Raw genomic sequence first — 57,671 nt, 5'->3', positions numbered from 1 at the left:
CCATCGGTGCGCTTGCGGTGATCCTCGCCGTCAGCATCGAGACCGAGGTTCCGGAGATCATCACGGGTCTCGTCGGTGTCGGGTTCATCGGAGTCGCCCTGATCTCCTCCCTCCTGCGCCGGAGTAGGGAGCAGCGTGCCGGCGAGGGCGGGGGAAACGGCGACGGCCCGGACGAACGGCATCGTGAGATCGCCACTGTGCGTTCATAGCAGTGGCGGAGGTTCTCGGCTGCGTGCCTGCCACCGCCACGGGGGCTTGGAACGACCGAGGACACGACTGTCCGGCTCGCGGATACGACCACCGCAAGGGAGCGGATCATGCCCATCGACTACAGCAAGCGGCCCACTGGCTCGCAGTCCAACACAGGCCCGGTGTCGCTGAACAAGCTTACTCTGACCAAGAGCGCGCCTTCGGTCTCCCTGAGCAAGCAGGGTGGCGGCGGGCGGCTGCACGTCAACCTCAACTGGAATGTCCAGGGTGCCGCGGCGTCCGCTGGTCGGGGCGGCTTTCTCAAGCGGGCGCTCAGCGGCGCACAGGGCGGGATCGACCTCGACCTCGCTTGTATGTATGAGCTTTCCGACGACCGTAAGGGGGTTGTGCAGGCGCTGGGTAACGCGTTCGGGTCCTTCGAGAGACCTCCGTACGTCCAGCTTGACGCCGACGACCGCACCGGCGCATCCGCCGGCGGGGAGAACCTGTTCGTCAACCTCGCCCATGTCACGGAGATCCGTCGCCTGCTGATCTTCGCTTTCATCTATTCCGGCGTCCCGAACTTCGACCAGGCCGGCGCGGTGGTGACACTCACTCCGGCACAGGGCGCGCCCATCGAGGTACGGCTGGACGAGCAGGCCGGTAGCGCCCGGATGTGCGCGATCGCCTTGCTGACCAACCAGGGCGGCAACGATCTCGTCGTGAACAGGGAGGTGCGTTATGTCGGCGGTCACCAGGAGCTTGACCAGACCTTCGGGTGGGGCCTGAACTGGGCTCCGGGACGCAAGTAGGCGACAGGCGGACAAAAAGGGATCGGGTAGGCGGAGGGGATGCGGTTGCGCGCGTCCGGAGGGCGGAAGCGGACGTGATCCGACCTGTGCCGCCACCTTCCGGAGATGGCGGGCCTCGTTCGATGTCCCGATCACGTCACGGGCCGGTGGCCGATGCATCACATTCGGTTCCGTCGGGTGGCGACGACGCGGACGCGGATGCGGATGCGATCGTGGATGCGGACGGCGCCGAGGGCGCCGGCCCCGGTGAGCGCGACGCCCCGGCAGCCGCGCATCCGGCGCATATGGACGGTCCCGGGCAGGACGACCTGGCTGGCCGTACCTTGGCGTCCCCGGCGGAATCGTCGGCGGCGCAGGGATCGTCATCGGCGGAGCCGGTTGTCGCCGATCTCGCCGAGCCGCCTGCCGAGCCGCCCGAGGCGCAGCCCCCTGTGGCTGACGCCGCCGTCAGCGAGACTGCTGTCAGCGGGATTACTCTCAGCGAGACCGCTGTAAGCGAGACTGCTGTCGCCATCGGCGATGCCGTTGGTGCCGCTGCCGCTGCCGCTGCCGCTGCCGGTGCCGTCGATGCCCCCGTTTTCGATGTCGCCGTGGTTACTGCCGCTGCCATGCGGCTGGACGATCTGGCCCACCGGGTCGAGGAGCTGGTCAGGCTCCGGCGTCACGACGCCGACCTGGTGGACCGCCTGCATGCCGAGAACACCCGGCTGCGGGCGGGTGAACTGACCGAGGCGATGTCGCCGTTGCTGCGGGGCCTGATGCGGTTGCACGACCAGATGACGAGCCTGGGTGCGGACGACGATCAGAGCATCGCCGGTATCCTCCGCACGCAGTTGTTGCAGGTCATGGACGTCGCCGTGGACGTCCGTCCGTACACCGCGGTTGTGGGCACGCCTTTTGACCCAGCCCGCCACGTGGGCGTGCGCCGTATCGGTACGGACGACGCCGAGCGTGATCGGACGATCGCTCGAACTGTCAGACCCGGATTCGTCCGCGGTGAGTCGATCGTGGTGCGTCCGGCCGAGGTGGAGGTCTTTCGGGCACACTAGAGGGCCGAAGGCGGCACGATCATGCTCCTTTCGTGCTCGGATCGTTGAACGGTGGCCGCTGTTTGCCGGAGAGGAACTACATGGCGCGGACAAAGGTGTTCGGGATCGACCTGGGAACGACGTACTCGTGCATCGCCCAGGTGGACGAGTACGGACGCCCTGACGTCATCCGCAACATCGAGTCGCAGCCGACCACGCCGTCGGTGGTGCTGTTCGACGAGTCGGCCGACGGCGGTGTCAGTTTCGTCGTCGGCACCCAGGCCAAGCGGCAGTCACGGATCCGCCCGGACGACGTGGCGAGCCTGATCAAGCGGCACATGGGTGAGGCGGACTGGCGGTTCGTCGTCCACGGTGAGGAGTACAGCGCTCCCGCAGTGTCCAGTCTCCTTCTCAAGGCCCTGGCCGCCGACGCGCAGCGGGTGACCGGAAGCCCGGTGACCGACGTGGTCATCACCGTTCCCGCCTACTTCGGGGACGAGGAGCGCAAGGCGACGAAACTCGCCGGGACGCTCGCCGGGCTGAACGTCGTCGACATCATCAACGAACCGACCGCCGCCGCCTTTGCCTACGGGTTCGCCCAGAACGGCGTGGCGGACACCACCGTGCTGGTCTACGACCTCGGCGGTGGCACCTTCGACACCACGGTCATCCGGCTGTCGGAGAACGCGATCACGGTCGTTGCTACTGACGGTGACCACGAGCTGGGAGGCGCCGACTGGGACGCCGAGCTGGTGCGCTTTCTCGCGCAGAAGTTCATCGAGGAGCAGCCCGACGCCGGCGATCCGCTGGACGACGTCTATGACGAGCAGGAGCTGCTGGCAGCGGCGGAGGAGGCGAAACTGGCGCTGTCGGGCCGGGACAGCGTGGACGTGCTCGTGGTCCATGCCGGCCGGCGCACGAGCGTGACCGTCGCCCGTGCCGACATCGAAGAGATCACGGCGTCGTTGCTGCAGCGCACGCTCGACCTGACCGGTTCGGTGCTTGCCCGGGCTCGGGAGCACGGGGTCGACCACGTGGACGTCTGCCTGCTCGTCGGGGGGATGAGCAAGAGCCCTGCCGTCGCCCGGAAGCTGGCCGAGAACTTCGGTCTGAGTCCGCGCCTCGTCGATCCTGATCTTGCTGTGGCCAAGGGTGCGGCGGCGTTCGGACAGAAGAAGGAACTGGAACGCTACGTCATCGACGATCTGGTCGCGCAGGGCAGACTCGCCGCGGGGGAGGGCCTGGAAGCGGCCGCACCGGCTGACGTGCAGCGGTCGGCCTCCGGGGCGGCGGGCAGCTTCGGACTGGCCGCCACCGCCGTGGTGGACCTGGTGAAAACCAAGATCACAAATGTGACCTCGCGCGGCTTCGGGATCTTTGCCGAGGACAGGGGCAAGGCGATCGCCGTGTTCCTGGCACACCGCAACGACCCGTTGCCGATCGAGGTGACGCAGACCTTCTACACGATCTCCGACGACCAGACCGAGGTCGACATCCGCGTCTTCGAACAGGGCACAAGCGCTGAGTCGCCCGTGCCGGAGGACAACAAGGTGATCGTCGAAGGCGCCATCACCGGTATCCCGGGTGGTCACCCCCGCGGCACGCCCGTCGACGTCACCTTCTTCATGCGCCCGGACCAGACCATTCTGGTTACCGCCACCCATCCCGGCGCGACAGCGCCCCTGCTCCTGCAGGTCAGGGCCGGGGTGGGCAGCGAGGCGATGCGGGACGAGGAGACGAAGAAGGTCACGCTGCTCAAGCAACGGGATTAGCCAGGCAACAGGGTTGGCACCCGGGCCCGAGGGTCCGGTGTTCGACCGGCGGGCGACGCCGGGTACGAACCGGCCGGACGGCTTACGGAACACTACCCGCAGTGAGCGCGCCGGACCCTGTCCAGTACATAACCCCGTCCAGTACATATGGTGAACGTTCCGGGCCGGTGTCCAGGACAGGCACGGGCGTCACAGGCACGGCTTTCACCTGCCCTGCGGCAGGGACGGGACGAAGGTGGGGCGTGAGCGCGGCGTTCGACGGCAGCGGTTACCGCCAGCGTGTGCTGGCGGAGCTGCACCGCCGGTCTTCGCTCGATCTCGACGACCCGTTTTTCGTCGCGGCCCTGGACCCGGATGCCGTCTACACCGACGCGCAGGTGCGCGAGCAGCTGGCCGGAGTCATGGCCTTCCTGCAACGGCAGCGGAACGCGACCCGGTACGCCTCGCTTGCCGCGACGTTGGTGCGGCGGCGGGCAGAGTGGGAGGCGCCGCTGCTGGACACCGCCACCCGCGACGAGGTCCGGGCACGGGTGCTGGCGACCCGCCGCACCGGGGACGTCGAACGGCTGGCGAAGGTGGCCCGCAATCTCGCGACCGTGCGTGGGCGTTTCGGTGGGGTGCCGCGTTCCCGGGTGGCCGGGCTTCGCCGGCTGGCGTCGGCCGACGGGGTGACTGCCGAGCAGTTCGACGCGCTTCTCGCCCGTGAGCAGGTGATCGAGGACAGCTCGGGTGACGGGGTCGAACCGCTCGCCGCGGGGGTACGGCACCAGATCCGTGACCGCCTGATCGAGCTGCGGCAGCTACGTGAGGGAGACCGGGTCGGTACCGCCTCCCTGTGGGCGCTGTTGGGTGTCCCGGCCGACTCGCCGCCGGAACGGATCCAGGCCGCCTACGAGGTTGCGCTGGAGCGCAACCAGCGGCGTCCGCATGACCGTGAGAAGACGGTGACCGCGGATCTGCTCGCGCAGGTACGCACCAGGCTGCTGGACGGGGATCCGGCCGCCTACACCGCCGGACTGGTCGCGGACGCCCGGGAGGAGATCCGGGGGCGGGTCGAGGAACACGTCGTTCTCGACGGTGAACTGGGACCGGCCGTGTTCGAGGGGCTGGTGCGGGAGGTCCTCGCGACCGGGTCGGGCCTGTCCGCGGTGCAGGCTAAGACCCTGTTGCTCGGCGTCGCCCGGGAGCTGGGCGCGGCCGTGACGACCGGCGTCTTTCTCGACTACGTGGTGTGCGCGCAATGCTGCTGTCCGGAACCGGTAGATGGCTCGCGCATCTGTCGTTACTGCGACACCGAGCTGTACACGGCGTGCCCCTCGTGCGGGCGGAAGACCGAGGCCGCCGCGGTGGCCTGCCGGTCGTGCGGGCAGAGCCTGCGCCAGGCGCGGGAGGCCGCTGACGCTGTGTCCGCCATCCGGCGGGCGTTGGACGATGGCCGTCCCCGGCACGCCGGCGAACTGCTGGCCGCTGCCCGTCCGGTGCTGGCGGTGCTCGGTGGCTCCGTCGCGCGGGCGGCCGAAGAACTCAGCGCACGGGTGGAGGCGGCGCTGGCTGCCGCGGACGCCGGGTGGCGGGCACTGGTGGAGGACCGCGAAGCCCGGTACGCGGATGCCGCCATGGACGGGGCGCGCTGGCTCGTGGCTCAGGCCCGCGACGTGCCCGGCCCGGACGGACGTGCAGCCGAGGATGTGCTTGCCGAGCTCGTCGCCCATCAGGACGTCATCCGCCGCCGGGTTGCCGCGGCTCGGGCGCTGCCTGCGGCCGACCAGGAAAACGCCTTGGCTGCGGTGCTCGCGACGGCTGCCGACAACTGCGAGGCGCTGGCGGCGCTGGCCGCGGTGCCCCTCGCACCGCCCGGGGACCTGACCGCGACCGAACAGGACGGTGCGGTGGTCCTGCGGTGGCGGGCATCCCCTTCCAGCGCCGGTCCGGTGTCCTACCGGGTGGTCCGCCTGCTCGGGGAGGCCGGCGGCCCGCCCGGGACAGCTGCGCCGGAACGCAGCCTGGGCACCACCCTGTCCACGGAGCTCTCCGATGCCGGGGTTCCGGCCGGGGTGATGGTCCGGCATCAGGTGACCGCGATCGTGGGCAGTCGGAGGTCGGTACCGGTACGCACACCCGGACTTGTGGTCATGCGGGACGTCGCCGATCTGCGTGCGGAGCAGATCGGCGACGCGGTGAAACTGTCATGGCGTCTGGACGGCCCGGTGGACGCGGTCACGATCGAGCGGACCGTGGACGAATCGTCGCCGGTACGGCTTCCGATGCGTCGGATCAGGGCGAACGCGGGTCAGTACGTCGACTCCGCCGTCCAACCAGGTGTCACCTACTGTTATCAGATCTATGTAGAGTTCCATGACGTGGACGGCGTTCCCGCGCGTACAAGCGGGTCGCGGACCACGGTGACGGTTGCAGCGCGTCCACGGGCGGACCTGCCGATCCGGCAGGACCCGCTGACCGGGGCGGACCCGCCGACCCGGCAGGACCCGCTGACCGGGGCGGACCCGCCGACCCGGCAGGACCCGCTGACCGGGGCGGACCCGCCGACCCGGCAGGACCCGCCGACCCGGCAGGACCCGCTGACCGGGGCGGACCCGCCGACCCGGCAGGACCCGCGGACACAGGAGCAGCAGACAACGGTCAGTTACACCGTGGCCCGAGCCGGCTGGCGCCGCCGCACACTGCGTGTGCAGGTCCGAGCGGACGGTATGCCGTCCGAGCTGGTGCTGATCGCGCGATCCGGGACGACTCCACCGCAGGCGCGAGGAGACGGGCAGGTACTGGCCCGGATGTCCGCTCACGCGCCGGCGCGTGAACACAGTGAGCACACGGTGGAGGTCTCTCTGGACGGTGCGCAGCTTCCGTGGGGGGTACGGCTGTTTCCGGGGTCGGACGGGATGGGGATCGTACTGCAGCATCCTCCGGACGACGCCCTCGTGGTTCGCTGAACCCGTCCGCTCTACTCTTACACATACACACCTCGCTATTACATGTTGAATAACGTGTCATCCCGAATGGATTGTGTGACGCGCTGCCGGGCAATGTGTATTCGGAGATCATATATGATGCTCGGAGTCCGGGGTCGGCGGCGGAGTGTACGCGGGGCTGAGTATGAGCGGGGCTTGAGTGCAAGCGGCTGTTCGACCTGCTCTGATGCCTTCCGCCGGGCAGTCGCCGGCTCCGCCCCGCCCGGCCGGTCACGATCTCGGTTACCGCTGCTGCGGGTATGTGAATACCGGTTGTCCGGCTGATGACAGCAAGCATGCGGGATTTCGGAACCACCGGTCGTAGAGGTAGGTTCTGGCCAGCCTGGCACCTCGCAAATGACGACGTACGACTGCCCCGATCACCGAACGGTCCGACGACAGGGGGTTCGACCGGTGCGTCACTTCGGTTTTCTGGCCGCGGACCGGGCGGACGCGCTGTTTCACCGCCTGCCCGAGGAGATCCTGCCGGCCGTGGACCGCCGGCTGGTGGCAACAGCGCTCGGGGCGACCCTTTACGCTCCGGGCACCCGCCCGACGCTTGCCGCGGACGTCCGCCGCCAGGTGTCCGCCGGGGTGACGTCGATGGTGCTCTGCCTCGAGGACGCCATCGCCGACCACGAGGTCCCCGCGGCCGAGGCGAACATCGTTGCCGCACTGCGTGATCTGGGTGAGAATCCGCCGGCCACCGCGGGCGGACCGCCGCTGCTGTTCGTCCGGGTTCGCGACACCGATCAGATATCGCGCGTCACCGCGCAGCTTGACGCCAGCTCGTCGGCGATGCTCGGCGGTTTCGTGCTGCCCAAGTTCGATCCCGAGGGTGGAGTGGCGGCGCTGGCCGCGGTCGTGCGGGCCTCCGACCGGCTCGGCCGGCTGCTGTGGGCAATGCCCGTGCTGGAAAGCCCTCAGGTCATCTTTCGCGAGACCCGGGTGCAGACACTGCTCGGAGTGCGCGACCTTGTCGACAAGAACAGTGACATCGTGCTTGCCGTGCGTATCGGCGCAACTGATCTCTGTGGTCTGTTCGGACTGCGCCGTGACCGCGACCTGACCATCTATGACATCGCGGTGGTGCGGGACTGTATCGCCGACATCGTCAACGTGTGTGGCCGTAGTGGGGAGCACGTGGTGAGCGGGCCCGTCTGGGAATATTTCGCGCAGCCGGAGCGGCTTTTTGTCAGCTCCCTGCGGGTCACGCCGTTCGAGGAGGCGGACCTCGTCGACGACAGTGCGGACGGCGCGCGGATGCGGTCACGGCTTGTCTCCGCCGATCTCGACCGGCTTATCCGCGAAGTCGTGCTCGACAAGGCCAACGGGTTACTCGGCAAAACAGTGATCCACCCCAGTCACGTTCCTGCCGTACACGCTCTGCATGTAGCCACTCATGAGGAGTACACGGACGCGATGACGATTCTCGCGGACAATGTCGGCGGAGTGCGCCCGAGCCACTACGCGAACAAGATGAACGAGCTGCGGCCCCATCGGACCTGGGCCGAGGGTGTGTTGCGGAGGGCTCGGGCCTTCGGTGTCCTGCGTGAGGGGCATACGTTCGTCGACGTTCTGGCGGCGACCGGCGCCCTGTGACGGACCGAGCCCGGACAGGGCCTGTTGGACGAGTGGCAACGCTGGTAAATCCTGGCAGGGCGGAGGTCGTGTGAGCCTGGTGGATGCTGTCGCAGCGTCGTCGAGCGGTCCGGGGTGGCTCTGGAACGAGCTGGGGCTTGACGTTCGTGTCCGGACCGACGTGGTCGGCAAGGGTCTGGACGCGTTGGTGGGCCTTGCGTTGCGACGCAACCCAAGGCGGGCTCACCTGCTGGTCAGCCGCGTTCTCGGCAAGCATCTGCCGGTACGTCCGGCGGAGTCGCTCGCGGCCGGTCACCTGCTGGCCGCGCAGGTCCGCGCCAGCTGGCAGACGTTCGGGGGTGATCCCGCGACGTCGGCACCGTTGGTGCTCGGCTACTGCGAGACCGCCACATCACTCGGGCACAGTGTGGCCGACGGCCTCGCCGGCTGTGACTACCTGCACACCACACGCCGGATCGTCCCCGGCGCAACCACGTTGCTGGACTTCGACGAGGCGCATTCGCATGCCACGTTCCACTGGTTGATGCCGCGCGATCCCGAGCTGGTGCGGGCACCCCGACCACTGGTGCTCGTCGACGACGAGCTGTCCACCGGCCGGACCGCTCTGGGCACGATCCGCGCGCTGCACGCTTTCGCGGCCCGGCCGTCGTACACGGTGGCCACGCTTTTCGATGCCCGGCCGGCGGCGTCCCGCCGTGCCTTCGACGAGCTCGAGGACCGTCTCGGCGTGCCCGTGCGGGTGGTGTCGCTGCTGTCCGGGGAGCTGGTGATCCCGGACGACGTGACCGTGCGCGCCGAGCGGGTGAGGGCCCGGTACGGCGGCGGCGCTGACGGTAGTTCGACGCAGTCGCCTACAGAGCTCAATTCGGTATGTTACGTGACATCCAAGTGGCCTGAGGAGCTGCCGGACGGCGCCCGTCATGGCTGGTCACAATCGGACCGGACCTTGCTCGATGAGGTGGCGCCGCTGGTCGCCAAGGATGTGGCTGCGGTGTTGAACGAGCCATCGGGCCGCATTCTCGTGCTCGGCACCGAGGAACTGATGTACGCACCGTTGCGTATCGGTGATGCACTCGACGAGATCGTCTCCGGCGAGGTCGTTTACCACTCGACGACCCGTTCGCCGGTCCACCCGATCGACGCTGAGGGCTACGCGATCCGCTGTGCGTGGACCTTTCCGGCGCCTGACGATCCCGGCCGGGTCAGCCATGTCTACAACGTCCGGCCCGGCCTGTACGACGACATCGTCGTGGTGGTCGACTCGGCCGCGAACGGCGGGGCCGCCACCGGGGTGGCCGGCGTGAACGTGTCGGGGGTGGTCGACGTGTCGGGGATGGTCGGGGTGCTGCGCCGATGTGCGCCGGTCACGGTGGTCACGATCCCGACGCGAGGGCCGGCCGGACGTCCGCTGACCCCGCCGATCGGCCTTACCGGGGGTGCGCGTTGAGCGGGAGTGCGGTGACACCGATCATTCCGGGAACGGTGGGTTCGGGTTCCTACGACCCGGCGGACGTCACCTTTCTGCTGAAGGATCTCAGCGACATCCCGTTGGAACGCCCCACCGAGGACCGTGAGGAGGATTTTTCCAAGGGCCACCACTACTCCGAGGACCTGCCGGTCGAGTACGAACCGTCGGAGGCCTATCTCGCACTGTTCGAGAACGCTCTTGCCCGCTCGGCGGTACGGGTTGCCACCGCGGTCGGCATAGCCACCGAGCTCGTGCTCGCGACCAGGCAGAAGCCGGTGATCGTGTCGCTCGCGCGAGCCGGCACGCCCGCCGGCATCCTCATGCGGCGCTGGGCCCGCTGGAGGCACGGACTCGACCTGCCGCACTACTCGGTCTCCATCATCAAGGACCGGGGGCTCGACGAGAACGCGATGCGCTGGATTCTTGCCCGTCACGACCGGCGGACGCTGCAGTTCGTCGACGGCTGGACGGGCAAGGGCGCCATTCTCAAGGTGCTCGAAGCCGCTTCCCACGGCCTCGGGGTGGACGCGTCCATGGCGGTCATGTCCGACCCGGGCCACTGCACGCCCCTGTACGGGACGCGGGATGACTTCCTGATCCCGCACAGCTGTCTGAACTCCACGGTCAGCGGTCTGGTGAGTCGGACCGTGCTGAACCGGTCGCTGATCGGCCCGGCCGACTTCCACGGGGCGAAGTACTACCGGCATCTTGCTGATCGAGACTATTCCCGGCGTTATGTCGAAACCGTTGTCGAGGCATTTTCCGCCGCGTCGGGCGCGGTCGCGGACGGCATCTCGCGGACGGAGGACCGTACCCCGACCTGGGCCGGGTGGCAGGCGGTCGAGACGTTGGCGAAGGAGTACGGGATCGGCAACATAGGTCTGGTCAAGCCCGGGGTCGGCGAGACCACCAGGGTGCTGTTGCGGCGGGTGCCTTGGAAGGTCGTTGTCGCACCCGACCGGCTGGCGGAGCTGCCTCATGTCCTGTCACTGTGCGAGGCCAAGGGAGTACCCGTCGAGGAAAGGGTTGATCTGCCGTACTCATGTGTCGGGATCATCAAACCGCTCGACGGCGCATCCGACCGCGCGTTGTTCAACGTGCCATCGTGACGAGGCGCGCCGTCACGGTGAGCAGAGGTGGCCACGGGCTGGTCTGTCGATTCCAGGTCGTCCGGTGTTTCCAGGCCGCCCAGTATCTCCATGATCATATTTTTCCGCCGGATCGGTCCGCGGGCGCTGATAGTAGTATGTAACTCGCCGACCGTGACCAGGCGCTGCTGGACGGCGGCAACGACGATGTCGTATACGGCTTCCGGCCGCTGCGCCCAGTTGGCCATGTCCACAACGGATCGAGCGAGCCGGGTCCGGGGTGGACGCAGGTGTGGATATATGTCGCTGGAGTTCAGACGGGTGCTGTGGTGAATGACGACACCCGGCCGTGGGCCAGGTTGTCGTCCGGCGGGCACGACAACGGTGATGCGTTCGTCGTCAAATCCACGCAGGCCCCCCATGGCGGCCGCGGAGGCACCGCCGAGAACGGCATGCGGTCCGATGGATTCGACTGCGCACCACAGGAGCTGGATGCGGGTGGGTGGTTCCGGGTGGGTCACGAGCGCACCCGGCATGGGAAGCTGCCATCGCCCGGTTTTCAGCCGCCATCGAATTGTTGAGCGGCTCATGCCGGCGGCGAGGGCGGTGCGGACGGCGATAACGCCGCACTGGCTGTCAGCGGTCTTCTGCCAGGAGTACTGGCCGGGGTCCGGGGCCATGCCTGTGAGCTTTGCAGGCGCGCCCGGTCGGGTGAAACGGCATGCGGCGACCTATGGACAACCGCTGCCCACCCGGGCCGGGTGTGGACAGCCAGGCGCCGCTGCCGGAACCGTCCGGTGCCTGTACACGGACAACCCATGCGATTGCGTGGCATGTCAGCCCGCCCCTGGCATACAGTCGGGGCATCAACGCGTGGACGTCCCTGCCATCCCCGGCCGCAGCCCTGCCGGGTCCGCGCTGGGTCGTCGCCTGTGACCTCGACCAGACGCTGATCTACAGCAGGCGCTCCTTCCGGCTTCCGTCCGGCGCTGACGAACCCGACCTGGTCACGGTGGAGCGCATCGATGGCGAACCCGCCGCGTTCTGCACCACCGGGGCTGCCGAGCTGATCGTGAAGCTGCATGCGACAGCGACCCTCGTCCCGGTTACCACCCGTACCCGGGCACAATACGAACGGGTCGATCTCGGTGTGCGCCCCCAGTATGCGATCACGACCAACGGCGGTCATCTGCTGCTCGACGGCCGGCCGGACGAGGACTGGGCGGCCGCAGTCCGGGGCCGGATCGCCGCGCATGCCTGCCCGCTCGCTGACGTGCGGGCCGCAGCACAGCGTCTCGCGGCCGACGGATGGGTCCGGGTGAGCCGTGTCGCCGACGACCTCTTCGTCTACCTCGTCGCCTACGAACGTGCCGGCATCCCCGACCTGTCCGGCCTCGCGGCGGGCCTGGCAGCCGACGGGTGGGCCCTGTCCGTCCAGGGGCGCAAGGTCTACCTGGTACCGGCCGTGCTGACCAAGGAGGCGGCACTGGCCGAGGTGATGCGCCGGATCGGGCACGCGCGGCTTGCCGCCGCCGGGGATTCGCTGCTGGACGCGGGCATGCTCGCCGGCGCGGACCTCGCCGTCCGTCCCGCCCACGGCGAGTTGGACGATCATCGTTGGACGAACCCCAACCTGCGGGTCACCAGTGCTTCGGGTCTGCACGGGGGACAGGAGCTCCTGGAGATCATCGCAGGTGAACTCTCCGCCGCGAGGCCTTGTCCCGGTATATGAGCTTCAGCGGGTCAAAGGTGGCGCGATCATGTTTTTCTCGCGCTCGAGGTCCGGAAGCCGATCGGGGAGGTCCGGCAGAGCAATAGCTCCCGGGTCGCTGCCGGGGCTGTCCGGCTCGTGGCGTCCGGGCACATGCCTCGTCCCGTTGTCGCCGGTCGCTCTTGGTCTAATTCGGGTACAGTACGGTACTGTTTTGGAAGATGGCCGGCGGCGGGAGGGAGGCCACGACTTTGATGGTTTCGACGTCCTTGGACGGCGCTGTGCGTGGGCGCCCTCGGGATGACGCACGTGAGCAGGCCATCCTGCACGCGGCTCTCGAACTGCTCACCGAGGTCGGTTACGAGCGCATGAGCATGGTTGCCGTGGCGGCCCGGGCGCGGGCGAGCAAAGCGACGATCTACCGGCGGTGGGCGGGCAAGGATGAACTCGTCGTCGAGGCGATCCGTCGCCAGGCAGTCGACGACATCGTCTGCGTGGATACCGGGAATCTGCGCGGCGACCTGGTCGGCATCATCCGCCAGAAGGTCAAGCGCCTGTCCGAAGGCGGTGCCGCCCTGATGGCCGGCGTCGTACTGGCCATGCGCGAGTCCGTGGCCCTGGCGGCGGCACTGCGGGCCCAGATGATCGAGGATGGGCGTGGCATCGCCGCCCTCATCGTGCAACGGGCCTTCGACCGGGGCGAACCATGCTCGCCGACGGCTGCCGACGTCTTCAACGAGCTGGCTCCCGCGATGATCTTCTCCCGGCTGCTGATCACCGGCGAAGCCCTGGACGACGCATTCATCCAACACATGGTCGACGACATCCTGCTGCCACTGATGACATCGGCTACTGATGCTCCCTGGGATCTCCGACGCTCCGGCGGCACGACAGGAACATGATCGATCTGTTTTTAACCTATCTATCGGTATCCCGGAGGTTTCGGCCTCCGGCAGCGCGAAAGAAACATCATCGCGCCGCCTTTGGCCTTCCAGTCGACGCCGCTGCCCCTGTCGCGTCCCACGTCGCCGTATGTCCTGAGGCATAACCTCCTCCCCGTATTCCGGCCTGGCCGGTCAAGGAGCAGCCGTGACAACGACTACCGAACATGTGCCGCACGGCGTCGGCGTGGAGCCGGAGGGGCCTGATCCCCGCCGCTGGTTGGCGCTTGGCATCATTGCCGTCGCGCAGCTGATGGTTGTGCTCGACGCGTCCATCGTGAACATCGCCTTACCGCATGCCCAGGCCGACCTGCACATCTCCACGGCCGACCGGCAGTGGGTCATCACCGCGTACACGCTGGCGTTCGGCGGCCTGTTGCTGCTCGGCGGCCGGATCGCCGACTTCGCCGGGCGCAAGCGCGCCTTTGTGGGCGGTCTGCTGGGCTTTGCCGTGGCCTCCGCGCTCGGCGGTGCCGCGCCCAACGCCGGCCTTCTGTTCGCCGCCCGTGCGTTGCAGGGAGTGTTCGCAGCGGTGCTCGCACCGGCTTCGCTCTCCCTGGTCACGGTGACGTTCACCGAGAGCAAGGAGCGCGCCCGCGCGTTCGGCGTCTACGGTGCGATCTCCGGCGGTGGCGCCGCGATCGGGCTCATCGTCGGCGGCCTGCTCACGGAATTCACCTCCTGGCGCTGGTGCCTGCTGGTCAACGTCCCGATCGCGCTGATCGCCGCCGCGGCGGCCCTGCCGATCGTGCGGGAGAGCAAGGCAGCGGGACACACCAGGTACGACATCCCGGGCGTGGTCGCCGTCACCGCCGGACTCGTCCTGCTGGTCTACGGTTTCACCAAGGCTGCGGAGGACGGCTGGAGCGCGAGTGTCACGCTCGGGTTCCTCGCGACCGCCGTGGCACTGCTCGTCGCATTCGTCGTCATCGAGATCCGCAGTGCGGCACCGCTGCTCCCGCTGCGCGTTCCCCTGGAACGCAACCGCGGTGCCTCCTACCTGTCGTCACTGCTCATCGGCGCCGGCCTGTTCGCCATGTTCCTGTTCCTCACCTACTACTTCCAGGCCAGCCTCGGGTACAGCGCACTGCGAACGGGATTCGCCTTCCTGCCCTTCAGCGCCGGCATCATCGTGTCGGCCGGGGTCGCCAGCCAGCTCCTGCCACGCACCGGTCCGAAGATTCTGATGGCTTCCGGAAGCCTGTTGACCACAGGCGGCATGCTCCTGCTGATCCGGATCGGGCTCGACACCGGTTATGCCAGCCACGTTCTGCCCGCCGAGGTGCTTATGAGTGTCGGGATGGGGCTGGTGTTCGTCCCGCTGGCGAGCACCGCGCTGATCGGTGTCGAGTCCCACGACGCAGGTGTTGCCAGCGCCCTGGTCAACACCACCCAGCAGGTTGGTGGATCGCTGGGTACGGCGCTGCTCAACACGGTTTTCGCCACCGCGGTGACGAGTTACGTCGCCGATCACGACGCCGGCCCGGCCAGCCAGGCCCAGGCGTTGATCTCCGGCTACACGACCGCGTTCGCCTGGAGTGCGATAATACTTTTCGTTGCATTTGTAGTGATCGTCGTCCTGCTCCGGGCCGGCAGGGACGAGGTGCCCACCGACGGGGTGCCGGTTCACGCCGGGTAGCGGGCAGGCCTGCCGTCCGGAAAGTGCCGGGACACTGAACGCTGTATGTGGCCTGCACTTCGTGATACACCCATGCGGACGAGATGGCATCGGTCCTGGAGGGGCAAAGGCGGCGCGATCATGTTCTTTCCGCGCTGCCGGACACCGCCCCTGGATCATTAGGAGGGCATGTGACCAGCACGGCGGACGGCACTGGTCTCGACGCTGCCGGTACAGGCATTGCCGGTACGGACATTGCCGGTACCGATGACGTCGGCCTGGAACACGAGCTTGAGCGGATGCTGGCGGTGGACCGGTTCGATCCGCCGGCCGATTTCGTCCCCCGCTGGTTCCACGCCTCCGACGCCGCTTCGGCGGCCGCCGATCCGGTGGCTTTCTGGGCGGAGAAGGCCCGTACCCTGCTGGACTGGGACACGCCGTTCACGACCGTGCTGGACGACGAGAACCCGCCGTTTTTCCGCTGGTTCACCGATGGTCGGCTCAACGTCTCGGCGAACTGCCTGGACCGGCATGTGGCCGCGGGCCGCGGGGACAAGGTGGCCTTTCACTGGGTCGGCGAGGAAGGCGAGCGCCGCTCGCTGACCTACTCCGATCTGCTGGCCGAGACGCAGCGGCTGGCCAACGGGCTCAAGGGGCTGGGGGTCGGCAAGGGCGACGTCGTGGGGATCTTCCTTCCGATGATTCCCGAGGTCGCGGTGGCCATGCTGGCCTGCGCCCGGATCGGCGCGGTGCACAACGTCGTCTTCGGCGGCTTCGCCCCGTCCGCCGTGCGGGAGCGGATGGAGGTCTCCGACGCCAAGGTGCTGATCACTGTGGACGGCGCCCGGCGCAAGGGCCGCACCGCCGCGGTCAAGGAGGCCGTGGACGCGGAACTGGGCGATCTGAAGACCCTTGAGCGCATCGTGGTGGTCCGGTCCACCGGGGTTGCGGCGCCGATGTTGGAAGGCCGGGACGTCTGGTACCACGAGCTGTGCGAGCAGGCCGACCCGGTGTGCCCGCCCGAGCCGCTGGACGCCGAGCATCCGCTGTTCATCCTGTACAGCTCCGGTTCCACGGCCAAGCCCAAGGGCATCCTGCACACGACCGGGGGGTACCTGACCGGGGCGACGTACACCCACCGGCTGGTCTTCGACCTTGATCCCTCGTCCGACGTCTACTGGTGTTCGGCGGACGTCGGCTGGATCACCGGCCACTCCTACATCGTCTACGGGCCGCTTTCCAACGGCGCGACCAGCGTGATGTTCGAAGGCGCCCCGGACTATCCCGACCGGGACATCTGGTGGAAGATCGTCGAAGAGTTCAAGGTCACGATTTTCTACACCGCTCCGACCGCCATCCGCACCTGCATCAAGTGGGGTCCGCAGTACCCGGGTCGGCATGATCTGTCCTCGCTGCGGCTGCTCGGCACGGTGGGTGAACCGATCAATCCCAAGGCGTGGCTGTGGTATCACAAGGTCATCGGCGGTGGCCGCTGCCCCATCGTCGACACCTGGTGGCAGACCGAGACCGGTGCGATCATGATCTCGCCAGTGCCGGGCGTGACGTCGACCAAGCCGGGTTCGGCCACCACCCCACTGCCGGGGATCTTCCCCGCGCTGGTGTCCGAGGACGGAGAGCCCCTCACCGAGGGCACCGGCATCCTGGTGATCACCAAGCCGTGGCCGTCCATGCTGCGCACCCTCTACCGGGACGACGAGCGGTTCGTGCAGACGTACTTCTCCCGGTTCGGTCCGAACGTGTACGTCGTCGGTGACGCCGCCAGACTGGACGCCGACGGCTACTTCTGGATCATCGGCCGGATCGACGACGTGATCAACGTGTCGGGGCACCGCCTGTCGACCGCCGAGGTCGAGTCGGCGATCGTCGCGCACGAGGCGGTAGCGGAGGCGGCGGTCGTCGCCCAGTCCGACGAGCAGACCGGCCAGGCCATCGTGGCCTTTGTGACGCTTACCGGGGACCGTGTCGGTGACGACGCCACGGTCGCCGAGCTGCGCGAGCACGTCGCCACGCGAATCGGCAAGCTCGCCCGTCCCAAGCGGGTGATCTGGGCGGACGATCTGCCCAAGACACGGTCCGGGAAAATCATGAGGCGGTTGCTGCGTGACATCGCCGAGGGGCGCGCGCTCGGTGACGTCACGACGCTGCGGGATCCGAGCGTGATGGCTGTTCTGGCACACAAGATCGTCGAATCCGACCCGGACGAATGACGGTTCGATGATCGTTGAGGCCGGGTCCCGGCCGGATCGCTGTCCTGCGATCCCAAGCCCCGGGTGGGAAGGGCCCGTTCGAGCTGTCTAGGCTGACCATTTCGTGAGAGCCCTTCGACGCTTCACCGTCCGCGCGCAGCTTCCCGAGCAGCTTCACCCGCTCGGCGAGCTTGTCCTCAATCTTCGCTGGTCGTGGCACCCGGAGACGCTGGATCTCTTCGAGTCCGTCGATCCCGAGCTGTGGCGCACCTGCAAGGGGGATCCGGTGCGCCTTCTCGGCGCGGTCGACCATGAGCGCCTCGAGAGCCTCGCAGCCGACCGCCGCTTTGTCCGCCGTCTCGGCGACGCCGCCGACGACCTGCATGAATATCTGACCGCGCCACGCTGGTACCAGTCGCTGTCCGACGGCCCGCGCGCGATCGCCTACTTCTCGCCGGAGTTCGGCATCACCGAGGTGCTGCCGCAGTACTCCGGCGGGCTCGGCATCCTCGCCGGCGATCATCTCAAGACCGCCAGTGACCTGGGTGTGCCGATCGTGGGGGTGGGACTGCTCTACCGGGCCGGTTACTTCGTCCAGTCGCTGTCCCGCGACGGCTGGCAGCAGGAACGCTACCCCGGCATCGACCCACACGGTCTGCCGCTGACCCAGCTCACCGACGCCTCCGGCGAGCCCGTGAAGATCACCCTCGGGCTTCCCGACGGGCACACCCTGCACGCACAGATCTGGAAGGCGCAGGTCGGGCGGGTGCCGCTGCTCCTGCTCGACTCCGACGTCGAGGACAACCAGCCGGCCGAGCGGGGCGTGACCGACCGGCTCTACGGCGGTGGCACGGACCATCGCCTGCTGCAGGAGATGCTGCTGGGTATCGGCGGGGTCCGGGCGCTGCGTGCCTACTCGGCGGTTTCCGGCGCCCCGGCGCCGGAGGTGTTCCACACCAACGAGGGCCACGCCGGTTTCCTCGGTCTGGAGCGCATCCGGGAGCTGACAGCTACCGGCCTGAGCTTCGACGAGGCGTTGGAGGCGACCCGGGCCGGGACGCTGTTCACCACCCACACCCCGGTACCGGCCGGGATCGACCGGTTTCCCAGGGATCTGGTGGCCCGTCACTTCGGCGCGGACAACGTCTGGCCCGGCGTGCCCGTCGAGCGGGTGCTGGAACTCGGCGCCGAGTCCGACCCGAACGTCTTCAACATGGCTCATATGGGTCTTCGGCTGGCCCAGCGGTCCAACGGGGTCAGCAAGCTCCACGGGATCGTCAGCCGCGAGATGTTCGCGGGTCTGTGGTCGGGGTTCGACCCGGAGGAGGTCGCGATCGGATCAGTCACGAACGGTGTTCATGCGGCTACCTGGGTGTCCCGGAACGTGATCGAACTGGCTGACCGGGAGCTCGGTCCGTCCCCCCTCGACGACGGGGGCGAGGGGTTCACGAAGATCGCCCGAGTGTCCGACGAGGCGATCTGGGCGACCCGCCGCGAGCTGCGTGAACGCCTTGTGGCCGAGGTCCGCCGCCGGCTGCGGGCGTCCTGGCTGCAGCGCGGTGCCGCTCCCGGTGAGCTGGACTGGGTCGACGGCGTGTTCGACCCGGGCATCCTCACGATAGGGTTCGCCCGCCGGGTTCCCTCCTACAAGCGGCTTACCCTGATGCTGCGTGACCCCGAACGGCTGACCCGGCTGCTGCTGCACCCCCAGCGTCCGATCCAGATGGTCATCGCTGGCAAGGCGCACCCGGCCGACGACGGCGGCAAGCAGCTCGTCCAGCAGATCGTGCAGTTCTCCGACGCCCCCGAGGTCCGCCACCGCATCGTCTTCCTACCGGACTACGACATCGGCATGGCGCGCTTCCTCTACTCCGGATCGGACGTGTGGCTGAACAACCCGCTGCGCCCGCTGGAGGCGTGCGGTACGTCGGGGATGAAGGCCGCGCTCAACGGCTGTCTCAACCTGTCCATCCGGGACGGCTGGTGGGACGAGATGTTCGACGGCCAGAACGGCTGGGCGATCCCCACCGCGGACGGTGTGGAGGACCCCGACCGTCGCGACGACCTCGAGTCGGCCGCCTTGTACGACCTGCTGGAGAACACGGTCACCACGCGCTTCTACGACGTCGCCGGTGCGGGTGCGCCCCCACGCCACTGGACGTCGATGGTCAAGCACACCCTGTCAACCCTCGGGCCGCAGGTGCTCGCCACCCGGATGGTGCGCGAGTACGTCGAGCGCTACTACATCCCCGCCTGCGCCTCGGCGCGGACAGCCTCGGCGGACACCGCGCGCGGGGCCCGGGACCTGGCGGCGTGGAAGGACCGGGTCCGGGCGGCCTGGCCCGGTGTCCGGGTGCTCAACGTCGACTCGGCCGGTCTCGGTGACACTCCTCAGGTGGGCCAGTCCCTGGTGGTACGGGCCACGGTCGAACTCGGTGGCCTGGACCTGGCCGACGTGGAGGTCCAGGCGTCCTACGGCCGGATCGACGAGGCCGACCGGCTGCTGGGCCCGTCCACCCTGCCGCTTGCCCACGTCGGCGCCGGCGAGGGCGGTGGCCTGCGCTTCGAGGGCACCATCCCGTTGCGACGGACGGGGGCCTTCGGCTACACCGTCCGGGTGCTGCCGCGGCACCGCCTGATCGCCTCACCGGCGGAGCTCGGCCTGGTGGCGAATCCCGATTGAACGATTCCGCCCAGCGGGGTCGGCGAGCGGGCCGGCGTGGTCATGCCGGCCCGCTCGTCCGCCCGCCCGCCCGCTGCGTTCCTCTGGACTCTCTGCTTGCGCGTTGTGCCCCGCGGAACATGCCAACGATTCGACAAACATGCTAATTTCAAGATCGATTATTATGTTTGTCGACGATGTGTGATCATCCTGTGGTGCGGAAGAGGAGGACGGCGCGGCCGGCGACGTGCAGTTCCTGGCCGGCGTGGGTGATCCGCAATGGGGTGTCGAGGGTGCCGGGGAAGCCGGCGAGATCCTCCGCGCTGGTGTCGAGCAGCAACGCGTAGGTGGCCGCCCACGGTTGGCCCGGCAGGACGATGGTCACCGGGCGGGTATCCGGATGCAGGACGAGCAGGAAGCTGTCGCCGGTGACCGTGGCGCCGTCCGGTGCGTACCAGCCCAGGGCCGTCCCGGAAAGGTGCGCGACGACCGTGCGGACCAGTGGGGAGTTCCAGTCCGTGTCCGACATGACCACGCCGTCCGTGCGGAACCAGGTGATGTCCGCGGGTTCCTCGACGCTTGAGGGGCCGCCGTGGAAGAACGTCTGCCGGCACAATGCCGGGGACCGGCGCCGCAGGGCGACCAGACCGCTCACCAGCGGCAGCAGCATCGGGTCGTTCCCGGCAGGGTCGACCGTAGTGGGGCCGCCCGCGGGGTCGACCGAGGCAGGGTCGGCCGAGGGCGCCGGGCCGGCCGTGGGGACGCCGTCGTCGGGCGCACGGGTGATACGCGTGGGCCAGTGCAGCCACGAGGTGGCGTTGTCCTGGCAGTAGGCGTTGTTGTTGCCGTCCTGTGAACGACCGAACTCGTCCCCGGCGAGCAGCATCGGTACCCCCGCCGACAGCAGCAGGGTCGCCAGCAGCGCGCGGCGGACGAGCCGCCGGCAGGCCAGCACGTGCGGATCGTCGCTTGGGCCTTCCACCCCGCAGTTCGTCGAGTTGCTGTGGTCGTCGCCGTCGCGATTGCCCTCGCCGTTGGCCTCGTTGTGCTTGTTCTCGTAGGAGACGAGGTCGGCGAGGGTGAAGCCGTCGTGCGCGGTCACGAAGTTCACCGACGCCCACGGCCGGCGGCCCGAATGGTGGTACAGATCACTCGATCCGGTGATCCGGTAGCCCAGATCGGCCACCGTGGACGCGCTGTACGTCCATGCCGCGCGGACGGTGTCCCGGTAACGGCCGTTCCATTCCGCCCACGGCGCCGGGAACGCGCCCACCTGGTAACCGCCCCAGCCGACGTCCCATGGCTCGGCGATGAGCTTGACGGTGGACAGCAGCGGGTCGGCGTGGATGGCGGCCAGCAGCGGTGCCGTCGGGTCGAATCCGTCGGGGTTGCGCGCGAGCGCGGTCGCCAGGTCGAACCGGTATCCGTCCACACCCATCTCGGTGACCCAGTAGCGCAGGGAGTCCATAATCAACTTCACTACGTGAGGGGAGGACGTGTTCAGCGTGTTGCCGCAGCCGGTTACGTCCCAGTAGCGACGTGGGTCGCTCGGCTCCACCCGGTAGTAGGTCGTGTTGTCCAACCCGCGCAGCGACAGAGTCGGGCCGCCTTCGCTGCCTTCGGCGGTGTGGTTGAACACCACGTCGAGAATGACCTCTATACCGGCCGCGTGTAACGCGCCCACCATCGCCCGGAACTCGGCCACCGGGTTGTCAGTGGCCGCGTAGCCCGGATGCGGCGCGAAGAAGCCCACGGTGTTGTAACCCCAGTAGTTGGACAGGCCGCGCTGGGACAGTGCCGGTTCGGAGACGTGCGCATGGACCGGAAGCAGCTCCACCGCGGTGACGCCGAGCGTCCGCAGGTGCTCGATGACCGCCGGGTGGGCCAGGCCCGCGTAGGTGCCGCGCTGTACGGGCGGGACGTCCGGGTGCGTCCGGGTGAAGCCCTTCACGTGCAGCTCGTAGATGACCGTCTCGGGCCAGGGAATGCCTGGGCGTTCCCCGGTCGGGCTGTGACGGCCGTCGATCACCACGCACGTCGGGACGAAGGGCACGGAATCATGTCCGTCGGAACCTGCCGGGTACGGGTCGGTCTCGTCGAAACCGCAGATCGCGGGATGCGGCACAAGGGCGCCGGTCAGCATCCGTGCGTAGGGGTCGACGAGAAGCTTGGCCGGGTTGTAACGCAGGCCGCGTTCGGGGGCGTAGGGCCCATGCGCCCGCAGCCCGTAACGCTGTCCCGGCCCGACCCCGAGCAGGTAACCGTGCCAGACCCCACCATCACGTTCGGGCAGCCGGTAGCGGTTCTCCCGGCCCCGGGCGTCGAACAGGCAGATCTCGACCGCGTCCGCGTTCGGGGCCGCCACCGCGACGTTCACACCTGACCCGTCCCAGTGGACCCCCAGCGGTTCGGGTGACCCGGACAGCACGCGGCCGAGCCGATCGACGTCGGACTGGCCGATGCCGGACTGATCCGTATTGCCGTGAACGCGGGGCGGTGTCGTCACCTCCGTGACGGTAGCTGCAGCATGTTACCGTCGCTCGGTTACGGTTACCGCCGTCCGATTACCACCGCCCGCGGACGGACGGACGGATGGCGGGCAGGCGAATGGTGCCGTGATCATCGAAAGTGTCACGGTCGCCGAAAGGTGCCGGGAACGTAATCGCCACGTATCCGATGAAGATCGAGTCGTCAGGGCTTAGGCTCCCTTAATCAGGAGCGCAGCCGGGGCGTCAGAGGCCCGGCATACGTGCCAGTGGATGACAGCCGGCCAAGGTGGTGCAACGGCGTGCTGTGCGCCACCGGAAGCTGCAAATGATCGAGGAGGTCGGTCGGTGGCGGTCGTGCAGTTCGACGTCGACAACGGTATTGGCACGATCAGGTTGGATCGGCCCCCGATGAACGTCATCGACAGTCAGGTCACCGGCGAGCTGCGCGCGGCAGCGGGTGAGGCAACAGCGCGGACGGACGTGCGGGCGGTCGTCATCTACGGTGGTCCGAAGGTGTTCGCGGCCGGAGCCGACGTCAAGGAGATGGCTCCGATGGGCCACGCGGAGATCCTGGCGTGGGTGAGCGATCTCACCACCACGTTCGAGGAGCTGGCCCGTATCCCGAAGCCCGTGGTGGCCGCGGTGACCGGCTACGCCCTCGGCGGTGGCCTGGAGCTTGCCCTGTGCGCCGACTTCCGGGTCTTCGGGGACAACGTCAAGGTGGGGCTGCCCGAGATCCTGCTCGGCATCATCCCGGGTGCGGGCGGGACGCAGCGGCTGCCACGGCTGATCGGGGCGGCGAAGGCCAAAGACCTGGTCTTCACCGGTCGTCAGGTGCGTGCTGCCGAGGCGAAGGAGATCGGTCTTGCCGACCGGGTGGTCGCCCCCGACGACGTCTACACCGAGGCGCGCAGTCTTGCCGGCCGGTTCGTCGACGGGCCGGCGGTTGCGCTGCGGGCGGCCAAGAGGGCGATCGACGACGGTCTGTCCGGTGGGCTCTCGGAAGGACTGCGGTTGGAGACGGCGATATTCACCGGGCTGTTCGGAACACAGGACCAGCGCATCGGCATGGAGTCCTTCCTCGAGCGCGGCCCTGGCAAGGCTGATTTCGTCGGTCGCTGAACACCATGGACGCAGGTCAGACGGACGGGACAGGTCAGACACGCGAGGCAGGCGGACCGTCGGCGTCCGTCATCCAGGCGGCGTGGGACGATCCCAAACAGGCGAATATCATCTATCACGACGCCGAAGCCGACTCCTATGACGACAAGTGGTCGATCTCGTTCGACGACCGCTGCATCGACTACGCCCGGGACAGGTTCGTCACCATTGCCGGGACCACCGGCTGGCCCTATCCGAGCGCTCTCGAGATTGGTGCGGGGACCGGGTTCTTCCTGCTCAACCTGGTGCAGGCAGGGGTGGTGGCCCGCGAAGGAGCGCATGTCAGCGACATCAGCCCCCGCATGGTCACCACCGCCACCCGCAACGCCGCGAGCCTGGGTCTGACCGTGGCGGGCCGGGTCGCCGACGCCGAGTCCGTCCCGTACCCGGACGCGAGTTTCGACCTGGTGGTGGGGCATGCCGTCCTGCACCACATCCCGGATGTCGAGCTGGCGTTGCGGGAGGTGCTGCGGGTGTTGCGACCGGGGGGGCGGTTCGTGTTCGCGGGGGAGCCGACCAGGTACGGCGACGTGGTAGCCCGCCGGTTGTCGCGGGCGACCTGGTGGGCGACCACCCGGGTGACCAGGCTGCCGATGCTGCGGGACTGGGCTCGGCCGGCCGGCGAGCTCGTGGCCAGTTCCGCTGCCCACGCGCTGGAGTCCGTGGTGGACCTGCACACCTTTGTGCCGGCGGAGCTGGCCGGGATGGCCCGGCGGGCCGGTGCGGTCGAGGTGAAGGTGCGTACGGAGGAACTCACCGCGGCCTGGTTCGGCTGGCCGGTGCGTACCTTCGAATGCGCCGTCGCCGAGTCGAAGCTCAGCTTCGGCTACCGGATGGGTGTCTATCGGACGTGGCAGCGCCTGGCCGCCTTCGACGCCCGGTACGCCTCCCGGGTGGTGCCCGCGGGTCTTTTCTACAATGCGCTCGTCACCGGTGTCCGAGCGCCGGAAGCTCGGCCGTGAGAATATTCGGTGGGCGGGCGAATCGGGATCCGCGGCAGGGACGTTTCCTCACGTTCGCGTCCGCGCGGTGGATCGTCCGCCACCGCGCCTGGACGCCTTTCCATCTGCGCCGGTACTGGCGGTTCGTGGTGTTTCGGCTGCGGTATCCACAGGTGGTGACCGAGGGTTTCGTTTTTCTCGGTAAGAACGTGGGTATCGAGGGCCGTCCTGGTTACGGGAGAATCGTGCTGGGTCGGTGGGTGCATCTCGGTGACAACAGCCGGATCCGCTGCCACGAGGGGAACCTGCGTATCGGTGACAAATGCGTCCTCGGGCGTAACAACACCGTCAACTGTTATCTCGACGTCGAAATCGGTGCGAAATCCCTGATTGCGGATGATGTGTACATCATCGATTTCGACCATGTGTTCAGTGACATCCACGTGCCCATCAAGGACCAGGGCCTCGCGAAGTCCCCGGTGCGGATCGGAGCCGACGTGTGGATCGGTACCAAGGTCACCGTGTTGCGCGGGAGCCGCATCGGCTCGGGGTCGGTGATCGCCGCGGGCGCCGTGGTGAACACCGACATCGCACCGATGTCGGTCGCGGTCGGTATGCCCGCCCGCGTCATGCGTAACCGGGTGGAGGGTTACCAGGCCGCCGAGGCGAAGCGGGCAGCGCTGGCCGACATCGCCCGCAAGACGGCCGCGGCTGCCGCCCCGGTCATCGCCGCCCGCGCCGGAGCCGGACGTTCCCGCCAGAAATGATCTGTTCCGGGAGTCGTCGACCCGATGTCGGAAAGTCGACTTCATCACCTCCGGGGGTGGGGCTTTCGCGCTCCGCGGAGGCGCTCTACTATGTCGTCTGACGTCCCGCTTCGATCGACAATGCGACCGACAATGCGACCTGGGCGGCTGTCTCGAGAGGTTGGGGATGACCGAAGCCGACGACGTTGTAAACATCCGAAAGCTGCCGGTGGATTTTACTGAAAAGAGTCGACAGGTTGCCGACCGGCCGGAAAGAGGTGGGCGTGTCCGGCTACCGGGACTCGACCCCGACGCCTTTCGGCATCCTCTCGACCGGCGGGCCACCCGTACGCTGCAACGGATTCCCGGGTTCGACCGGGTCGTGGCTAAATACATCGAATGGGGCGTGGAACGCGTCCACTACGTGGAGAACACAGCGTCCAGCGTGAAAGTCGGGCCACGCCAGCTCCCGGCGATCTATGCGATTCTGCGCGAGGCGTGCGCGATTCTGGACGTCCCGGAGCCCGAACTCTACGTCCGGCGTGGGCCGGTCGACGCCTACACGTCCGGGCACACCCGTCCCTACGTGGTGCTGTTCACTGATCTGCTCGACATCATGGACACCGACGAACTCCTGGCCGTGATCGCGCACGAACTCGGCCATGTCAAATGCGGCCATGTCCTCTACGGGACGATGGCCAGGATCGTCGGCGGCGCCATGGGCGCGGGCGTCGCCCGCAAGGCGGGTGCCGTCGTCGGTAACGTCGCGGCCTTCGGGCTGGGAGCGGGCCTGGCGGCCTGGGCACGCAAGGCGGAGCTGACCGCTGACCGGGCGGCGATGCTCGCCGTCCAGGATCCCGGCCCGTGCGTCCGGATGATGATGAAGCTTGCCGGCGGCGCGACCCGCTGGCTGGAGCAGATGAATCCCGACGCCTTTCTCGAGCAGGCCCGGTTGCTGGACGACATGGCAGAGGAGAGCAAACTCGCCCGGTTCCACCGGCTGCGGATCCGGACCGCCGGATCCCACCCGCTCGCGGTCGAGCGTGCCCGCTACTTCGACGAGTGGCTGCACGAGGACGAACCCCGAAAGATCCTCGAGGGCATCTACGCCGTGCGGGCCGGCAGCCGGCACTGCCTGACCTGCGCGACGCCGCCGCGTCCGACCGAGAACTTCTGCGCGACCTGCGGCACCGGCCTCACCGTCTGGACGGCCACCGGATGATCCCCGGAGGCGTACCGGAGGCATAGTGGTTCAGCGCATGGCGAGGTCGACCACGAGCGGTTTGTGGTCGCTGCCGATCTCGGTGCCCACCTGGTAGCCGGTGACGGCGAACTGCGGTGACGCCAGCACGTGGTCGATCCGCAGCAGCGGGGGCAGGAGCAGGTGGTTGGCGTTCCATGTGGGTGCCCAGCCGGCTGCGGCCACGTCGTGGGCGTCCCGCAGGTGCTCGTCGAGCAGGCGCCCGAACGGCCGGTGGTCGCGGGTGGCGTTGAAGTCACCGGCGAGCACCACCGGCATGGGGGTGAGGGCGGCCTCCGCCCGCAGGGTGTCCAGCTGCCGCCGCCACCGCGGGGCGTACTCGCCGTTCGTCGGTGACACCGTGTGGACGGCGAAGAGCCTGAACTGGTGCGCGGCGTCCATCTGGACCGTCACGCGCAGGGACGGCAGGTCGGCGACCAGCGGTATCTCCGCCTGGACGAGCGGGAACCGGGAGAACACCGCCACCCCGAACGGGTCCAGCCGGGCATGCACCTCCCGGTAGGTGTAGCCGGCCAGCGCGCCGGACTTCTCGACCGCCTCCAGGGTGAGCGGGGTGGCCTCCTCCAGCACGACGATGTCGGGCCGGGTGGTGTTGATCTGGGCGCCGAGCCGCCCGGCGTTGTCGTTGGTGTACAGCAAGTTGGACGTCATGATCCGCACCTTTGCCGCGCCGACGGGGATGGCCTCGGGCTTTCCCGGCCACAGCTCGGGCACGGTGAAGGCCAGATGGGCGATGACAGCCAGCAGCGAAGCGACCAGCAGCCGGTTGCGTCGCAGCGCAAAAGCAACGGCCAGCGCCATGTAGGCGGGCAGGTACTCGACCGGGGTGAACGCGTTGATCCCCGAGTACGGCCAGCTCAGCGCGTCGTCCAGATGGAGCAGCCGGCCCAGGGTGATGACTGTGAGCGTGCCTACGACCACCCAGGCAAGAAAAATCGCCGGTGTCCGTGGCGGTATCACGGCGGTGCCGCGTTTGTCGGCCCTCGGCCCCTTCGACTCGCCGGGGAATACGGGCATGTCGGAACCGGCGTCCGGATGCGGGGTCATGACAACAGATTGCCGCTGGGGATGACCGTGGGAAGCGGCAGGGGCGGACGTGGATCCGACAGTGCGGCCAAGCACACACCGATCACCTCTTCGGCGATGACCGGCCACGCATGACGCGCCAGGCGACCGGCGGTGGCGCGGACCGTCGTCCGGGCCCGGGGCGGGACCCGTCCGCAACCATCCGTACGGGCTGTGATCCAAATGGGTTTGTTGCTGTGTACGCTTTTCGGCAACATAAGCGTGCACATCGACAAACTCGCGCCGATCTCCTCCAGTGGCCAGCACTCATCGACGCATGCCACCGTTCGCCAAGCCGCGCATGGTCACCTGACCGGCACTTCAGGGCGCCTCCTGCGCTCGGGTGATCCGGCGTGCGTCCAGGGCCGGGAACGGGTAGTCCAGGGTGCGGTAGTGGCGGGCGAGTTTGGCGGCCCCGAGCCGGTCACCGCCATGGACCGCGTCGGCCAGCGCGTCGAAACGCCCGGCGTGCGTGTAGGCCCGGGACCTCGCGTAGCTCGCGGCGCTGTCGTGGGTGACACAGAATGCCCAGTCGCTGGAACCGGTGAGGAACGCCTCTCGCGCCATCTGGTCGAGGACGTCGTCGCGCTCGCTCGGGCGAGCGGCCGCGGCCACGACCTCGACCAGCCGTTCGTTCACCTCGGACGCGAGCTTGGTCAGGTCGGTCACGTCCGTCCAGACATGGAAGTCCTTACCCAGCCCCCAGGAGCCTGCCGGCAGGTCGCGGACGCCCTCGACATGCCCGGCCGCGGCCGCCTGTGACAGTGTCGTCACCCGTACACCGGCGTCGGGCAGCAGCCCGAGGACCGCTTCCAGGAACGCCGGTCCCTCATGCCAGTGATGGCCGAACAGCTCCGTGTCGAAGGCGCACACGACGAGCGCCGGGCGGCCGTCCCTGGCCTCGGCCAGTTCGGTCAGCCGCCGCCGGACGACACCGACGAAGTGCGCCGCGTCGGCACCGGCGGCCTCCTGCGCGGCGACGGCCTCATACGGTGCCTTGAGCTCGGGTGGGGTGTCCACGGACGTCACCCTGGCCACCCGCAGGCCGCTGCCGTGGTCGAAGGTGTGGAAGTCGCGGTACCACGCGCCCGCGGGATAGCCGGCCGTGGGCGACCACACCTCGTAGGAGACGCCGAGGTCGCGAGGGAACGCCAGCACGCCGCTGCCCGCGACGTCGTAGGCGCCGGCGGTCTCGCCGCCGACGGTGGGGCCGTCCACCACGAAGTGGGTGATGCCCGCGTCGGCGTAGTGCTGTTCCAGCCCCGGCCGGTAGGCGCATTCGGGGGCCCAGATCCCGCGGAGCCGGGCGCCGAACCGGACGGTCGCGTCGTCGAGGCCGGCGTCGAGCTGCGTCCGGACGACCCGATCGTCCAGCAACGGCAGCACCGGATGGGACGCCGGCCCTCCGAGCAGTTCGATGACGCCGGCGTCGGCCAGCCGGCGCAGCAGCGGTGACGCCCCGTGCCGCCAGCGACCCTCGACGGCCCGCAGGGCCCTGGTGGCGAGCGCGCCTTCATAGCTCGCTCCGGGCACGCCGTCCACCAGCGCCCCCTGCGTCCGAAGCTGCCAGTCCGCCACCCATCCGGCCAGCCCGGACAGGCAGTACGGGTCGTCCACCATGGCGGCCAGCACGGGTGTGACGCCGAGGGTCAGCACATTGCGCCGGCCGGTGTCGGCGAGGCGTTCGAGCAGGTCGACCACGGGCAGGTACGCGCCGGTCCACGCCTGGTACAGCCATTCCTCGCCGACCGGCCACGCACCGGCATGCGCGACCCACGGAAGGTGGGTGTGCAGCACGAGGCAGAACGTCCCGATCGGCTCGGCCGAGGCCCGGCCCGCGGTTCCGGCCGAGCTCAGCGCCGGGGTCTGCGCCGGGGTCTGCGCCGGGGCTGCTGCCGGGGTCTGCGCCGGGGCTGGCACCGGGGTCTGTGTTCGCGCCGGCTGGTTCATGGTCGGCGGTAGGCGACCACGGCCAGGTCGAGGCTGGAGGCGATCGGGGTGTCGGGAGTGTCGGGATGCAGGGCGAAGTCGCCGACGTCGGTGCTGCGTACCCGCTGGGCCAGCGCGCTGGACCACTGCGGGTAGGGATGGGCGAGCTGGGCGTCCACGATCGCGCCGTTCCTGCGCTCCCATGCCTGTAGCCGCGGCGCGTGCCAGACACCCCACAGGCGGGTGACCACGAAATGCTCCTCGACGAGGGGGACGAGCTCGTCCGGAGCGAGTTCCCGGGTGTGGTATGGATTCGCGGGAGTGTCCCGTCCCGGGGAGAAGGTCAGCCGGTTCGGGGTCGTCAGCACGAGCGTGCCGGCCGGGCGCAGCACCCGGGCGCACTCGGCCAGGAATGCCTCCTGGTCGTTGAGATGTTCGATGACCTGCAGGTTCGCTATGACCTCGGCGGTGGCGTCGGCGAACGGCAGGCGCTGGAGATCGGCGCGTACGGGGGTCGTGCCGGGATAGGTGTGCCGGACGTGTTCGACGACGTCAGCGGCGGTATCGACCGCGATGACCCGGGATGCGGACTTCGCCAGCAGCGCCGCGCCGTATCCCTCGCCGCAGCCCGCTTCGACGACCACGGCGCCGGTGGTGAACGGAGCGAACGCGGCGTAGGCCGCCTCGTGCCGTTTGAACCAGTACCGCTCGAACCACACTCCCGGTACGGTCCGTTCTCCGAAGACCGCCCACGCGAGCAGGGTGTTGTGATCATCGGACGTGGGGGTGACCTCGTCGGTGCGGCGGGGCGTTGTCGCCGGCTCGTGCCTGACCATGAAACCCGACCTTACGCACTGGTAACCGCGACGTGTCGGAACCCCTCCACGGACAGCAGAAGGTGTGGTTCATATGACGCATGGTGGGGAGGGCGGCGTGCGGATGGGTGCCGGTGAGCTGTGGTGACGGGTGGAACCGCAGTGACGGGCGCCCCAGTGGACTGTCATGCCCGGCCGCCCGTCACATATACCTTCTTCTGTTTATGTTTATCCTTTATGCGACTGTCATCCTTTATGCGACTGTCGCCGCCACCTTGGTGGGGATGCCGGGGCGGGCTATGAGCGGCGCGGCGTGCCTGCGCCACTCCCGTACGGCGACGACGTCGTCGTATCGGCTGATGCCGCGGTCGAGCTCGCGCAGTTTCTCGGTGATCCGGACGGAGTCGAGATGGCTTGCCAGTTCGACCGCGCGGCGTCCGGCGTCCAGGGCGGCTTCGACGTCGGGACCGGGTCTGCGAAGGTACGACAGGGCGAGATCCGCCTCGGCGTAGCTGCGGGTACGGGTCCGCGACGGAAGCTGCCGGGCGCGGGACTCCAGCAGCAGCGGCTCGGCCTCCCGGGCCTTGCCGAGCAGCATGAAGCAGTGGCCCTTGCATTCGGCGACGTCCGCGTCGTTGTAGTGTGCGGACCACGGCGGGCCGTCGTCGGCGCAGGCCCGTTCGAGTTCGGCGTCCATGGCGCTCAACGCCTTGCCGCATCCGGCCTCGTCGCCGTTGCGGGCCAGGGCCCAGGCGTGTTTGTCGTGCAGCATCACCCGTACCGAGCGGGATGCGGTGCTGCGGGAGCGGTCGAGGGCGGCCTTTGCCAGGGCGAGGCTCTGGCGGAGCTGGCCGAGACGTCCGGCCTGGTCGCTCATGGCGGACAGGATCCGGCTGGCCAGCATGGCGTCCCCGGCATGCTCGGCGAGGCCGAGCGCCTGGATGTAATAGCGCTGCGCCAGTGACTGGCGATCGGAGTCCTGGGCGAGCCAGCCGCTGAACTGGGTCAGTTCGGCCAGCGCGCCGAACAGGTCCGGGGTGTGCCGGGCGTCCAGCGCGGTCTTGGTCCGGTCGTGCAGGAAGGTGACCACCTGTCCGCGGATCTCACCGCTGCCGTACCGGGCGTCGAGCTTGCGGAAGGTCTCGGTCATATCCCTGATCATCGTTGCGGTCGGTGTCGAAGCCAGGGCGTCGTCATTTTTGATCGTGTTGACGACGCCGGTGAGGCTGGCCAGTACCGAGTCGGCGAAGGCAGTGGCTATGAAGGCACTTCCGTCCTGCAAGAGGTCTCGCCTGCGCATGTCTCGTCCTGAGAGTCCGGCGATGGTTCCAAGGGTGCCAGCGGGTTTCTCGGCCACGAGGAGCCCGAAGTCGTCGCCGTGGAAGGTCTCACCCCGCCAGCCGAGGTCGGTCGGGGTGATGCGGTAGCCCACCAGCGTCGACATCTCGGCGGCGGCGAGCTCGGCCACCATGGGGTCACGGGGGCGCATGCCACGACGCCAGTGGCCCACCGTGGTGCGCGCCAGTCCGAGCTCGATCCGGCGGTGACGTCGCGCGCGCTCATTGATCTGCCGGGCGAAGCGGGTGTCGGAGACGGACGTTTCGGCAAGCAGTCGCGCGAACAGTGTCGGGTAAGATCCATTTTTGTCCGGTATGGGATGTTCGTCCTGAGTAAAGCCGATCAATTCCGGTTTTCTGTTCATTGTGTCTTCATAGTTCGTGCGATGACCTTTCGTGGCGAGATGACGTTTTTTTGTGCTGCAGGACAGAAAGTAGTGAGGCTGTCACAACGATAGAAGGGGCCGTGCAGAAGTTGGCTCGAATGCACGCGTACGCGGCCTTGGGCGGCAACGTGGACGGAGTGCGGCCTGGGTCACGTCAACGATCATTGAGCGTGACAAGGTTGACGGTGCGACCATGTCAAGAGCAAGAAGACCGATGAACGTGGCTACGGAGGCCTCGAGGCGTGAACATCGTTGTTACTGTCAAGCAGGTTCCGGATACCTGGGCGGAGAAGAAGCTTGATCCCGTCACCAGGACGACGGATCGTAAGAGTGTCGACAACGTCATAAACGAGATGGACGAGTATGGGGTCGAGGAGGCTCTGAAGATCAAAGAGGCCCACGGCGGCGAGGTGACGGTAGTCACCATGGGTCCGGAGAAGGCCATCGAGACCATACGCAAGGCGCTGTCGATGGGTGCGGACAAGGCCGTGCACATCACCGACGAGCAACTGGTGGGTTCCGACGCCCTGCAGACGTCCGCCGCGCTTGCGAAGGTCATTTCGACGCTTTCGCCCGACATCGTCATCACCGCTGCCGAGGCGTCCGACGCCCGCGGTGGTGTGCTGGGTGCTCTACTTGCCGAGCGGCTCGGATTCCCGCAGCTCACCCAGGCCCGTAAGGTGACCGTCGACCCGGGCGCGGGTACGGTGCGCATCGAACGTCAGGCTGACAACGGCTACGCCCTGGTGGAAGCGTCCACGCCCGTGGTCGTCGGTGTCGTCGAAAAAATCAACCAGCCGCGTTACCCGTCGTTCAAGGGAATCATGGCGGCCAAGAAGAAGCCGCTGACCACCCTGTCCGTCGCCGACGCCGGTCTGGATGCCAGCACGGTCGGGCTCGCCAACGCCGCCTCGACGGTGGTAGACGCCCAGCCCGCACCGCCCCGCCAGAGCGGAACGATCGTCAAGGACGAGGGTGACGGTGGTACGAAGGCCGCCGAGTTCCTCGTCGCGCAGAAGCTGATCTGAGGGGTCCTGTCCGATGGCTGAGGTTCTGGTACTCGTCGAGCATGCAGACGGCGAGCCGAAAAAGGTTACCGCCGAGCTGCTGACGCTCGCTCGATCGTTGGGTGAGGCATCCGCGGTCTTCCTCGGCGCACCCGGTACGTACGCAAAGGCCAAGGAGTTCCTAGCCCAGTATGGGGCGTCGAAGGTGTATGTCGTCGAGTCCGACGACGTCGTCGACTACGCGGTGGCTCCGGTGGCCGAGGTCCTGGCCAAGCTGGTAATCGACGTCTCGCCCACGGCGGTCCTCACGGCCGCCACCGCGGAGGCGAGGGAGGCCGCCGCGCGTACGGCTGCGAAGACCGAGTCGGGTCTGATCTGGGACGCCGTCGCCCTCACCCCGGACCTGTCTGCGACCCAGGGCGTCTTCGGCGGTTCCACGATCGTCACCTCGAAGGTCACCAAGGGGACGCCGATCTTCGTGGTGCGGCCGAACACCACTGCTCCCGAGGTCGCGCCGACCACGCCGGTAGAGGAGAACGTCGACATCACGATCTCGGACTCCGCCAGGTCGGCGAAGATCCTTGACCGGGTGGTCGAGGCCAAGTCGGGCCGTCCCGACCTCACTGAGGCGCAGATCGTGGTCTCCGGCGGCCGCGGGCTCGGTGCCGCCGAGCACTTCGCGCTCGTCGAGAAACTGGCCGACACCCTTGGCGCCGCGGTGGGTGCGTCTCGGGCGGCGACCGACGCCGGCTGGTACCCCCACCAGCAGCAGGTCGGCCAGACCGGCAAGACCGTGTCGCCGCAGCTCTACGTCGCGGTCGGCATCTCCGGTGCGATCCAGCACCGGGCCGGGATGCAGACGTCCAAGACGATCGTCGCGATCAACAAGGATCCGGAAGCGCCGATCTTCGAGTTCGCCGACTACGGCGTCGTGGGCGACCTGTTCAACGTCGTCCCGCAGCTCACCGAGGCGGTCGAGAAGCGCAAGGGGTAGTTGCTTCGCATCTCCGGTATCCGCGGACGTCCTTCCGCGGATCTTCGGCGGCCGGATGCTCCCCGGGCGGGAACATCCGGCCGCTGTCGTTTCCGGATGCTCCGCAGGTGTCTTGCGGATGCCCCGCGGATGTTCCGTGGGTGGAACACCCTCCCCTGCCGTTGCGGGCACGATCAGGGGTCTCTGACAGCTGACGATCATCGCAGACTCTGGACGTCTGGCCTATTGTGTGGTCATCCTAATATCTGCCATCCGATTATTGGGTGGACAGAGTGTGTACGCCGTTGGTCCGGAGGTCCGAGGATGGGCGCAGCCAATCAGTCACCCCTGCATGTCCCGCAACACCCGGTGCGGATCGTCACCGCGGCCTCCCTGTTCGACGGCCACGACGCGGCGATCAACATTATGCGCAGGATCCTGCAGTCCCAGGGCGTCGAAGTGATCCACCTCGGCCACGACCGCGGTGTGGACGAGCTGGTCACGGCCGCGATCCAGGAGGATGCCCAGGCGGTGGCGCTGTCGTCCTACCAGGGCGGGCACGTCGAGTACTTCAGCTACCTGGTCCAGCGGCTGCGCGAGCGCGGTGCCGGCCATATACGGGTATACGGCGGGGGAGGGGGCGTCATCGTCCCCGAGGAGATCGCCCTGCTGCACTCCCGCGGCGTCGCCCGGATCTTCTCGCCGCAGGACGGGCAGCGGCTCGGACTGCCAGGGATGATCAACCTGATCGTCGCCGAGTGCGACACCGACCTGACCACCGAACTGCCTTCGGTGCCGGCGATCCTGGCCGGTGACCAGGGCGCGCTCGCGCGGGCGATCACCGTGCTGCAAGGCGGCGGTTCGCCCGAGCTCGCGCGCCAGCTGCGGGCATCGGCCCGCCCCGGCATCCCGGTGCTGGGCATCACGGGCACGGGTGGATCCGGCAAGTCCTCGCTGACCGACGAGATCCTGCGGCGTCTGCGTGTCGACCAGCAGGACAAGCTGCGCGCCGCCGTGATCGCGGTGGACCCGACCCGCCGCCGGGGCGGCGGGGCGCTGCTCGGTGACCGCATCCGGATGAACGTGCTCGGGGACGCAGACGGCCCGTCCACGATCTTCTTCCGCTCCCTGGCGACCCGGGGTGCCGGAGGTGAGCTGCCCGAGCGTATCGCCGACGTGATCGCGGCCTGCCGGGCCGCCGGCTACGACCTGGTCGTGGTCGAGACGCCGGGGATCGGCCAGGGCGACACCGGGATCGTCGACCTCGTCGACGTTTCGCTGTACGTGATGACACCCGAGTACGGCGCGGCGTCCCAGCTTGAGAAGATCGACATGCTGGACTTCGCCGACGTGGTGGCGATCAACAAGTTCGAGCGGTCCGGGGCGGAGGACGCCCGCCGCGACGTCGGCCGTCAGCTGGTGCGCAACCGTGAGGCGTTCGGTGTCTCCTGGGCGGACATGCCGGTGTTCGGGACGAGCGCGGCCCGGTTCAACGACGACGGGGTCACCGCGCTCTACCAGCACCTGATCGCTCTGCTCGCGGCCAAGGGCCTGCCGCTTGCCGCCGGTGTGCTGCCGCAGGTGCCGGTCAAGGCGTCCTCGGGCCTGGCAACGGTGCTTCCACCGGCCCGGACCCGCTATCTGGCGGAGATCGCCGAGACCGTCCGCTCCTACCACCAGCGCAGCGCTGAGCAGGTCCAGGCGGCACGCCGGCGCCAGCACCTGACAACGGCGCACCAGGAGCTCGCCGCCGCCGGAGGCGACCACGCGGGGCTGGACGCCCTCCTCGATGGTGCCGAGAAGGCACTGGACCCCGACGTGCGCGAGCTGCTGGACGCCTGGCCGGCGACGGTGGCGGAGTACGCCGGCGAGGAGCTGGTCTACACGGTGCGCGGCAAAGAGATCCGCACGCCGTTGCGCCGCGTGACGCTGTCGGGCACGTCGATACCGCGGGTGGCAGTGCCCCGAACCGGCGACCACGGCGATCTCGTGCGCTTCGTGCGCGCGGAGAACCTGCCCGGCCGGTTCCCGTTCACCGCCGGGGTGTTCCCGTTCAAGCGGGCCGGCGAGGCACCAGCCCGGATGTTCGCAGGTGAGGGCGACCCGTTCCGCACCAACCGGCGGTTCCACTACCTGTCCCGGGGGTCGCAGGCCACCCGGCTGTCCACGGCGTTCGACTCGGTCACCCTCTACGGCCGGGACCCGGCGCCCCGTCCCGACATCTACGGCAAGATCGGCACGTCCGGAGTCTCGATCGCGACCCTGGACGACATGAAGGAGCTCTACGCCGGCTTCGACCTGTGCTCGCCGACGACGAGCGTCTCGATGACGATCAACGGGCCGGCCCCGGCGATCCTCGCGATGTTCCTCAATGTCGCCGTCGACCAGCGCCTGACGGAGTTCGTGGCCACCGAAGGCCGCGAGCCCACGCCGGCCGAGGCCGCCGACGTGCGGGCCAAGGCGCTCACGACCGTGCGTGGAACCGTGCAGGCCGACATCCTCAAGGAGGACCAGGGGCAGAACACCTGCATCTTCTCCACCGAGTTCGCCCTGCGGTGTATGGCCGACGTGCAGGAATGGTTCATCACCCACGGCGTCCGCAACTTCTATTCCGTGTCGATTTCTGGCTACCACATCGCGGAGGCCGGGGCGAACCCCATCAGCCAGGTTGCGTTCACCCTGGCCAACGGCTTCACCTACGTCGAGGCGTACCTCGCCCGCGGCATGGACATCGACGACTTCGCGCCGAACCTGTCGTTCTTCTTCTCCAACGGCCTGGATGCGGAGTACACCGTCATCGGCCGGGTGGCCCGGCGGATCTGGGCGGTGGCGATGCGCGAGCGCTACGGCGCCGCCGAACGGTCGCAGAAGCTCAAGTACCACGTCCAGACCTCCGGCCGTTCCCTGCACGCCCAGGAGATGGACTTCAACGACATCCGCACGACGTTGCAGGCCCTGTGCGCCATCTACGACAACTGCAACAGCCTGCACACCAACGCCTATGACGAGGCGGTGACCACCCCGAGCGAGCATTCCGTCCGGCGGGCACTGGCCATCCAGATGATTATCGACAACGAGTGGGGCCTGACGGGCAATGAGAACCCGCTGCAGGGTTCCTACATCGTCGAGGAACTCACCGACCTCGTGGAGGAGGCGGTGCTGGCCGAGTTCGAGCGGATTTCCGAGCGCGGCGGTGTGCTCGGCGCGATGGAAACCGGCTACCAGCGTGGACGCATCCAGGACGAGTCCATGCTGTACGAGCATCGCAAGCATGACGGCAGTCTGCCGATCATCGGGGTGAACACCTTCCTCGACCCCGACGCCGAGGACAGCCCGCAGGGTCCCCTCGAGCTTGCCCGGGCCACAGAGGACGAGAAGCGTTCACAGCTCGCCCGGCTCGCCGACTTCCAGGCCCGGCACGCCGAGGAGGCGCCCGAGGCGTTGCGCCGGCTGCGCGAGGCCGCGGCGGCCGGCCAGAACACCTTCGACGTCCTCATGGACGCGGTCCGGCACTGCTCGCTCGGCCAGATCAGCGACGCTTTCTTCGAGGTCGGTGGCCGGTATCGTCGTAACGTCTGACCCAACCTAGTTTCCCAGGGGCCCCTGGCTGGCCAGGGACAGCGCGATCGTGATTCGCTCGCGTCCGGGGTTCCTGCCGGATCCGGCAGGAACCCCGGATCCGGCAACTCCGGGAGGCCCACGTTTCCTAGGGGTCCACAGCGGCCCCAGGGGTCTGCGGCGGCACGGGAAGCGAGGCCCGTGTTGTCCTTCGGCCGACCGGCCACGTCGTGGAGGAGCCGTCTGCCCGTGTCCTTTCCCAAGCCTCTGCCGTTCGACCCCATTGAGGAGGCGCGCAGGCAGTGGACGGCGCACGGGTGGGCCGACGCCGCTGACGGCATGGCGGCGGTCACGTCCGTGATGCGCGCCCAGCAGATCATCCTGGCCCGCACGGACGAGGTGCTGCGTCCCTTCGAGCTGACCTTCGCCCGCTACGAGCTGCTCATGTTGCTGCTGTTCAGCCGGACCGGGTCCCTGCCGATGAGCAAGGTCGGCAACCGCCTGCAGGTGCATCCGACGAGCGTGACCAGCGCGGTCGACCGGCTGTCCTCGCAGGGGCTTGTCCGCCGCATCCCGCATCCGACGGACCGGCGGGCGACCCTGGCCGAGATCACGGCGGCCGGCCGGGAGCTCGCGACCGCGGCCACCGTCGCGCTCAACGAGCGCGTCTTCGCCGACCCGGGGATGCCGCCCGAGCAGATCGGTCCGCTCGTCGAGATCCTCCGGGAGTTCCGCGGCCGCGCCGGCGACTTCTGACCCGCCGGCCTCCCGGTGGGCCGGGCGATCTCCTGGCCGGCCACCTTCAGTCGCCTTCGTACAGACGGTGGAGGTCGACGAGGACGATGCCGGGGCCGGAGCCGGCGGCGGCGGCGCGTAGATCGTCGGTGAAGCCGGTGGCGAAGAACAGCAGGAGGCGGGTGTCGGTCACGTCCAGGTTGTTGGTCCGTTCGATGAGCGCGCGGGCGCGTCGCAGCCTGTTCAGATGCTCGAGGCCCATCTCGATGCCCCATTTGGCCTCGCCGGTGGCCACGGCCGCCAGCACCGAGATGTACAGGCCGGGCTCCTGGGCGTCGGCGGGGTATCGCGGCGAGGCACGGATATCCTCGGTGGTGTGACCTACCTCGACCATGCGGCGACCACGCCGATGCGTCCGGAGGCCGTGGCCGCCTACACCGCGGCGCTCGCGGACGGCGGGAACGCGTCGTCGCTGCACGCCAGCGGCCGTCGTGCACGAAGGGTAGTTGAAGAGTCGCGTGAGGCGCTTGCCGCCGCGCTGCGTGCCCGCCCGTCCGAGGTGGTCTTCACCGCCGGCGGAACCGAAAGCGACAACCTGGCCATCAAGGGGCTGTACTGGGCCCGCCGTGCCGCCGAACCACGCCGGCACCGGGTGCTCGTCAGCGCGGTCGAGCACCGGGCCATCCTCGACGCCGTGGTCTGGCTTGCCGAGGCGCAGGACGCCCAGGTCGAGCTGTTGCCCGTGGACTCCACCGGGATGGTGCGTCCCGATGTCCTCGCCGCGGCGATCGCGCGTGACCCCGACAGCGTCGCCCTGGTCAGCGTGATGTGGGCGAACAACGAGGTCGGAACCGTCTCGCCGGTCGCGGAGCTCGCGGCGGTTGCGCACCGTTACGGGATCGTGTTCCACACCGACGCCGTCCAGGCTGTCGGGTCGATCCCGGTGTCGTTCGAGGACAGCGGCGCGGACGCGCTGACGGTCAGTGCACACAAGCTCGGCGGCCCGATCGGCATGGGCGCGTTGCTGGTACGCCGGGGCTTGGTCCTGGCGCCGCTGACCCACGGTGGCGGGCAGGAACGCGACGTCCGCTCGGGTACCCTCGACACCCCCGGGGTGGCCGCCTTCGCGGCCGCGGCGTCGGCGGCGGTCGCCGAGCAGCCGGTCGAGGCGGTGCGGCTGGCCGCCCTGCGTGATGACCTGGTCGCGCGGGTATTCGCCACGGTGCCGGACGTGGTGGCCAACGGAGCGCCCTCAGGCCCCGGACGCCTGCCCGGCATCGCCCATCTGACCTTCCCGGGCTGCGAGGGCGACTCGCTGCTGTTGCTGCTCGACGCTCACGGGATCGAGTGCTCGACGGGTTCGGCCTGCTCCGCGGGGGTGGCCCGACCGTCCCACGTCCTGCTGGCCATGGGTGTCGACGAGGCCCGCGCCCGCGGCTCGCTGCGCTTTTCGCTGGGGCGGACGTCCGCTGCGGGCGACGTCGACGCCTTGATCCGCGTGATCATGCCTGTGGTGAACCGAGCGCGCCGTGCGGGGGCGCTCGCCGGTCTGTCGGGGGGGTGAGTGGGATGCGCGTGCTTGCGGCGATGTCCGGGGGCGTCGACTCGGCGGTGGCGGCCGCCCGTGCGGTGGACGCCGGCCATGACGTGACAGGCGTGCATCTGGCCCTGTCGAAATCGCCCGAATCGCACCGGACCGGCGCCCGCGGCTGCTGCACGATCGAGGACGCCCGGGATGCCCGCCGCGCCGCCGACGTTCTCGGTATCCCCTTCTACGTGTGGGATCTCGCCGACCGGTTCGAACAGGACGTCATCGACGAGTTCGTCGCCGCCTACGAGGCCGGCCGGACACCGAACCCGTGCGTGCGGTGTAACGAACGGATCAAGTTCGCGGCGGTGCTGGAGCGGGCGCTGGCCCTGGGTTTCGACGCGGTGGTGACCGGCCATCATGCGCAGCTTTCCGGTGCGGTGCTGCGCCGTTCGGTCGACCTGGGCAAGGATCAGTCCTACGTGCTGGGGACGCTGCGTCCCGACCAGCTTGCCCACGCGATCTTCCCGCTGGGGGACACGACGAAGACCGAGGTCCGCGCCGAGGCCGCTCGCCGTGGTCTCGCGGTCGCGGACAAGCCTGACAGCCACGACATCTGTTTCATCGCCGACGGCGACACCGGCCGGTGGCTGCGGGAGCGGCTCGGCTCGCGCCCCGGCCCGGTGGTGGACGCGACCACCGGCGAGACGCTGGGGGAGCACGACGGGGCCTTCGCGTTCACGATCGGCCAGCGCCGTGGCCTGCGCCTGGGGCGACCCGCACCCGATGGCAGGCCGCGCTACGTCCTCGACATCTCGCCGGTGACACGAGCGGTGACGGTCGGCCCGGCCGAAGCGCTCGACGTCTCCAGGCTGGTGGCCGACCGGGCGGTCTGGCCGTACGAGGGCCCGGTGGCCTGCGCGGCGCAGGTCCGCGCGCACGGGCGGGCGGTGGCGGCCACGGCCGAAGGCGTCGGTGAGGAGCTGCACGTGACGTTGGACGAGCCGGTCCGCGGCACCGCGCCCGGCCAGGCCGTCGTCCTCTACGACGGCGACCGCGTCCTCGGCGGCGGTCATGTCATCAGGCTCGGCCACTGACCCGGGGCTCGGGTATTCCGGCGGTTCGGGTATTCCGGCGTTCCGGCGCTGGGCCAACCCATATCTGCTCTTTGCGGACGGTGATTTTGATCATGATGTTGATGAGCCCGTGACAACGCCCACCACCATGCCTGACACCGCACCCGCCGCAGCGCCCACCAGCAGCAGCCTGTGGGAGCCGGGGACCGCGACCGGGGTCGGCTCGCTGCCGGGGACCGACCCGGTCGAGGCGTGCAGGCTGGTCTTCGACGAACTGCCCGACCTGCCGCACCTGCCGGAGCTGCCGAACCGTGGGGCCGGCGCCGACATCATCGGCCGTTCGGCGGGCCTGCTCGCGGACATGCCGGTCGACCTGCAACCGTCCGGGTGGCGGCTGGTACCGCGTCCCGGAATGGACCTGCGCCGGACCCGCGACCTGCTCGCCCGCGATCTCGACGCGCTGGGCGAGGTCGCCGCCGGCTACACCGGGCCGCTGAAGGTCGCTGTCGCCGGCCCGTGGACGCTCGCCGCCACCATCGAGCTGCAACGAGGGCACAAGGCCCTCAAGGACGCGGGCGCGAGCCGGGACATCGCCGAGGCCCTCGCCGAGGGCATCGCCCGACACCTCGCGGAAATCGCCCTGGTTGTGCCTGGCGCCCGCCTGATCGTGCAGGTCGACGAGCCCTGCTTGCCGGCGGTGATCGCCGGTGAGGTCCGCACACCCAGCGGTTTCGGGGTCCTTCCCGTAGTGGAGGAGGGCGTTGCCGTCGACCGGCTGCGGACGTTGCTCGCCGCCACCGGTGTGCCCGCCGGGGTGCACTGCTGCACGTCCGCGCCGCCGCTGGGGCTGCTACGCCAGGCGAAGGCCGCCTTTGTCAGCGTGGACGCGACCCTGCTCACGCCCGCCGACGACGACGCCGTCGGCGAGGCGGTCGAGGCCGGGGTCGCGCTGATGTTCGGGGTGGTGGCGTCGCGGGACGCGGAACTGTCGGACGTCCGCCGTACCGTCGAGCCCGTCCGGTCGATGTGGCGACGTCTGGGGTTCTCCCCGGAGCAGCTTCGGGAGGTGGTCGCGGTGACTCCCACCTGCGGTCTCGCGGGTGCGACACCCGCCTATGCGAGGGCGGCGCTGCGGCGCTGCCGCGAGGCGGGCCGGGCGCTGGCGGACGAGCCGGTATGAGTTCGCTCGACACGCAGGGCGCGGATGCTCCCCGGAGCACGGCGCTGGGGACCGAGGCCCGGCCCGACGGTGATCCCTGGTCCGTCGGCGATGCCGGCCTGTTGACGCGGGATGGCGCGGCCGACGAGATCCCGGCGCAGGTGCGGGCGCGGGCGGCGGAACTGGCTCGGGAGCTGAGCGAGCACGCCTTCCGTTACTACGTCCTGGACTCACCGACCGTCTCCGACGCCGAGTACGACCGGCTCATGGGCGAGCTGGAGACGATCGAGACCCGCTATCCGGGGCTGCGCACACCGGACTCGCCGACCCAGAAGGTCGCCGGCTCCATCTCGACCCTGTTCACCCCGGTGGAGCACCTGGAGCGGCTGCTCTCACTCGACAACGTCTTCACGGACGCGGAGTTCCAGGCGTGGGCCGCCCGTGTCACCCGGGATGCCGGCGTGGACGCCTGGCTGTGCGAGCTGAAGATCGACGGTCTTGCGGTCGACCTGGTCTACGAGGACGGATACCTGGTGCGCGCGGCCACCCGCGGCGACGGGCGGACCGGGGAGGACGTCACCCCGAACATCCGGACCCTCTCGGCGGTGCCGATCCGGCTGCGCGGTGGGAGCGTGCCCGAGCTGCTGGAGGTCCGCGGTGAGGTCTTCTTCCCGACGGCGGCCTTCGCCGAGCTCAACGCCACGCTGGTCGCCGCGGGCGACAAACCGTTCGCCAACCCGCGCAACGCCGCCGCAGGCTCCCTGCGGCAGAAGGACCCGCGGGTCACCGCCACCCGTCCACTGTCTATGATCATGCATGGGCTCGGTGTCCACCGCGGCTTCGACGTCACCTCCCAGTCCGAGGCGTACCACCGGATGGCCGAACTCGGCCTGCCCGTCTCCCGGCACCACGAGGTACTCGCCGGCGTCGCCGAGGTCGAGGCGTTCGTCCGCCGGTGGGGTGAGCACCGCCACGACATCGAGCACGAGATCGACGGTGTGGTGGTGAAGGTCGACGCCTTCGGGCTGCAACGCCGTCTCGGGGCCACGTCGAAGTCCCCACGCTGGGCGGTGGCCTACAAGTACCCGCCCGAGGAGGTCACCACCAAGCTGCTCGACATCGAGGTCAACGTGGGCCGGACGGGGAGGGTCACCCCGTTCGGCCGCCTTGAGCCGGTCAAGGTTGCCGGCTCCACCGTCGGCCTCGCCACGCTGCACAATGCCGACCAGGTGGAACGCAAGGGCGTGCTGATCGGTGACACCGTCGTCCTGCGCAAGGCCGGTGACGTGATCCCGGAGATCGTCGGGCCGGTCGCGGACCTGCGGGACGGTTCCGAGCGCGCCTTCGTCATGCCCACCCGCTGCCCGGAGTGCGGCACCGAGCTGGTGCGCCCCGAGGGCGAGGTCGACGTCCGCTGCCCGAACGCCGTGTCGTGCCCGGCGCAACTGCGCGAGTCGCTGTTCCACTTCGCTTCCCGGGGCGCTCTGGACATCGACGGATTCGGTTACGAGACGGCGACCGCCCTGCTGGAGGCCGGTCGGGTACGCGACGTCGGTGACGTCTTCCATTTGGGCCCCGAGTCGTTCACGGGGTTGCGCGGGTTCGGCGAGAAGAAGGTCGATCAGATTCTGCGCGGGGTGGCAGCGGCCCGGCAACGGCCTCTGTGGCGGCTGCTGGTCGGGCTGTCCATCCGGCATGTGGGGCCGAGCGCGGCCCGGGCGCTGGCCCGGGAGATGCGTTCGGTGGACGCCATCGCCGCCGCGTCCACCGAGACCCTGGCCGTCGTCGACGGCGTGGGCCCGACCATTGCCGCCTCCGTCGTGGACTGGTTCGCCGATCCGCGCCACCGTGACGTGCTGGAACGGGTGCGTTCCGGCGGGGCGCAGCTCGCCGACGCCGGCGCGGACGAGGGGCCCGGCCCGCTCACCGGCGTCACCGTAGTGATCACCGGGACGCTGGCGGGGTGGAGCCGTGACTCCGCCACCGAGGCCGTCCAGGCCCGGGGTGGCAAGGTCACCGCTTCGGTGAGCAAGAAGACGAGCTTCGTGGTGGTAGGCGCCGATCCGGGGGCGGGCAAGTACGACAAGGCGCGCGCGTGGAAGCTGCCGCTGCTCGACGAGGCCGGCTTCGCCGTCCTGCTGGAGCAGGGGCCGCAGGCTGCGGTCCCGCTCGCGCTGCCCGTGGAACCGGAGGACGGGTAGCCCCGCGGTTTTCCGGCGGCTGTGGTTTTTCCGGCTGGCGCAGTCACAGTCACAGTCCCTGTGCAGGCTCCCGTGCCGCGGCCTCTGCGTGCGGTCCCCGCACCGGCGTCCCGTGGCCGGTCAGGTGGTCAGGTGGGAGCCGGCGAGGTGTTCCGGTTGCGCACGATCGTCGCGGCTATGCCGGCCAGATGCGCCAGCCGCTGGACCTCGGAGGCGCGAAAACGCGGGCCACCGGGCCGTCCGATGAGCACCGCCACATCGGGGCTTCCCACCGGTGCCACCGCGAGTTCCATGCCGAGCGCGCTCCAGCGCGGCGGGAACCAGCCGGTATCCGGGTCGAGGCGCTGCGCGCGGTCCAGAGGCAGCGACAGCAGCGCGGGGCGCACCTTCTTCGGACTGGTCAGCTCGTCGCCACCGAGGTCGGGGGCGCCGACGGAGGTCTGGACGATCCGCACGTCCTGCGGCGCGACCCGTTCCAGCAGCACGGCCCAGTCGGCGTGGAACACCGCACCGACGAACTCGGTGAGGACGGTGAGCGCGTTGTCGGGCCGGGCGGTCAGGGCTTCGACGAGGTCCAGGTCGTGCGTGATGCCGACGTCGTCGGCCGGGTATGGGCGCAGGGACTCCACGCTCACCCCGGGTACGGACTGGGCCGCGGTCAGCACGGTGTCGGCCAGCCCGGCCGGGGGCAGCTGGACGACGAGGTCGTCCACGGCGCCGTGCGCGCCACGCTCGACGACGCCAAGGCTGACGATGTCGATGCCGGCCTGACCCAGGGCGGTCGCGACGGCGCCCAGGGCGCCGGGACGGTCCGGCAGGACGAGGCGCAGCAGATACGACATGTAGTCAAGGATGCATTTCGTGCGTGCCAATCTGGTGGCAACTACATCACGTGCAGGTATCAGTGCTGGTCATCGGGGTACCTTCAGGCTCCTCTGGCTGGTAGTGGATCGCACTTCTCTTCACGTTGTGTTACCTCAGGTAAAGAGTTTGCCTTTTGACGGACGGCCGGTACGGCATCCGTCGTATCCGGTACGGGACCTGCCCGATCAGGTGAGCCGGATCAGGTGAGCCGGGCCAGGGCGGTGCGCAGCCGGGTGAGCGTCCGGTCCGGGCCAAGGGCCGCCAGCGTCTCGAACAGCGGCAGCCCCACCGATTTGCCGGTCACGGCCACCCGCACTGGTGCCTGTGCCTTGCCCAGCTTCAGCCCGTGGGCAAGACCGACCTTCTCCAGGCGTGCCTTCAGGGTCTGCGCGTCCCATGCCTGGTCACCGGCGGCCTGGGAGTAGGCGTCGACGGTGGCCGTGAGCAGGGCGGCCGCGTTGTCCCTGTCCTTCACGGTCTTCAACCACGCCGCCTCGTCGACGACCGGCTCGTCGAGGAACAGGAAGTCCACCAGCGCCACGATCTCGGACAGCAGCACCAGCCGGGTCTGTGCAAGCGGTGCGACCGCCGCGAACACCTCCGCGTCGTAGGCGTCGGCGTCCCACGGAGTGGACGGCCCGGTGAGCCAGGGCCCGCATGCGGCGATGAACTCCTCGAGGGGCAGCGCCCGGATGTACTCGCCGTTGAACGCGCGTAGCTTCGCCACGTCGAAGAACGCCGGAGCGGAGTTGACCTCCTCCAGCCGGAACTCGGTCTCGATGACCTCCCAGGGAACGATCTCCCGGTCACCCGAGGGCGCCCAGCCGAGCAGCATCAGATAGTTGCGCATGGCCGCGGCCAGGTAGCCCTCGGCGCGGAAGTCCTCCAGCGCCACCCTGTCCCGCCGCTTCGACAGCTTCTGCCGCTTGGCGTTGACCAGGATCGGCGTGTGCGCCCACACCGGCGGCGGCGTGCCCAGGGCCTCCCACAGCAGCTGCTGCTTGGGAGCGTTGGACAGGTGCTCCTCGGCCCGGATGACATGGGTGATGCCCATGGTCATGTCGTCGACGACGTTGGCCAGCAGGAACGTCGCCGAGCGGTCCCCACGGGCGATGACGAAGTCCTCCAGCAGGGCGTTGTCGAACGCGGGCTTGCCGCGGACGAGGTCGTCGACGATCGTCGCGCCTTCGTCCGGCGTCCGGAAGCGCACGGCGCGGCCCTCGGCGGCAGCGAGCCCCCGGTCGCGGCAGAAGCCGTCGTAGCCGCGGTGGCTGTCCCCGGTCCGGGCGATCACGTCCTCGCGCGAGCAGTCGCAGAAATAGGCGCGCCCGGCGGCGAGCAGCCGTTCGATCGCCTCCTGATGCGCCCCGGCGTTCGCTGACTGGAGGTACGGGCCTTCGTACTCGTCCGGCCCGACACCGAGCCATGCCATCGCGTCGATGATCCCCTGCGTCCACTCCGGACGGCTGCGGGCGGCGTCGGTGTCCTCGATACGCAGCACCAGCGAACCGCCCGACTGGCGGGCGACCACCCAGTTCAGCAGCAGGGACCGGGCGTTGCCGACATGGAACATGCCGGTCGGGGACGGCGCGAAACGCAGCCGTGGAACGACGCTGACCACTCCCGCACCGTATCGCCCGAGCGCACGGTGTTGCCGGTGGCCGGCACGCCATAGGCCGATGAGGTGGACCGGACCGTACGATGACCACAGCGTCGTCCGCGGGCCGGGCCGGCTCGGCTCCCGTCCGCCGCCGACACGCACGCGGGTCAGTCAAGCCACAAGGTGATCGGAAGGTCATCGGGAAGTCAGAGGATTGTAACCGGTATGGCGATTACCAGGGACGAGGTCGCGCATCTTGCCCGCCTGTCGCGGCTGGCGCTGTCGGACGAGGAACTCGACACGCTTGCCCCCCAGCTCGATGTGATCATCGGTGCCGTCGCCCGGGTCGCGGAGGTGGCCGCCGGCGACATCCCACCGACGACGCATGCCGTCCCGCTGACGAACGTGTTCCGGGCCGACATCACCCGCCCGTCCCTTCCGCGGACCGACGCTCTCGCCGGTGCGCCCGCCGTGGAGGACGGCCGATTCCGGGTGCCGCGCATCCTTGATATGGACGAGTGAGGGTTCCTCTCCGTGACCGACGTCATCCGTTTCTCCGCCGCCCGGACCGCCGCCGCGATCGCCGCGGGTGAGCTCAGCGCGCTGGAGGCGACCCAGGCCGCGCTCGACCGGATCGCCAAGGTCGACGACCGGATCAACGCCTTCCTCCACGTCGACGTCGACGGCGCCCTCGCCGCGGCCCGTGACGTCGACCGGCGCCGGGCCGCGGGGGAGTCCCTCGGGCCGCTCGCGGGTGTCCCGCTCGCCCTCAAGGACGTCTTCACCGCCCAGGGGATGCCCACGACCTGCGGTAGCCGCATCCTGGAGGGCTGGTATCCGCCGTACGACGCGACCATCGTGTCGAAGCTGCGCGCGGCCGGTGTCGTCATCATCGGCAAGGCCAACATGGACGAGTTCGCGATGGGGTCGTCCACGGAGAACTCCGCCTACGGCCCGACCCGCAACCCGTGGGACACCGACCGCATCCCCGGTGGCAGCAGCGGGGGCAGCGCGGCGGCCGTGGCCGCGTTCGAGACGCCGATCGCGATCGGTACCGACACCGGCGGCTCGATCCGCCAGCCGGCGGCGGTGTGCGGGCTGGTCGGGGTCAAGCCGACCTACGGCGGGGTGAGCCGCTACGGCCTGGTCGCCTTCTCCAGCTCCCTGGACCAGGCCGGGCCGTTGGCCCGTACGGTGACCGACGCCGCGTTGCTGCACGCCACCATCGCCGGTCACGACCCGCTGGACACGACAAGCGTGGAGCTCGCGCCGCCGGCCGTGGTGGCCGCCGCCGCCAGCCGCAACCTGCGCGGTGTGCGGATCGGCGTGGTCCGAGAGCTGTCCGGGGACGGCTACGACATCGGCGTCCGCGCGCGTTTCTCCGACGCCCTCGAGGTTCTCGTCGGCCTTGGTGCCGAGGTTGTCGAGGTCAGTTGCCCGCATTTCACCTACGCGCTGCCCGCCTACTACCTGATCGCGCCGAGCGAGTGCTCGTCCAACCTGGCCCGCTTCGACGCGATGCGCTTCGGCCTGCGGGTGGGTGACGACGGCGAGGCGGGAGCCGAGGAAGTCATGACCCGCACCCGCGGAGCCGGGTTCGGGCCCGAGGTCAAGCGGCGGATCATCCTGGGGGCCTACGCGCTGTCGTCGGGCTACTACGACGCCTACTACGGTCAGGCGCAGAAGGTCCGGACGCTGATCAGTCAGGATTTCGCCGCCGCCTACGAGCGGGTCGACGTGCTGGTCTCGCCCACCACGCCCACCGTCGCGTTCCGGCTCGGGGAGAAGGTCGACGACCCGGTGGCGATGTACCTGTCCGACCTGTGCACGATCCCGTCGAACCTGGCCGGCGGACCGGCGATGAGCCTGCCGGTCGGTCTCGCCGAAGGGCTTCCCGTCGGATTCCAGATCATGGCGCCGGCGTTCGCCGACGACCGGTTGTACCGGGTCGGTGGCGCGCTGGAGGCGGCGCTGGAGGCCAGGCGCGGTCATCCCTTTCTCGATGACGCCCCGGCACTGTGACGGGTACGTCTGTGACAGGTACGCCTGTGACAGATGCGCTGTGACGAGACCCCCGGCCGCGCGGGAAGAACCATGATCGCTCTGCTTCCGGCCGGCTAGGATGGCGTGGGAGGAGGCATACGATGGTTGCGCTACGTAGCAGACGTGAGGACCGGACGCTGCTGGTGGCGGCCTGGGTGCTGGCTGTCACCGTGCTCGTACTCGGTGTCGCGGTGGTGGCGCCCATCCTGATCATGTGGGGCGTCCTCGGTGTCGCCGCGGCCGTGTTCGCCACCCGGATCCACCTGCGTGACACCCGGGCCCGCCGTCTGGAGGGCCAAGGGCGGCACGATCACGGTTCTTCCGCGCCGCCGGAGGCTCAAGTCCCCGGGTCGCTGGGAGCCAGCGACCAGGCGCAGGCCGCACCGGCGGCGCACGCGGAGGAGCCGGCCGACCCGGATTCCGGTTCCCCATCAGTACAGGCAGACGCGGTTGAACAGGAGCACGTGCGTTGACACCCTCGGCCACCACGGCGGTCACCACCCCCACCTTCGACGACGCCGTCGCTCGCTACGAGCCGGTGATCGGGCTGGAGACGCACGTCGAGCTCGGCACCGCATCAAAGATGTTCTGTGGATGTTCCACCGTGTTCGGGGCGGATCCCAACACCCAGGTATGCCCGACCTGCCTGGGCCTGCCCGGCTCGCTGCCGGTGGTCAACGAGGCTGCCGTCCGGTTCGCCGTGATGATCGGCCTGGCGCTCAACTGCTCGATCTCGCCATGGTGCCGCTTCGCGCGCAAGAACTACTTCTACCCGGACATGCCGAAGAACTTCCAGATCAGCCAGTACGACGAGCCGCTGTGCGAGAACGGCTGGCTTGACGTGGAGGTCGACGGGAAGATCCACCGGGTCGGCATCACCCGCGTCCACATGGAGGAGGACACCGGCAAGTCCCTGCACGTCGGCGGGGCCACCGGGCGCATCCACGGGGCCACACACTCGCTGGTCGACTACAACCGGGCCGGCATTCCACTGATCGAGATCGTCACCGAGCCGGACGTCCGTTCGCCCGAGGTCGCCCGCGCCTACGTCGACGAGCTGCGCGAGCTGTGCCGTGCGCTCACCGTCTCCGACGTCCGGATGGAGCAGGGTTCGCTGCGCTGCGACGCCAACGTGTCGCTGCGGCCGCGTACCGCGCCCGGCGAGCCCGCCGCGCCCTACGGCACCCGGTCCGAGACCAAGAACCTCAACTCGCTGCGGTCGGTGGAACGGGCGGTCCGGCACGAGATCGTCCGGCAGGCCACCCGGTTGGATGCGGGCCTTCGGATCGTCCAGGAGACCCGGCACTTCGATGAGGCGTCCGGGACGACGTCGACCGGGCGCTCCAAGGAGGAGGCGACCGACTACCGGTACTTCCCCGAACCCGACCTCACACCGCTGGCGCTGACCCACGAGTACGTCGACGCCGTCCGGGCGACCATTCCGGAGCTGCCGGCGCAGCGCCGCGCACGCCTTGTCGGTGACTACGGGTTCACGCCCACCGACATCGTGAACATGCGCAACGCCGGCGTCCTCGACCTGGTCGAGGAGACCATCGCGGCGGGGGCGGCGGTTGAGGCCGCCCGCAAGTGGTGGCTGAACGAGCTCGCGCGCCGGGCCGCCGACGCCGGCGTGACTCCGACAGGCCTCGCGATCGGGCCCTTCGACGTCGCCCGTATCACGGAAATGATCGCCGATGGTGACCTGACCGACGCCCTCGCCCGCACGGTCATCGACGGCGTCCTCGCCGGTGAGGGGACGCCTGACGAGGTGGTGGCCGGTCGCGGCCTCAAGCTCGTGTCGGATGACGGCGCGCTCACCGAGGCGGTCGACGCGGTCATCGCCGCCCAGCCGGCCATCGCCGACAAGGTGCGGGGCGGCAAGGTGAACGCGGTGGGCCCGCTGGTCGGCGCGGTCATGAAGGCCATGAAGGGCCAGGCGGACCCGGGTACCGTGCGCAAACTCCTGCTGGAGCGCCTCGGTCAGTAGCCGCCCTGCCCGCATCCTGGCCCGCTACCATCCACAGTCGATCTTCCGTTCTCCGCCACCGAAGCCTGTCGGTGGGAAATGTCACTGCCACGACGGTTTCCACCTACGCGTTCCGTGTCTGTAGGTGGAAACCGTCGTGGCAGCAGCGATTTTCGCCTACGGCTTCCGCTGCCTGTTCACGGCGCGTCGAGGGGCGGCATCCGGTCAATCCTTCGTAAGCTTGTCGACGCGCCCGGAGCCTGCCCGCCGATGGCGGTGCCCGGCCGTCACCAGCGGGATCGCCGCTGGGATCGTCATCGGGAGGAGCGCGCCGAGGTGCCTCTCACTCCCAGCGGGTTCACCGCATCGACGTCGCGGCGTGGCCGTGGCCGCACCCGTCTGCTCGTCGCGTTCGTCGTCGTCATCGTGCTGCTCACCGCGGCCGGTGCCGGATACCTGTGGAAGATCCGCAGCGACAACCGTGCCCTGGACAGGGCAGCGACGGCTGCGGCAGGGGAGTACCTGTCCAGCTGGCAGAGCCTCGGCTCGTCCGGTGACACGGCCACCGCGGACCAGAACGCGGTCACGGCCGTGCAGGAGCAGGGCAAGGCCGGCGTGACCGCGGTGACCGTTCCGGGGGCGATCGGCGTCGACCAGCTCGTGACATCCATGATCGACATCCGTGCCAAGTTGAACGTGACCGGGGTCCGCTTCGTCCCGGGCACCCTGGAGCGGACGGGCTCGACAGCCACGGTCGGCTACTCGGCGTCGCTCGCCCTGGCCGGTTTTCCCGAGCCGTACACCTACGACGGTGTGCTGCACCTCGTGCGCCAGGGGAAGGCGTGGAAGGTCCAGGCCCGGCCCGACTCGGTCAATCCCGCGCTGGCACCCGGGCTGCGGCTGGATCGTACGACGTCCACGGGCAAACGCGGCCGGCTGGTCGACGTGAGCGGCCAGTCGCTGAACAGTGACGCGGAGCTCGCCGGCAACCTGGTCGGTCAGGTTGCCCCGCTGTCGGGGCTGCAGCGTGTCCATGACGCGGTCCTCGCTCCTCAGGGCGGCACCGTGGTCGTCCGCAACGAGCGGAACGAGACCGTCAACACCCTGCGGTCGTACCCGATGACCGATGGCAAGGACGTGCAGACCACGCTCGACCTGAAGGTGCAGCGTGCTGGCGAGGCCGCGATGGCGACCGCTCCCAAGCCCAACGGGGCCCTGGTCGCCATCGACGTCCAGACCGGCGGTGTCCTCGCCCTGGTGAACCATCCGCTCAACGGGTACGGCCGGGCAGCCAACGGCCGCTATCCGCCGGGGTCCACCTTCAAGATTGTCACGGCGACCGCCGCGCTGATAGCGGGGAAGGACGCGAACACTCCGTTGGACTGCACCCAGACCGTGCCGATCGGCGGGCGCACCTTCACCAACGCCGAGGCCGAGCAGTTCGGTGTGATCCCGCTGCGGGAGGCGTTCGCCCGCAGCTGCAACACCGCGTTCATCCGGCTGGAGCAGTCGTTGCCGGACTCGGCACTGGAGCAGGCCGCGAAACTCTACGGTTTCGACGGCAGCCGGCCGCTGCCGATAGCGAGTGTCGGCGGCTCCTTCCCGACGCCGAAGGACGCGGTGGAGTCGGCGTCGGACGCCATCGGACAGGGCAGGGTGGAGGCGAGCCCGCTCCAGATGGCCAGCGTGGCGGCGGCGGTTGCCAGCGGAACCTGGCGCCAGCCGTTCGTGGCCGGTTCGGCGGCGAGGAGCAACCCGTTGCCGCCTGCGGTGCTCCCGCCGTTGCAGGACTTCATGCGGGCGGTGGTCACCGAGGGGACCGCGAACGGGGTGACTTTCCTCGGTGAGGTGCGTGGCAAGACCGGTACGGCCGAGTACAAGGACGTCAACCCGCCGCCGACCCACGGCTGGTTCGTCGGCTACCGCGGTAACGTCGCCTTCGCGGTCATCGTCGAGGACGGCGGCTTCGGCGCGGTGTCGGCGGCGCCGCTGGCGGCCCGCTTCCTCGAAAACCTCGGGGGCGTCGTCTGACAGCTCGCCTGCCTGCTGTTGCCGCGTTGGCAATCAGGGCTTTGTTGCACGGAAGACAACAGAGGGACGATGGTTGCCTTTCATGTGCATACGTTCGACATGGCAACGCCTTGTGTGCAATGCTGCACATTGTGACCGCGTTCGCGCTTGGCGCACCCGCCGATCCCGACCCCGGGTAGCCGCCTACTGGGCAGACTGGTGGTGCGGACAACGGCGTCTGGCAATATTCTGTCGATGTACTGTTTCGTTCCGTTGTCTTTCGCGTCGTTGTCTCCTGCGCGAACACCGAGCGTACAGACTGTTTTGGTTTCCGCCTGACCCGTGCTCCCGCTCCCAGGCGAGAGTACGGGAATTCGCGTATTCCACGGACCTCCGGAATGCTCCTATGCCTGGCTGGCGCCATCTGCTCGACGTCCACGGACGTCCTGCCCCCCTCGTCGGTGGACGGCCGGTCGATGGCCGATGAGGCCCGATCCCGCGGATACTTCCGACGGCTTGCCCAATCCTTCGCCGTCCGCTTCGATCCCCGGAGCTGTTCCTGGCGGCGGACCTGTTCCTGGTAGAACGCTGTCGAGTCTTTCTGAGCGGTGGGCCCGATCTGCCCTGGTCCCATTCGGCAGGGTTGCAGGCGTGCCGCCGGCCGCTCGGCCACGTAAGACCACGGTCAACCTCACCCTCGCCGAGGAAGGGGCGCTTGAAGATCTTGTCCGCAACCTCCGGCGCCGTACCGGCAGGGCGGTGTCGAAAGACGAGACATGGCGGGCAATGCTCGTGTGGAGCATACGCCACGGCAGCCTTACCGACGCCCTCGCGGACATCCTCGAACAACCACCGGCTCAGCCCTGAGCCACCCGTTTCCCCTCGCCGACAGGGAACGCCGCTCCGCGACGGCGGGAACAACTCTCCTCGCCATGCAAGTTTCCCGTCATCCCGTCATCCCGTCATCCCGTCATCCCGTCATCCCGTCATCCCGTCATGACGGAATTAACTCTTTTTGCTTGTGTAAGCCTGAAAGAGGCGTGTACAAAATCTGATGTCGGCTTCGGGATCATTCGGAATTTGAACGGGAGGTAAAACGAGCTGATTTTTTCTGTTGCCGCATCTGGCGGCAGTGTTGTTATTCACCGCTGCCGAGGCGGTCGGGTGTGAAATGTCAATTTTTTGCTCGCAGTTAACGATCCCCAGAAAGGATTCGAGTGCGTCCATCATCGATAGGCAGGTTTCTTGCTGCCATAGCGGTCTTTTGCGGTATATTACTTGCTTTTGGTGGAACCGCTAGTGCGCAATCTCCGGGAGGAGTCGCTGCGGAAAGTAATGATCGAACTCTTGCGGGATCTTCCACGGCGCGGTTGGCAGATCGGGTCGCCGCGTAGTTGCGCCTTGCTCCAGACGGCGTGCAGATTAGCCCCAACGAGATCGCCTGGGACGGCGGAAAAGTCGTCATGGTTTTCCCCTGGGACGGTGAGAAGGCCGCGCCGACGAGCAGCACCGCAGCGCTTGGGGGGCCAATCTCAACATCCGACATCTATGGCTGCCCCACTCAGTACTTCGGCGCAGACTACTACTGCTTTTATGAACATATCGACTGGGGCGGCAGGAGACTTCAGTTCAAGGATTATCCGCAGAATATAAATTTTTCGAACTATGGCTTCGATAATGAGACTTCTTCCTGGGTTAACGGGGGTGCTGGAACTATTAATGTATACGATCAACCGTATGTCGGTACTCCGTTTCTCTGGACGGAGGTGCCCCATTTTCTATCATCGTGGGTGGGTGACGCAAACAACGATCGAGCGGAGAGCTTCTCTGCGTATTAGAAGTTAATAAAATAGCTGGTTGAGTGCTCGATTTTGCGCTCAACCAGCTATTTTGCAACGATTGAATCGTCCCGGCGCTCTCGGGATAGCACGGCGCCGCGAAGCGGAACAGTGAATGGCGGTGGTTTGTTGTGATCGTCTGAACCGCAGCCCCGGGAACCGATGAACTGGCGGGACATGCCTGCGGTGGCGTTCCCGATCTTACGGTCCCCGGAGTCGTCGATGATCAGGACCCCGCCGGGATGAGGCCGGGTGGCCGGGGCTGTGCCATGAGCAGCTCGATGCGCCGCGTGTTGATTTTTTCGTGGTTCTACGGGGACTCCGACAGGAACCATGCAGCCGCTGGACCTCCCGGTGCTGCGCGCCCACGGCCGGTTTCGCTCCGGCCAGGCAGTGTGTTGCGGTCCCGGGGCAGCAGCAGACCGACCAGGTGGTCCCGGAACGTGCAGCGCTGAGCCCGGGAGGCGAACAGATCGTCGAACTGGAAGGCGTACGCCTCCACCGATGCCGGAGTCGGCGGGCCCGGCAGCCGTGCTGTCATCGCGATCACCTCCGCGACTGAACCACCTCTTGCCCGTACTCGCACAGCCAGGGGATTCTTTGACTATTTGCACATGGTCAGTCGATCACAACAAACCACCGCTAGTTGCCTATTCTGCAGGGTAGGCCGTCGGAAAAGGGCCAGTTTGGCTAACACCTCGCCAACGGCCTACCCTGCCCTGCTCTACGATCAAGTTCGATTCCTGGTGTCGCTTGTATGTGCGGCATCGGCGAACACGACGTATGAAATAGTGCTCGGAATAGGTACGTTGAGTGCGCCGGCGCTAGTGATGAGTACCTGCTCCTGGTCGAGAAGTCGGCCGTCGGTCGGGTCGATGATCAAAATGTATCGGGTGGGGAGCCCTGACATGCTGCTGTCCACAGAGAACGCGAGACCGGACCGGCCGATACGATCAACCGTACGCCCCTGCAATTGAAGACCGGAGGTGTTGGCGAGCACTTCGAGTACCGCTGCTCGAGCGGGGGCAGCCGGGGTCTGCTCGAGGTAGAGATCGGTAGCGGCCACAAGTGTCTCCGCCGGGCCGTTCGATGCAGGATGCCCAGCTGCGAACAACGCGGCCATGGCGTCGGCGTCCGTCGGGAGTGTCGATGGATACATCGTCACGAGTTCCCCAGCGTGGAATGTTTCGTCCGACGCTTTCACAGTTGGTCGCTCCTCGTCCTGCCAAGCCCTCCTGGCCTCATCCGAGGGAAACTCAGGCGTGCCCGGAATAATTCGCACCCGTCCCGAACCATCGGGAGCACGCCACACCTCACGAATCTCCGGTAGTACTGCGGATCGAACCTGTCTACCATCGATCCGGGTACTCAGAGACCAGCTTTCTGTCTTGACATACCGATATTCTGCTCTGTTTAGCGACGAAGCGTTGGTGCGTATCTGTGAGGCAATCTCTATCAGTACGTCACGCGCATTTTCTGACACCGGACTATAGGCGAGGAGTCGTGGCGTTGCCGCCTGCGCGGTCGGCGGAGGCGTGCTGCTCGACAAGCCGAACTGAGTGAGAAAAAAGACTACCAGCACCACGGCCATTCCAGCCGAGGCGAGCCATGTTGCGCGACGCGCCCAGCTGTATCTGGAGAGACGACTCCGATGGAAATTATGATCCCCGTTCGGGGAAGTAAAAACGCGTTCAAGAGTGGCTGCCTTGCTGTTGCCGAGAACGTAGTTTGGGTCGTCTGCGGGGTCGTGGCCGCTGAGTATACGACGGACGGCCTTCACATTTCCGATCATGGAATCTCCCTGGCTACGGGCATCGATCGGTCTGGAGTGTTCGGTTGCGGAGACAGCCCTTTGGCGAGATGTGTTTTCAGGCGATGTCGGGCGCGATACAAGCGCACAGCGGCGGTGCTTGCGCGTATTCCCAGAACCTGAGCTGCCTCGCGGACACCGAGGTTGTCCCAGCCAATCAGGGCGAGAATTTCCCGATCCGCCGCGGACATCTGCCGCATTGCGGTACGAACGATGTCCTGCTCGGCCAGAGCATCGGCGGGATCTCGGCTGGGAGTCGCCGACTGCTCCTGCTGTACCTGGAGGAGCCGCTCATACCGCCTGTCACCTCGACGCTGATTTGCGATTATCCGCCTGGCGACACCCAGAAGCCACGGCAATGGTGCTTCGGGTACCTCGGCGAACCGGCGCCACGCAACAGTGAACGTCTCCGCGACAACATCGGAAGCAACATGCTCGGGCACCTCCCGGCGGGCGTAGCGCAGTACCAGCAGGTACTGAGCCTCATACAAGACGGTGAACGCCGCCTTCTTAGCGCGATCAGTCTGCACCACGTCTCCCTCGGGGTTCCTCCTACTAGAGGATGTCCGGAAGGGGCCTGCTTCTTACACCAGCCAGGCCAGCAACGTGAGTTGAGTCCAGGCAGGTGCCCCGGGCCCGTGGATCTTCGTTTGCGCGGATCGACGCCCAGACAGCCATCTACACCAGCCAGGAGCCGCACGAAGCTCTCGGCGTCAAAAGCGTCGGATCATGAGATCGAGTACGTAAGTGGTCGCTCCGGCAGCCACTTACGTACTCGATCTCATGATCCACCGTCCTGGTGGGCCTACCCGCCACGCTGTGAACGGCCCTGCAGGCGGCGGGAGTTGATCATCGGGAGGTTCTTGGATCGCCGTTCACATCAGGCAAGATCCACGGGGGCGCCCGAGGTCGGTAACGGCACGCTGAAGGCTTGGGGCCGGTGTCGACGCGCCAGACGTGGGTGTGGGCGATGGGTACGAGCCGGCATCAGACCGGTTGCGGTGCCGACGCGCCGGGCGTGGGTGGGCTGCCGGCGCCTCGGGCACCCGGTACCGTCGCGCTGGGCACGGTGGGTGTTGGGGTGGCGGGGGTGTTGATGAGCTTGACGG

General features: G+C 68.4%; 42 protein-coding genes and 1 pseudogene (1 of these 43 running past the window's edge). 32 read left to right on the top strand and 11 right to left on the bottom strand.

Annotated elements, in window-relative coordinates:
• From CV1CTNOD_RS19950 to glgP, 13 genes are all read left to right on the top strand, one after another.
• On the top strand, positions 1-209 hold the 3' end of the coding sequence (locus tag CV1CTNOD_RS19950; protein WP_242606859.1) for a DUF475 domain-containing protein. 946 nt of this gene lie to the left of the window's left edge; only the last 209 of its 1,155 coding nucleotides appear in the window; its start codon lies off the left edge, out of view; it ends in the stop codon at positions 207-209.
• A gap of 108 nt (positions 210-317) precedes the next feature.
• Positions 318-1,001 carry a TerD family protein gene (locus tag CV1CTNOD_RS19945; protein WP_131787527.1) on the top strand — a complete coding sequence of 228 codons (684 nt, stop codon included), beginning with the start codon at positions 318-320 and terminating at the stop codon, positions 999-1,001.
• Positions 1,002-1,147: 146 nt separating this feature from the next.
• Positions 1,148-2,050 carry a nucleotide exchange factor GrpE gene (locus CV1CTNOD_RS25865; protein ID WP_207386559.1) on the top strand — a complete coding sequence of 301 codons (903 nt, stop codon included), beginning with the start codon at positions 1,148-1,150 and terminating at the stop codon, positions 2,048-2,050.
• 80 nt (positions 2,051-2,130) lie between these two features.
• Positions 2,131-3,801 carry an Hsp70 family protein gene (locus tag CV1CTNOD_RS19935; protein ID WP_131787526.1) on the top strand — a complete coding sequence of 557 codons (1,671 nt, stop codon included), beginning with the start codon at positions 2,131-2,133 and terminating at the stop codon, positions 3,799-3,801.
• 242 nt (positions 3,802-4,043) lie between these two features.
• Entirely contained in the window at positions 4,044-6,749 is a 2,706-nt protein-coding gene (locus CV1CTNOD_RS19930) for a zinc ribbon domain-containing protein (protein WP_131787525.1), read from the top strand.
• A gap of 432 nt (positions 6,750-7,181) precedes the next feature.
• Positions 7,182-8,369: an HpcH/HpaI aldolase/citrate lyase family protein gene (locus tag CV1CTNOD_RS19925; protein WP_131787524.1), complete on the top strand. Its 1,188-nt coding sequence runs from the start codon at positions 7,182-7,184 to the stop codon at positions 8,367-8,369.
• Positions 8,370-8,448: 79 nt separating this feature from the next.
• Positions 8,449-9,816, top strand: a complete 1,368-nt coding sequence (locus CV1CTNOD_RS19920; RefSeq protein ID WP_347402965.1) for a phosphoribosyltransferase family protein — start codon at positions 8,449-8,451, stop codon at positions 9,814-9,816.
• An 11-nt stretch (positions 9,817-9,827) separates the two neighbouring features.
• The gene (locus CV1CTNOD_RS19915; RefSeq protein ID WP_131787522.1) at positions 9,828-10,946 is read left to right on the top strand and encodes a cysteine protease StiP family protein; all 1,119 of its coding nucleotides are present in this window, start codon (positions 9,828-9,830) and stop codon (positions 10,944-10,946) included.
• 700 nt (positions 10,947-11,646) lie between these two features.
• Positions 11,647-12,657, top strand: a complete 1,011-nt coding sequence (locus CV1CTNOD_RS19910; RefSeq protein ID WP_431607146.1) for a sucrose-6-phosphate hydrolase — start codon at positions 11,647-11,649, stop codon at positions 12,655-12,657.
• A gap of 260 nt (positions 12,658-12,917) precedes the next feature.
• Positions 12,918-13,538, top strand: a complete 621-nt coding sequence (locus CV1CTNOD_RS19905; RefSeq protein ID WP_242606855.1) for a TetR/AcrR family transcriptional regulator — start codon at positions 12,918-12,920, stop codon at positions 13,536-13,538.
• Positions 13,539-13,725: 187 nt separating this feature from the next.
• Entirely contained in the window at positions 13,726-15,216 is a 1,491-nt protein-coding gene (locus CV1CTNOD_RS19900; protein WP_242606854.1) for an MFS transporter, read from the top strand.
• A 278-nt stretch (positions 15,217-15,494) separates the two neighbouring features.
• Entirely contained in the window at positions 15,495-17,423 is a 1,929-nt protein-coding gene (acs, locus tag CV1CTNOD_RS19895; protein ID WP_242606858.1) for an acetate--CoA ligase, read from the top strand.
• 103 nt (positions 17,424-17,526) lie between these two features.
• The gene (gene glgP, locus CV1CTNOD_RS19890; RefSeq protein WP_131787518.1) at positions 17,527-20,085 is read left to right on the top strand and encodes an alpha-glucan family phosphorylase; all 2,559 of its coding nucleotides are present in this window, start codon (positions 17,527-17,529) and stop codon (positions 20,083-20,085) included.
• A gap of 184 nt (positions 20,086-20,269) precedes the next feature.
• Here the strand turns inward: glgP and glgX are convergent, their stop codons facing one another.
• Positions 20,270-22,570: a glycogen debranching protein GlgX gene (gene glgX, locus CV1CTNOD_RS19885; RefSeq protein ID WP_431607145.1), complete on the bottom strand. Its 2,301-nt coding sequence runs from the start codon at positions 22,568-22,570 to the stop codon at positions 20,270-20,272.
• 328 nt (positions 22,571-22,898) lie between these two features.
• Between glgX and CV1CTNOD_RS19880 the strand changes: the two genes are divergently transcribed.
• From CV1CTNOD_RS19880 to CV1CTNOD_RS19865, 4 genes are all read left to right on the top strand, one after another.
• On the top strand, positions 22,899-23,675 hold the full coding sequence (locus CV1CTNOD_RS19880; protein WP_131787517.1) for an enoyl-CoA hydratase/isomerase family protein: 777 nt from the start codon (positions 22,899-22,901) through the stop codon (positions 23,673-23,675).
• Positions 23,676-23,680: 5 nt separating this feature from the next.
• Complete coding sequence (locus CV1CTNOD_RS19875; protein ID WP_242606853.1) at positions 23,681-24,676, top strand: class I SAM-dependent methyltransferase; 996 nt, start codon at positions 23,681-23,683, stop codon at positions 24,674-24,676.
• Positions 24,673-25,422, top strand: a complete 750-nt coding sequence (locus CV1CTNOD_RS19870; RefSeq protein WP_131787516.1) for an acyltransferase — start codon at positions 24,673-24,675, stop codon at positions 25,420-25,422. Before CV1CTNOD_RS19875 ends, CV1CTNOD_RS19870 begins: the two co-directional genes overlap by 4 nt.
• Before the next feature lie 166 nt (positions 25,423-25,588).
• A complete protein-coding gene (locus tag CV1CTNOD_RS19865; RefSeq protein WP_131787515.1) occupies positions 25,589-26,623 on the top strand; it encodes a M48 family metallopeptidase in 1,035 nt (344 codons plus the stop codon).
• Between the two features lie 30 nt (positions 26,624-26,653).
• Here the strand turns inward: CV1CTNOD_RS19865 and CV1CTNOD_RS19860 are convergent, their stop codons facing one another.
• The 4 genes from CV1CTNOD_RS19860 to CV1CTNOD_RS19845 all read right to left on the bottom strand — a co-directional run bounded on the left by CV1CTNOD_RS19860 (position 26,654) and on the right by CV1CTNOD_RS19845 (position 32,173).
• Entirely contained in the window at positions 26,654-27,709 is a 1,056-nt protein-coding gene (locus tag CV1CTNOD_RS19860; protein ID WP_131787514.1) for an endonuclease/exonuclease/phosphatase family protein, read from the bottom strand.
• A 339-nt stretch (positions 27,710-28,048) separates the two neighbouring features.
• A complete protein-coding gene (locus CV1CTNOD_RS19855) occupies positions 28,049-29,677 on the bottom strand; it encodes a 1,4-alpha-glucan branching protein domain-containing protein (RefSeq protein WP_131787513.1) in 1,629 nt (542 codons plus the stop codon).
• Positions 29,674-30,492, bottom strand: a complete 819-nt coding sequence (locus tag CV1CTNOD_RS19850) for a class I SAM-dependent methyltransferase (protein WP_131768395.1) — start codon at positions 30,490-30,492, stop codon at positions 29,674-29,676. Before CV1CTNOD_RS19850 ends, CV1CTNOD_RS19855 begins: the two co-directional genes overlap by 4 nt.
• A gap of 232 nt (positions 30,493-30,724) precedes the next feature.
• The gene (locus CV1CTNOD_RS19845) at positions 30,725-32,173 is read right to left on the bottom strand and encodes a transcriptional regulator (protein WP_131787512.1); all 1,449 of its coding nucleotides are present in this window, start codon (positions 32,171-32,173) and stop codon (positions 30,725-30,727) included.
• Positions 32,174-32,436: 263 nt separating this feature from the next.
• On the opposite strand from CV1CTNOD_RS19845, the gene CV1CTNOD_RS19840 reads away from it, so the two are divergent.
• From CV1CTNOD_RS19840 to CV1CTNOD_RS19825, 4 genes are all read left to right on the top strand, one after another.
• Positions 32,437-33,222, top strand: coding sequence for an electron transfer flavoprotein subunit beta/FixA family protein (locus CV1CTNOD_RS19840; RefSeq protein ID WP_131787511.1), 786 nt, complete (start codon positions 32,437-32,439; stop codon positions 33,220-33,222).
• Between the two features lie 13 nt (positions 33,223-33,235).
• Positions 33,236-34,195 carry an electron transfer flavoprotein subunit alpha/FixB family protein gene (locus CV1CTNOD_RS19835; RefSeq protein ID WP_131787510.1) on the top strand — a complete coding sequence of 320 codons (960 nt, stop codon included), beginning with the start codon at positions 33,236-33,238 and terminating at the stop codon, positions 34,193-34,195.
• 303 nt (positions 34,196-34,498) lie between these two features.
• The gene (gene icmF, locus CV1CTNOD_RS19830; RefSeq protein WP_131787509.1) at positions 34,499-37,753 is read left to right on the top strand and encodes a fused isobutyryl-CoA mutase/GTPase IcmF; all 3,255 of its coding nucleotides are present in this window, start codon (positions 34,499-34,501) and stop codon (positions 37,751-37,753) included.
• Positions 37,754-37,981: 228 nt separating this feature from the next.
• On the top strand, positions 37,982-38,488 hold the full coding sequence (locus CV1CTNOD_RS19825; RefSeq protein WP_131787508.1) for a MarR family winged helix-turn-helix transcriptional regulator: 507 nt from the start codon (positions 37,982-37,984) through the stop codon (positions 38,486-38,488).
• Positions 38,489-38,534: 46 nt separating this feature from the next.
• Here CV1CTNOD_RS19825 and CV1CTNOD_RS19820 read toward each other — a convergent pair whose 3' ends face one another.
• The gene (locus CV1CTNOD_RS19820) at positions 38,535-38,861 is read right to left on the bottom strand and encodes a hypothetical protein (protein WP_242606851.1); all 327 of its coding nucleotides are present in this window, start codon (positions 38,859-38,861) and stop codon (positions 38,535-38,537) included.
• Between CV1CTNOD_RS19820 and CV1CTNOD_RS19815 the strand changes: the two genes are divergently transcribed.
• From CV1CTNOD_RS19815 to ligA, 4 genes are all read left to right on the top strand, one after another.
• On the top strand, positions 38,844-40,031 hold the full coding sequence (locus tag CV1CTNOD_RS19815) for a cysteine desulfurase family protein (RefSeq protein ID WP_131787507.1): 1,188 nt from the start codon (positions 38,844-38,846) through the stop codon (positions 40,029-40,031). The genes CV1CTNOD_RS19820 and CV1CTNOD_RS19815 overlap by 18 nt on opposite strands.
• A gap of 5 nt (positions 40,032-40,036) precedes the next feature.
• Positions 40,037-41,092, top strand: coding sequence for a tRNA 2-thiouridine(34) synthase MnmA (mnmA, locus tag CV1CTNOD_RS19810; RefSeq protein WP_131787506.1), 1,056 nt, complete (start codon positions 40,037-40,039; stop codon positions 41,090-41,092).
• A 127-nt stretch (positions 41,093-41,219) separates the two neighbouring features.
• Entirely contained in the window at positions 41,220-42,251 is a 1,032-nt protein-coding gene (locus CV1CTNOD_RS19805) for a methionine synthase (protein WP_131787534.1), read from the top strand.
• Entirely contained in the window at positions 42,248-44,431 is a 2,184-nt protein-coding gene (ligA, locus tag CV1CTNOD_RS19800; protein ID WP_242606850.1) for an NAD-dependent DNA ligase LigA, read from the top strand. The genes CV1CTNOD_RS19805 and ligA overlap by 4 nt, the downstream gene beginning before the upstream one ends.
• Before the next feature lie 128 nt (positions 44,432-44,559).
• Here the strand turns inward: ligA and CV1CTNOD_RS19795 are convergent, their stop codons facing one another.
• Positions 44,560-45,273 (bottom strand): ACT domain-containing protein, encoded by a 714-nt coding sequence (locus CV1CTNOD_RS19795; RefSeq protein WP_131787505.1) that lies wholly within the window; start codon positions 45,271-45,273, stop codon positions 44,560-44,562.
• A 221-nt stretch (positions 45,274-45,494) separates the two neighbouring features.
• A complete protein-coding gene (gene gltX, locus CV1CTNOD_RS19790) occupies positions 45,495-46,916 on the bottom strand; it encodes a glutamate--tRNA ligase (protein WP_131787504.1) in 1,422 nt (473 codons plus the stop codon).
• A 204-nt stretch (positions 46,917-47,120) separates the two neighbouring features.
• On the opposite strand from gltX, the gene gatC reads away from it, so the two are divergent.
• The 7 genes from gatC to CV1CTNOD_RS19755 all read left to right on the top strand — a co-directional run bounded on the left by gatC (position 47,121) and on the right by CV1CTNOD_RS19755 (position 54,752).
• A complete protein-coding gene (gatC, locus tag CV1CTNOD_RS19785) occupies positions 47,121-47,417 on the top strand; it encodes an Asp-tRNA(Asn)/Glu-tRNA(Gln) amidotransferase subunit GatC (protein WP_131787503.1) in 297 nt (98 codons plus the stop codon).
• Positions 47,418-47,429: 12 nt separating this feature from the next.
• Entirely contained in the window at positions 47,430-48,917 is a 1,488-nt protein-coding gene (gatA, locus tag CV1CTNOD_RS19780) for an Asp-tRNA(Asn)/Glu-tRNA(Gln) amidotransferase subunit GatA (RefSeq protein ID WP_131787502.1), read from the top strand.
• A 122-nt stretch (positions 48,918-49,039) separates the two neighbouring features.
• The gene (locus CV1CTNOD_RS19775) at positions 49,040-49,411 is read left to right on the top strand and encodes a hypothetical protein (RefSeq protein ID WP_131787501.1); all 372 of its coding nucleotides are present in this window, start codon (positions 49,040-49,042) and stop codon (positions 49,409-49,411) included.
• Complete coding sequence (gene gatB / locus CV1CTNOD_RS19770; protein ID WP_131787500.1) at positions 49,408-50,925, top strand: Asp-tRNA(Asn)/Glu-tRNA(Gln) amidotransferase subunit GatB; 1,518 nt, start codon at positions 49,408-49,410, stop codon at positions 50,923-50,925. The genes CV1CTNOD_RS19775 and gatB overlap by 4 nt, the downstream gene beginning before the upstream one ends.
• A gap of 315 nt (positions 50,926-51,240) precedes the next feature.
• Entirely contained in the window at positions 51,241-52,935 is a 1,695-nt protein-coding gene (locus CV1CTNOD_RS19765; protein ID WP_165485637.1) for a penicillin-binding transpeptidase domain-containing protein, read from the top strand.
• A gap of 630 nt (positions 52,936-53,565) precedes the next feature.
• A complete protein-coding gene (locus CV1CTNOD_RS19760; RefSeq protein ID WP_131787498.1) occupies positions 53,566-53,781 on the top strand; it encodes a hypothetical protein in 216 nt (71 codons plus the stop codon).
• A 548-nt stretch (positions 53,782-54,329) separates the two neighbouring features.
• Complete coding sequence (locus CV1CTNOD_RS19755; protein WP_131787497.1) at positions 54,330-54,752, top strand: peptidase inhibitor family I36 protein; 423 nt, start codon at positions 54,330-54,332, stop codon at positions 54,750-54,752.
• A 149-nt stretch (positions 54,753-54,901) separates the two neighbouring features.
• Here the strand turns inward: CV1CTNOD_RS19755 and CV1CTNOD_RS28445 are convergent.
• From CV1CTNOD_RS28445 to CV1CTNOD_RS19740, 3 genes and pseudogenes are all read right to left on the bottom strand, one after another.
• Positions 54,902-55,293 (bottom strand): annotated as a pseudogene (locus CV1CTNOD_RS28445) (transposase); the annotation flags it as partial.
• A gap of 189 nt (positions 55,294-55,482) precedes the next feature.
• Positions 55,483-56,544, bottom strand: coding sequence for a CU044_5270 family protein (locus tag CV1CTNOD_RS19745; protein ID WP_131787495.1), 1,062 nt, complete (start codon positions 56,542-56,544; stop codon positions 55,483-55,485).
• Positions 56,541-57,092 carry an RNA polymerase sigma factor gene (locus CV1CTNOD_RS19740; protein ID WP_165485636.1) on the bottom strand — a complete coding sequence of 184 codons (552 nt, stop codon included), beginning with the start codon at positions 57,090-57,092 and terminating at the stop codon, positions 56,541-56,543. Before CV1CTNOD_RS19740 ends, CV1CTNOD_RS19745 begins: the two co-directional genes overlap by 4 nt.
• Between the last annotated feature and the right edge of the window lie 579 nt (positions 57,093-57,671).

The sequence above is a fragment of the Protofrankia symbiont of Coriaria ruscifolia genome (genome assembly GCF_900634745.1).
Lineage (GTDB): Bacteria > Actinomycetota > Actinomycetes > Frankiales > Frankiaceae > Protofrankia > Protofrankia californiensis.
This window is presented reverse-complemented; position numbering and strand designations above follow the sequence as displayed.

Coding starts and splice junctions, on each gene's coding strand:
- CV1CTNOD_RS19910 (WP_431607146.1), top strand. CDS start 11,647: ATGCGGCGACCTATGGACAACCGCTGCCCACCCGGGCCGGGTGTGGAC.
- CV1CTNOD_RS19945 (WP_131787527.1), top strand. CDS start 318: ATGCCCATCGACTACAGCAAGCGGCCCACTGGCTCGCAGTCCAACACA.
- acs (WP_242606858.1), top strand. CDS start 15,495: ATGCTGGCGGTGGACCGGTTCGATCCGCCGGCCGATTTCGTCCCCCGC.
- CV1CTNOD_RS19855 (WP_131787513.1), bottom strand. CDS start 29,677: ATGAACCAGCCGGCGCGAACACAGACCCCGGTGCCAGCCCCGGCGCAG.
- CV1CTNOD_RS19875 (WP_242606853.1), top strand. CDS start 23,681: ATGGACGCAGGTCAGACGGACGGGACAGGTCAGACACGCGAGGCAGGC.
- icmF (WP_131787509.1), top strand. CDS start 34,499: ATGGGCGCAGCCAATCAGTCACCCCTGCATGTCCCGCAACACCCGGTG.
- CV1CTNOD_RS19820 (WP_242606851.1), bottom strand. CDS start 38,861: ATGGTCGAGGTAGGTCACACCACCGAGGATATCCGTGCCTCGCCGCGA.
- CV1CTNOD_RS19745 (WP_131787495.1), bottom strand. CDS start 56,544: ATGATCGGAAATGTGAAGGCCGTCCGTCGTATACTCAGCGGCCACGAC.
- CV1CTNOD_RS19795 (WP_131787505.1), bottom strand. CDS start 45,273: ATGTCGTATCTGCTGCGCCTCGTCCTGCCGGACCGTCCCGGCGCCCTG.
- CV1CTNOD_RS19935 (WP_131787526.1), top strand. CDS start 2,131: ATGGCGCGGACAAAGGTGTTCGGGATCGACCTGGGAACGACGTACTCG.
- gatC (WP_131787503.1), top strand. CDS start 47,121: ATGGCGATTACCAGGGACGAGGTCGCGCATCTTGCCCGCCTGTCGCGG.
- ligA (WP_242606850.1), top strand. CDS start 42,248: ATGAGTTCGCTCGACACGCAGGGCGCGGATGCTCCCCGGAGCACGGCG.
- CV1CTNOD_RS19860 (WP_131787514.1), bottom strand. CDS start 27,709: ATGACCCCGCATCCGGACGCCGGTTCCGACATGCCCGTATTCCCCGGC.
- CV1CTNOD_RS19865 (WP_131787515.1), top strand. CDS start 25,589: ATGACCGAAGCCGACGACGTTGTAAACATCCGAAAGCTGCCGGTGGAT.
- CV1CTNOD_RS19845 (WP_131787512.1), bottom strand. CDS start 32,173: ATGAACAGAAAACCGGAATTGATCGGCTTTACTCAGGACGAACATCCC.
- mnmA (WP_131787506.1), top strand. CDS start 40,037: ATGCGCGTGCTTGCGGCGATGTCCGGGGGCGTCGACTCGGCGGTGGCG.
- CV1CTNOD_RS19850 (WP_131768395.1), bottom strand. CDS start 30,492: ATGGTCAGGCACGAGCCGGCGACAACGCCCCGCCGCACCGACGAGGTC.
- CV1CTNOD_RS19835 (WP_131787510.1), top strand. CDS start 33,236: ATGGCTGAGGTTCTGGTACTCGTCGAGCATGCAGACGGCGAGCCGAAA.
- CV1CTNOD_RS19805 (WP_131787534.1), top strand. CDS start 41,220: ATGCCTGACACCGCACCCGCCGCAGCGCCCACCAGCAGCAGCCTGTGG.
- CV1CTNOD_RS19775 (WP_131787501.1), top strand. CDS start 49,040: ATGGTTGCGCTACGTAGCAGACGTGAGGACCGGACGCTGCTGGTGGCG.